56 protein-coding genes and 1 riboswitch (1 of these 57 running past the window's edge) are annotated in these 55,962 nt (G+C 71.6%); of the genes, 38 read left to right on the top strand and 18 right to left on the bottom strand.

Features of this window, described 5'->3' with window-relative positions; translation table 11 throughout:
• The 5 genes in view from AB0J88_RS19765 to AB0J88_RS19745 are tightly spaced (at most 43 nt apart) and all read right to left on the bottom strand, a layout consistent with a single transcriptional unit that may run on beyond the window.
• Positions 1-1,451, bottom strand: partial view of an FtsX-like permease family protein gene (locus tag AB0J88_RS19765; protein ID WP_364342188.1) — the 5' portion only. It extends 1,264 nt beyond the left edge of the window; the window shows 1,451 of its 2,715 coding nt (coding positions 1-1,451); its start codon is at positions 1,449-1,451; the stop codon falls past the left edge of the window.
• Positions 1,448-2,161 (bottom strand): ABC transporter ATP-binding protein, encoded by a 714-nt coding sequence (locus AB0J88_RS19760; protein WP_364342191.1) that lies wholly within the window; start codon positions 2,159-2,161, stop codon positions 1,448-1,450. The genes AB0J88_RS19765 and AB0J88_RS19760 overlap by 4 nt, the downstream gene beginning before the upstream one ends.
• Positions 2,158-2,742 (bottom strand): PadR family transcriptional regulator, encoded by a 585-nt coding sequence (locus AB0J88_RS19755; RefSeq protein WP_364342194.1) that lies wholly within the window; start codon positions 2,740-2,742, stop codon positions 2,158-2,160. The genes AB0J88_RS19760 and AB0J88_RS19755 overlap by 4 nt, the downstream gene beginning before the upstream one ends.
• A 43-nt stretch (positions 2,743-2,785) precedes the next feature.
• Positions 2,786-3,205: a ferritin-like domain-containing protein gene (locus AB0J88_RS19750; protein WP_364342197.1), complete on the bottom strand. Its 420-nt coding sequence runs from the start codon at positions 3,203-3,205 to the stop codon at positions 2,786-2,788.
• Positions 3,202-3,642 carry a hypothetical protein gene (locus tag AB0J88_RS19745; protein ID WP_364342201.1) on the bottom strand — a complete coding sequence of 147 codons (441 nt, stop codon included), beginning with the start codon at positions 3,640-3,642 and terminating at the stop codon, positions 3,202-3,204. The genes AB0J88_RS19750 and AB0J88_RS19745 overlap by 4 nt, the downstream gene beginning before the upstream one ends.
• 212 nt (positions 3,643-3,854) lie before the next feature.
• Between AB0J88_RS19745 and rimP the strand changes: the two genes are divergently transcribed.
• From rimP to dapB, 16 genes are all read left to right on the top strand, one after another.
• Positions 3,855-4,454, top strand: a complete 600-nt coding sequence (rimP, locus tag AB0J88_RS19740) for a ribosome maturation factor RimP (protein WP_364342204.1) — start codon at positions 3,855-3,857, stop codon at positions 4,452-4,454.
• Entirely contained in the window at positions 4,451-5,488 is a 1,038-nt protein-coding gene (gene nusA, locus AB0J88_RS19735) for a transcription termination factor NusA (RefSeq protein ID WP_364342207.1), read from the top strand. Before rimP ends, nusA begins: the two co-directional genes overlap by 4 nt.
• 11 nt (positions 5,489-5,499) lie before the next feature.
• The gene (locus AB0J88_RS19730) at positions 5,500-5,847 is read left to right on the top strand and encodes a YlxR family protein (protein ID WP_364342210.1); all 348 of its coding nucleotides are present in this window, start codon (positions 5,500-5,502) and stop codon (positions 5,845-5,847) included.
• An 82-nt stretch (positions 5,848-5,929) separates the two neighbouring features.
• Positions 5,930-8,935, top strand: a complete 3,006-nt coding sequence (gene infB / locus AB0J88_RS19725) for a translation initiation factor IF-2 (RefSeq protein ID WP_364342213.1) — start codon at positions 5,930-5,932, stop codon at positions 8,933-8,935.
• A gap of 68 nt (positions 8,936-9,003) precedes the next feature.
• Positions 9,004-9,297 carry a DUF503 domain-containing protein gene (locus tag AB0J88_RS19720; protein ID WP_364342216.1) on the top strand — a complete coding sequence of 98 codons (294 nt, stop codon included), beginning with the start codon at positions 9,004-9,006 and terminating at the stop codon, positions 9,295-9,297.
• A gap of 103 nt (positions 9,298-9,400) precedes the next feature.
• Positions 9,401-9,877 (top strand): 30S ribosome-binding factor RbfA, encoded by a 477-nt coding sequence (rbfA, locus tag AB0J88_RS19715; protein ID WP_089254604.1) that lies wholly within the window; start codon positions 9,401-9,403, stop codon positions 9,875-9,877.
• Positions 9,874-10,908: a bifunctional oligoribonuclease/PAP phosphatase NrnA gene (locus AB0J88_RS19710; RefSeq protein WP_364342219.1), complete on the top strand. Its 1,035-nt coding sequence runs from the start codon at positions 9,874-9,876 to the stop codon at positions 10,906-10,908. Before rbfA ends, AB0J88_RS19710 begins: the two co-directional genes overlap by 4 nt.
• Before the next feature lie 32 nt (positions 10,909-10,940).
• Entirely contained in the window at positions 10,941-11,345 is a 405-nt protein-coding gene (locus AB0J88_RS19705) for a hypothetical protein (RefSeq protein WP_364342222.1), read from the top strand.
• Entirely contained in the window at positions 11,342-11,560 is a 219-nt protein-coding gene (locus AB0J88_RS19700) for a DUF6186 family protein (RefSeq protein ID WP_364342225.1), read from the top strand. Before AB0J88_RS19705 ends, AB0J88_RS19700 begins: the two co-directional genes overlap by 4 nt.
• Positions 11,561-12,004: 444 nt before the next feature.
• A complete protein-coding gene (locus AB0J88_RS19695) occupies positions 12,005-13,306 on the top strand; it encodes an MATE family efflux transporter (protein ID WP_364342228.1) in 1,302 nt (433 codons plus the stop codon).
• A gap of 22 nt (positions 13,307-13,328) precedes the next feature.
• Complete coding sequence (gene truB / locus AB0J88_RS19690; protein ID WP_364342231.1) at positions 13,329-14,213, top strand: tRNA pseudouridine(55) synthase TruB; 885 nt, start codon at positions 13,329-13,331, stop codon at positions 14,211-14,213.
• Between the two features lie 27 nt (positions 14,214-14,240).
• The gene (locus tag AB0J88_RS19685) at positions 14,241-15,167 is read left to right on the top strand and encodes a bifunctional riboflavin kinase/FAD synthetase (RefSeq protein WP_364342234.1); all 927 of its coding nucleotides are present in this window, start codon (positions 14,241-14,243) and stop codon (positions 15,165-15,167) included.
• 129 nt (positions 15,168-15,296) lie between these two features.
• A complete protein-coding gene (gene rpsO / locus AB0J88_RS19680) occupies positions 15,297-15,566 on the top strand; it encodes a 30S ribosomal protein S15 (protein WP_089254609.1) in 270 nt (89 codons plus the stop codon).
• 242 nt (positions 15,567-15,808) lie between these two features.
• Positions 15,809-18,178 carry a polyribonucleotide nucleotidyltransferase gene (locus AB0J88_RS19675; RefSeq protein ID WP_364342237.1) on the top strand — a complete coding sequence of 790 codons (2,370 nt, stop codon included), beginning with the start codon at positions 15,809-15,811 and terminating at the stop codon, positions 18,176-18,178.
• A 1-nt stretch (position 18,179) separates the two neighbouring features.
• A complete protein-coding gene (locus AB0J88_RS19670) occupies positions 18,180-19,526 on the top strand; it encodes a pitrilysin family protein (protein WP_364342240.1) in 1,347 nt (448 codons plus the stop codon).
• Between the two features lie 9 nt (positions 19,527-19,535).
• Positions 19,536-20,291, top strand: a complete 756-nt coding sequence (gene dapB / locus AB0J88_RS19665) for a 4-hydroxy-tetrahydrodipicolinate reductase (RefSeq protein WP_364342243.1) — start codon at positions 19,536-19,538, stop codon at positions 20,289-20,291.
• A gap of 136 nt (positions 20,292-20,427) precedes the next feature.
• Here the strand turns inward: dapB and AB0J88_RS19660 are convergent, their stop codons facing one another.
• Positions 20,428-22,458, bottom strand: a complete 2,031-nt coding sequence (locus AB0J88_RS19660) for a glycogen debranching N-terminal domain-containing protein (RefSeq protein ID WP_364342246.1) — start codon at positions 22,456-22,458, stop codon at positions 20,428-20,430.
• Between the two features lie 135 nt (positions 22,459-22,593).
• Between AB0J88_RS19660 and AB0J88_RS19655 the strand changes: the two genes are divergently transcribed.
• The 5 genes from AB0J88_RS19655 to AB0J88_RS19635 all read left to right on the top strand — a co-directional run bounded on the left by AB0J88_RS19655 (position 22,594) and on the right by AB0J88_RS19635 (position 27,782).
• Positions 22,594-23,577 (top strand): substrate-binding domain-containing protein, encoded by a 984-nt coding sequence (locus tag AB0J88_RS19655; RefSeq protein WP_364342249.1) that lies wholly within the window; start codon positions 22,594-22,596, stop codon positions 23,575-23,577.
• 25 nt (positions 23,578-23,602) lie between these two features.
• A complete protein-coding gene (locus AB0J88_RS19650; protein WP_364342252.1) occupies positions 23,603-24,850 on the top strand; it encodes an extracellular solute-binding protein in 1,248 nt (415 codons plus the stop codon).
• 4 nt (positions 24,851-24,854) lie between these two features.
• Complete coding sequence (locus AB0J88_RS19645) at positions 24,855-25,991, top strand: sugar ABC transporter permease (protein WP_364342255.1); 1,137 nt, start codon at positions 24,855-24,857, stop codon at positions 25,989-25,991.
• Positions 25,979-26,839: a carbohydrate ABC transporter permease gene (locus AB0J88_RS19640; protein ID WP_364342258.1), complete on the top strand. Its 861-nt coding sequence runs from the start codon at positions 25,979-25,981 to the stop codon at positions 26,837-26,839. Before AB0J88_RS19645 ends, AB0J88_RS19640 begins: the two co-directional genes overlap by 13 nt.
• 127 nt (positions 26,840-26,966) lie before the next feature.
• A complete protein-coding gene (locus AB0J88_RS19635; RefSeq protein WP_364342261.1) occupies positions 26,967-27,782 on the top strand; it encodes a methyltransferase in 816 nt (271 codons plus the stop codon).
• 50 nt (positions 27,783-27,832) lie between these two features.
• Here the strand turns inward: AB0J88_RS19635 and AB0J88_RS19630 are convergent, their stop codons facing one another.
• Positions 27,833-28,447 carry a glyoxalase gene (locus AB0J88_RS19630; RefSeq protein WP_364342264.1) on the bottom strand — a complete coding sequence of 205 codons (615 nt, stop codon included), beginning with the start codon at positions 28,445-28,447 and terminating at the stop codon, positions 27,833-27,835.
• Between the two features lie 28 nt (positions 28,448-28,475).
• Positions 28,476-28,817 carry a VOC family protein gene (locus AB0J88_RS19625; protein ID WP_364342267.1) on the bottom strand — a complete coding sequence of 114 codons (342 nt, stop codon included), beginning with the start codon at positions 28,815-28,817 and terminating at the stop codon, positions 28,476-28,478.
• 130 nt (positions 28,818-28,947) lie between these two features.
• Between AB0J88_RS19625 and AB0J88_RS19620 the strand changes: the two genes are divergently transcribed.
• Both AB0J88_RS19620 and AB0J88_RS19615 read left to right on the top strand, forming a co-directional pair.
• Positions 28,948-31,680 carry a LuxR C-terminal-related transcriptional regulator gene (locus tag AB0J88_RS19620; protein ID WP_364342270.1) on the top strand — a complete coding sequence of 911 codons (2,733 nt, stop codon included), beginning with the start codon at positions 28,948-28,950 and terminating at the stop codon, positions 31,678-31,680.
• Between the two features lie 193 nt (positions 31,681-31,873).
• Complete coding sequence (locus AB0J88_RS19615; RefSeq protein ID WP_364342273.1) at positions 31,874-32,233, top strand: hypothetical protein; 360 nt, start codon at positions 31,874-31,876, stop codon at positions 32,231-32,233.
• A gap of 105 nt (positions 32,234-32,338) precedes the next feature.
• Here AB0J88_RS19615 and AB0J88_RS19610 read toward each other — a convergent pair whose 3' ends face one another.
• On the bottom strand, positions 32,339-32,911 hold the full coding sequence (locus AB0J88_RS19610; RefSeq protein ID WP_364342276.1) for a GNAT family N-acetyltransferase: 573 nt from the start codon (positions 32,909-32,911) through the stop codon (positions 32,339-32,341).
• On the opposite strand from AB0J88_RS19610, the gene AB0J88_RS19605 reads away from it, so the two are divergent.
• Entirely contained in the window at positions 32,910-34,133 is a 1,224-nt protein-coding gene (locus AB0J88_RS19605; protein WP_364342279.1) for a glycosyltransferase 87 family protein, read from the top strand. The genes AB0J88_RS19610 and AB0J88_RS19605 overlap by 2 nt on opposite strands.
• On the opposite strand, the gene AB0J88_RS19600 is transcribed toward AB0J88_RS19605, so the two are convergent.
• A complete protein-coding gene (locus tag AB0J88_RS19600; protein WP_364342282.1) occupies positions 34,077-34,718 on the bottom strand; it encodes a GNAT family N-acetyltransferase in 642 nt (213 codons plus the stop codon). The two genes, AB0J88_RS19605 and AB0J88_RS19600, sit on opposite strands and share 57 nt — an antisense overlap.
• 74 nt (positions 34,719-34,792) lie before the next feature.
• On the opposite strand from AB0J88_RS19600, the gene AB0J88_RS19595 reads away from it, so the two are divergent.
• Complete coding sequence (locus tag AB0J88_RS19595) at positions 34,793-36,013, top strand: crosslink repair DNA glycosylase YcaQ family protein (protein WP_364342285.1); 1,221 nt, start codon at positions 34,793-34,795, stop codon at positions 36,011-36,013.
• A gap of 5 nt (positions 36,014-36,018) precedes the next feature.
• Entirely contained in the window at positions 36,019-36,717 is a 699-nt protein-coding gene (locus tag AB0J88_RS19590) for a DUF2752 domain-containing protein (protein WP_364342288.1), read from the top strand.
• Between the two features lie 137 nt (positions 36,718-36,854).
• On the opposite strand, the gene AB0J88_RS19585 is transcribed toward AB0J88_RS19590, so the two are convergent.
• From AB0J88_RS19585 to AB0J88_RS19575, 3 genes are read right to left on the bottom strand one after another with little or no spacing between them, the layout of a single operon-like run.
• The gene (locus tag AB0J88_RS19585) at positions 36,855-37,001 is read right to left on the bottom strand and encodes a hypothetical protein (RefSeq protein ID WP_364342291.1); all 147 of its coding nucleotides are present in this window, start codon (positions 36,999-37,001) and stop codon (positions 36,855-36,857) included.
• An 18-nt stretch (positions 37,002-37,019) separates the two neighbouring features.
• Positions 37,020-37,811, bottom strand: a complete 792-nt coding sequence (locus AB0J88_RS19580; RefSeq protein ID WP_364342294.1) for a DUF4097 family beta strand repeat-containing protein — start codon at positions 37,809-37,811, stop codon at positions 37,020-37,022.
• A gap of 34 nt (positions 37,812-37,845) precedes the next feature.
• Positions 37,846-38,382: a hypothetical protein gene (locus tag AB0J88_RS19575; protein WP_364342297.1), complete on the bottom strand. Its 537-nt coding sequence runs from the start codon at positions 38,380-38,382 to the stop codon at positions 37,846-37,848.
• A gap of 132 nt (positions 38,383-38,514) precedes the next feature.
• On the opposite strand from AB0J88_RS19575, the gene thyX reads away from it, so the two are divergent.
• The 5 genes from thyX to AB0J88_RS19550 all read left to right on the top strand — a co-directional run bounded on the left by thyX (position 38,515) and on the right by AB0J88_RS19550 (position 43,615).
• Positions 38,515-39,258, top strand: coding sequence for an FAD-dependent thymidylate synthase (thyX, locus tag AB0J88_RS19570; RefSeq protein WP_364344507.1), 744 nt, complete (start codon positions 38,515-38,517; stop codon positions 39,256-39,258).
• 71 nt (positions 39,259-39,329) lie between these two features.
• Complete coding sequence (dapA, locus tag AB0J88_RS19565; RefSeq protein ID WP_364342300.1) at positions 39,330-40,238, top strand: 4-hydroxy-tetrahydrodipicolinate synthase; 909 nt, start codon at positions 39,330-39,332, stop codon at positions 40,236-40,238.
• The gene (locus tag AB0J88_RS19560; RefSeq protein ID WP_364342303.1) at positions 40,235-41,923 is read left to right on the top strand and encodes a ribonuclease J; all 1,689 of its coding nucleotides are present in this window, start codon (positions 40,235-40,237) and stop codon (positions 41,921-41,923) included. The genes dapA and AB0J88_RS19560 overlap by 4 nt, the downstream gene beginning before the upstream one ends.
• Before the next feature lie 7 nt (positions 41,924-41,930).
• Entirely contained in the window at positions 41,931-42,884 is a 954-nt protein-coding gene (locus tag AB0J88_RS19555) for an aminoglycoside phosphotransferase family protein (RefSeq protein ID WP_364342306.1), read from the top strand.
• A complete protein-coding gene (locus AB0J88_RS19550; RefSeq protein ID WP_364342309.1) occupies positions 42,860-43,615 on the top strand; it encodes a phosphotransferase in 756 nt (251 codons plus the stop codon). The genes AB0J88_RS19555 and AB0J88_RS19550 overlap by 25 nt, the downstream gene beginning before the upstream one ends.
• A 94-nt stretch (positions 43,616-43,709) precedes the next feature.
• Here the strand turns inward: AB0J88_RS19550 and AB0J88_RS19545 are convergent, their stop codons facing one another.
• Positions 43,710-44,495: a hypothetical protein gene (locus tag AB0J88_RS19545; RefSeq protein WP_364342312.1), complete on the bottom strand. Its 786-nt coding sequence runs from the start codon at positions 44,493-44,495 to the stop codon at positions 43,710-43,712.
• An 80-nt stretch (positions 44,496-44,575) separates the two neighbouring features.
• Complete coding sequence (locus AB0J88_RS19540; RefSeq protein WP_364342315.1) at positions 44,576-45,142, bottom strand: GNAT family protein; 567 nt, start codon at positions 45,140-45,142, stop codon at positions 44,576-44,578.
• Between the two features lie 79 nt (positions 45,143-45,221).
• Here AB0J88_RS19540 and AB0J88_RS19535 point away from each other — a divergent pair, with 79 nt between their 5' ends.
• From AB0J88_RS19535 to AB0J88_RS19525, 3 genes are read left to right on the top strand one after another with little or no spacing between them, the layout of a single operon-like run.
• Positions 45,222-46,616 (top strand): glutamate decarboxylase, encoded by a 1,395-nt coding sequence (locus tag AB0J88_RS19535; RefSeq protein ID WP_364342318.1) that lies wholly within the window; start codon positions 45,222-45,224, stop codon positions 46,614-46,616.
• A 12-nt stretch (positions 46,617-46,628) separates the two neighbouring features.
• On the top strand, positions 46,629-47,465 hold the full coding sequence (locus AB0J88_RS19530) for a class II glutamine amidotransferase (protein WP_364342321.1): 837 nt from the start codon (positions 46,629-46,631) through the stop codon (positions 47,463-47,465).
• Between the two features lie 54 nt (positions 47,466-47,519).
• Positions 47,520-47,915: a DUF2784 domain-containing protein gene (locus AB0J88_RS19525; RefSeq protein WP_364342324.1), complete on the top strand. Its 396-nt coding sequence runs from the start codon at positions 47,520-47,522 to the stop codon at positions 47,913-47,915.
• On the opposite strand, the gene AB0J88_RS19520 is transcribed toward AB0J88_RS19525, so the two are convergent.
• Both AB0J88_RS19520 and AB0J88_RS19515 read right to left on the bottom strand, forming a co-directional pair.
• Positions 47,912-49,468: a YbjN domain-containing protein gene (locus AB0J88_RS19520; RefSeq protein WP_364342327.1), complete on the bottom strand. Its 1,557-nt coding sequence runs from the start codon at positions 49,466-49,468 to the stop codon at positions 47,912-47,914. The genes AB0J88_RS19525 and AB0J88_RS19520 overlap by 4 nt on opposite strands.
• Positions 49,465-49,893 carry a YbjN domain-containing protein gene (locus AB0J88_RS19515; protein WP_364342330.1) on the bottom strand — a complete coding sequence of 143 codons (429 nt, stop codon included), beginning with the start codon at positions 49,891-49,893 and terminating at the stop codon, positions 49,465-49,467. The genes AB0J88_RS19520 and AB0J88_RS19515 overlap by 4 nt, the downstream gene beginning before the upstream one ends.
• A gap of 119 nt (positions 49,894-50,012) precedes the next feature.
• Here AB0J88_RS19515 and AB0J88_RS19510 point away from each other — a divergent pair, with 119 nt between their 5' ends.
• Entirely contained in the window at positions 50,013-52,502 is a 2,490-nt protein-coding gene (locus AB0J88_RS19510) for a DNA translocase FtsK 4TM domain-containing protein (protein ID WP_364342333.1), read from the top strand.
• Here AB0J88_RS19510 and AB0J88_RS19505 read toward each other — a convergent pair.
• Positions 52,453-52,728, bottom strand: coding sequence for a hypothetical protein (locus AB0J88_RS19505; protein WP_364342336.1), 276 nt, complete (start codon positions 52,726-52,728; stop codon positions 52,453-52,455). The genes AB0J88_RS19510 and AB0J88_RS19505 overlap by 50 nt on opposite strands.
• 7 nt (positions 52,729-52,735) lie before the next feature.
• Positions 52,736-52,807: riboswitch (guanidine-III (ykkC-III) riboswitch) on the bottom strand.
• 98 nt (positions 52,808-52,905) lie between these two features.
• On the opposite strand from AB0J88_RS19505, the gene AB0J88_RS19500 reads away from it, so the two are divergent.
• The 3 genes from AB0J88_RS19500 to pgsA are packed head-to-tail and all read left to right on the top strand — an operon-like array spanning position 52,906 to position 55,945.
• The gene (locus AB0J88_RS19500; protein WP_364342339.1) at positions 52,906-53,814 is read left to right on the top strand and encodes an ornithine cyclodeaminase family protein; all 909 of its coding nucleotides are present in this window, start codon (positions 52,906-52,908) and stop codon (positions 53,812-53,814) included.
• Between the two features lie 23 nt (positions 53,815-53,837).
• Positions 53,838-55,316, top strand: a complete 1,479-nt coding sequence (gene rimO / locus AB0J88_RS19495; protein WP_364342342.1) for a 30S ribosomal protein S12 methylthiotransferase RimO — start codon at positions 53,838-53,840, stop codon at positions 55,314-55,316.
• Positions 55,313-55,945 (top strand): CDP-diacylglycerol--glycerol-3-phosphate 3-phosphatidyltransferase, encoded by a 633-nt coding sequence (gene pgsA / locus AB0J88_RS19490; protein WP_364342345.1) that lies wholly within the window; start codon positions 55,313-55,315, stop codon positions 55,943-55,945. Before rimO ends, pgsA begins: the two co-directional genes overlap by 4 nt.
• Positions 55,946-55,962 lie beyond the last annotated feature (17 nt).

The raw sequence follows: 55,962 nt of genomic DNA, 5'->3' as shown, positions 1-55,962 counted from the left end.
GCGGCCGCGCGGTTGCGGGCGGTGTCGCGCAGGGCGATCCGCGGCCCGAGCGGCAGCGACCGGCCGAGCGACGCGATCACACCGACCAGGGCCGGGGTGATCAGCACCAGGCCGAGCTCGGCGAGCACGAGGCCGCCGAGGATGCCCGTCGCGCGCCCGGTCAGCGCGCCGGCGACGGCCACGAGGCCACCGAACACCACGAGCAGGACGCCGAGCACCACCCAGCGGCGGCGGGAGCGGAGCGCTCCCCGGCGGCCCGTCAGCGCCGCCACCACGTCTTGACGTGCGGCGGAAACTGCCGGCACGAGCGCGGCCAGGACGCCGGTGACCAGCGCGAGCGCGGCCACCAAGGCGAGCGCGACCGGGTAGAACCGGTAGCCGCCGGCCCGCTCGCCGACGACGAGCTCCTCGACGAGCGGTCGGGCGATCACCGCCGCGACGGCGCCGAGGACGATGCCGAACACGGCACCGGCCAGGCCGAGCACCACGCCGTCGGCCAGCACGATCCGGCGCAGGTGGGCCGGGGTGCCGCCGTTGGCCGAGACGAGGGCGAGCTCGCGGCGGCGCCGCCGGGCGCCGATCGCGAACGCGGGGCCGGCCAGCAGCACCACCTCGAAGAGGCCGAGGCCGCCGATCACCGCGGCGATCCGCAGCCCGCCGGCACCACCGCCGCCGTTGTCCGGCAGCACGCCCTCCGGGTTAGCCGGCGGGTCGAGGTTGACCGACCGCGACTCGACCACGATGCCCTGGGCGTTGAGCTGCCGCACGTCGGACCACAGCACGGGGCCGGGAGTGTCGAGCAGCCAGCCGCCGACCTGGGTCAGGTGAGGCGGGGTGACCATCAGCTCGCCCAGGTTGGCGGGCGACTCGATCACTCCGACGACGGAGTACGTCTTCGTGCGCGCGGCGTCCTGCACGGTGCCACCGATGTGCGCACCGAGCCGGTCCATCGCCTTGCGGCTCAGCGCCACCTCGTTGCCGGTCTGCGGCGCCTTGCCTTCGAGGACCGTGACGATGCCCTTGGCCAGCGGGCTCGCGGCGTCGACGCCGATCACCTCGACGCTGCCGATGCCGGAGGCCGTGCGCATCTCCAGCCAGGCGCTGCTCATCGGGGCGACGGCGCTGCCGGGCGGAAGCTGGGCCAGCACGTCGCGCTCGGTGGGCTGGAACGGCTTGCCCGGTCCGGCGTTCTCCTGCTCGCTGGTCCAGCTGTCGCCGGAGAGGTTCTGCCGGATCGCGGTGCGGTCGTACCACTGGATCCTCGCGTCGGCCGCGCCGATCTGCCGGTCGATCTTCTCCGCCGGGCGGAGGTCGAACATGTCCCAAGTGACCGCCGCGAACGCCAGGCCCAGCACCGGAAGGGTGATCAGGACGAGCACCATCGCGGTGCGGCCCTTGGCCCGTCTGGCCTCGCGCACGGCGATCCGCAGCGAGGTGCGCCACATGCTCATGCCTTGGCCTCGAGGAGCTGTTCCGGATCGCCGACGGGGCTGGTGGTGTCGACGACGACGCCGTCGCGCAGGAAGACCACCCGGTCGGCCCAGGCGGCGTGCCGTGCCTCGTGGGTGACCAGGACGCCGGCCGAGCCCGCGTCGACCCGGGTGCGCAGCAGCCGCAGGACGGCCTCGCCGGTCGCCGAGTCGAGCGCGCCGGTCGGCTCGTCGGCGAGCACCAGGCGCCGTTCGCCGACCAGCGCCCGCGCGATCGCGACGCGCTGCTGCTGGCCGCCGGACATCTCGTCGGGGAAGCGCCGGGCCAGGTCCGCCAGGCCGACCTCGTCGAGCGCCGCCTCGGCCAGCTTGCGGGCCTTGCGGACGGCCATGCCGTCGAGCTCCAGCGGCAGCGCGGCGTTCTCGACCGCGGTCAGGCTGGCCAGCAGGTTGAGGTCCTGGAAGACGTAGCCGACGTGCCGGCGGCGCATCCGGGCCAGCTGCTTGCGGTTGAGGTCGCCGAGCACCTCGCCCTCGACGAGCACCGCGCCCTGGCTGGGCGAGTCGAGCCCGCCGGCCAGGTTGAGCAGGGTCGACTTGCCGGACCCGGACGGACCCATGACGGCCACGAGCTCGCCGGGCGCCACACCGAGGTCGACGCCCCGCAGGGCGTGCACGGCGGTCTCTCCGGTGCCGTGGGTGCGGTGCACACCGCGCAGTTCGAGGATCACCGGTTGGCCTCCGTCCGGTCGTCGGTGTCGGCGCCTGCCGGCGCGGGGCTGGGGGTGAAGGGTGCCGGCCGGTGGCGCACCAGGCTGGCCTCGCAGTGGTCGAGCCACCGCACCTCGGCCTCGGCCTGGAACACCATCGCGTCGAGGATCAACCGCCAGGACAGGTCGCTGGGATCGTCGGACCTGCTCTTGAGGCGGGTCAGCTCCTGCAGGGTCTGGATGGTCGAGGTGCGCTGGGTCTGCACCACCGCGCGCACGTCGACGCCCGGCGTGGTCAGCGCCAGGGCCAGCTTGATGGCGAGCTCGTCGCGCGGCCGGTCGGTGCGGCTGATCGGCGTGACGAACCAGACCGTGATCTCGGCTCGGCCGAGGTCGGTCAGCTCGTACGGCCGCTGCCCCCCGTCGTTCTCCGGCAGCGGTCGCACCAGGCCGTCGCGCTCCAGGCGGGACAGGGTCGTGTAGACCTGCCCGATGTTGAGCGGCCAGGTGGCGCCCGTCGACTCCTCGAAGGCGGCCCGCAGCTGGTAGCCGTACATGGGGCCACGCTCGAGCAGCGCGAGGAGGCCGTGTCTGATGGACATGGCTACTGAGTATGCATACGGAGTATGCGGCTGGCAAATCGGACTAAGCCGGTGCCTTTCCGGGGAACGCCACCGTGATCGGCTCGGTCTTGGCGAAGCGGCGCCAGCGGGTGGCCCGCACGGCGCAGCCGGTGAGCGCGTCGAGGGCCTGGCGGCGCTGGGCGTCGGCCGTGGCCGACAGGGCGGCCCGCCAGACCGCCGCCGTCTTCTCCTCGACGGAGATCGCCACCCGCAACGCGGCCGCGCGGTCGACGACCGGCTCCGGCAGGCGGTAGGCGGCTGCCGCGGGCGGCAGGCCGGTGCCGCTCAGGCTGAGCACCAGCACGTCGCGCAGGGCGCGGTGGGCGGCCTCGGCGGCCCGGGCGGCCGCCTGCTCGGCACCGGTCAGCTGCACCCCGATCGGCCCGTACGCGAAGATCGCCGCATATTCGGCTGACAGTGCGGCGGTGAGCTCCCCGGTCACTTGAGCGCCTCCAGATGGGTCGCGCGGGCGGCGGCGATCGAGCCGACCAGTGGCGCGCGATGGCTCGGGGTGCGCAGGCAGGCCTGCACCGCCGACTCGTACGCCGCCTTCTCGGCCACCCGCAGCGACTCGATCCGCTCCTCGGCGGTCGGGGTGGTGGTGGCGGCCGAGCCGGACGCGGCGGGGCTCGGCGCCGGCGTGGCCATGATCCGGGACAGCTCCCTGGCGTGCGCGTCGTGCGCCTCCGCTATCGCGGTCAGCGTCGCCGCCCGCTCGGGGATCTCGGCCGCGGCCGAGCGGTGCGCCGCGGCCAGCCGGACCGCGTCGTCGGCCAAGGGGAGGAGCGGGTCTGGCTGCGGTGGTTCGTCGGGCTCCCGGTCGAGCAGCCCGCAACCGCCCGCGGCACCCACCGTGAGCGCGGCGCCGAACGCGAGCACTGCGCGGCGTCGTACTCGAAGGGGGGTTTTGTCTTTTTCATCACCACCGTGCACCACGTCAGTCAACACCATGGCCCGCCCGCTCGGGAGGTTCGGTGCGCCGCCCGGCTCGCCCGTGCCGCAGCGCGTTAGGCTCTGCCCAGCCACCGGACGTGGGTCCGGTGGCTCAGCGTCATGGGCATGGGCGCCGACCGACATGAAGGGTGGCCCCGATGGCACAGCGAAGCCGAGCTGCTGGCGGGCGCCCCGCGCCCGGCCCACGGCCGGCCGCACCCCGCGGTGACCTGGCCGCCCGCCGCGCTCGGCTGCGTTCCGTGGTCGAGCCGGTGGTGGAGAAGGCCGGGTACGACCTGGAAGACCTGAACATCTCGCGGGCCGGTCGCCGGTTCGTGGTGCGCGTGGTGGTCGACCGCGACGGCGGCCTCGACCTCGACGCCGTCGCCGACGTGTCCCGGGCGGTCTCCGCGGCCCTGGACGCCGCCGAGGAGGACGGCGACGAGCTCGTGGCCGGCGAATACCAGCTCGAGGTCAGCTCGCCCGGTGTCGACCGGCCGCTGACCCTGCCCCGGCACTGGCGGCGCAACATCGGCCGGCTGGTGAAGGTCGGCCCGATCACCGGTCGCGTGGTCGGGGTCGACGACGCGGGTGTCATGTTGGACGTGGCCGGCGAGCACACCGCCATCGCGCACGGCGACCTCGGCCCGGGTCGGGTCCAGGTGGAGTTCAGTCGGGCCGAAGAGGTCGCCGACGACGATCTCGCGGAGTTCGACGACGAGGACGACGAGGACGGATTGGAGGACGAGGAGAGGTGAACATAGACCTCGCGGCGCTGCGCGCACTGGAGCGCGAGCGGGAGATCCCGTTCGAGACCATCCTCGCGGCGATCGAGACCGCATTGTTGACCGCCTACCGGCACACCGAGGGCGCCGAACCGCACGCCCGGGTGGAGATCGACCGTAAGAACGGGGCCGCGCTCGTCTACGCGCAGGAAGTCGACGAAGACGGCACCGTGACCCGGGAGTGGGACGACACTCCGCACGACTTCGGGCGAATCGCCGCGATGACCGCCAAACAGGTCATTCTTCAGCGGCTGCGCGAGGCCACCGACGAGGTGCACTTCGGCGAGTACGTGGGCCGCGACGGTGACCTGGTCACGGGCGTGATCCAGGCGCACGAGGCGCGCACCGAGAAGGGCATCGTCACCGTCGACCTGGGCAAGCTGGAGGCCGTGCTGCCCCAGTCGGAGCAGGTCCCCGGCGAGGTCTACGGGCACGGCCAGCGGATCCGCTGCGTCGTCGTGCACGTGGCCAAGGGCTTCCGCGGCCCGCAGATCACCCTGTCGCGCTCGCACCCGAACCTGGTGAAGAAGCTGTTCGCGCTGGAGGTGCCGGAGATCGCTGACGGCAGCGTCGACATCGCCGCCATCGCGCGCGAGGCCGGGCACCGTTCCAAGATCGCCGTGCGGGCCGCGGTGGCGGGCGTCAACGCCAAGGGCGCCTGCATCGGCCCCATGGGCCAGCGGGTCCGCGCGGTGATGAGCGAGCTGCACGGTGAGAAGATCGACATCATCGACTGGTCGGACGACCCGGCCCAGTTCGTCGGCAACGCCCTGTCCCCGGCCAAGGCGCTGCGGGTCGAGGTGGTCGACCTGGCGACCCGCACGGCGCGGGTGACCGTGCCCGACTACCAGCTATCCCTGGCGATCGGGCGGGAAGGGCAGAACGCCCGCCTCGCGGCCCGGCTGACCGGGTGGCGGATCGACATCCGGTCCGACAGCGAGCCGGCGGCCGGCGAGCGCGGTGTGGATCACGCACCGGAGCCGGGCGGAGCGCCGACCGGGGCATAGGGGTAGACTGAATGACGGCTCGACGTGCGCGGCCGGAGCGCACCTGCGTGGGTTGCCGGCATCGTGCGCCAGCCAACGAGCTCCTGCGGTTCGTTGCGGTCGGCGACGGTGATCATTACCGACTCCGGCCGGATCCGGACCGCAGACTGCCGGGGAGGGGAGCGCACCTGCACCCCGAGCCGGCTTGCCTCGCGCTAGCGTTCAAACGCCGTGCCTTCGGGCGGGCGCTACGTAAAGTTGGTGTCGCAGACACCGGCGAGCTGGCCGAGCACATCCACGCGTCAACCATCACGCCCGATCATCCGACTGGGCGGGTGTCGCAGCAGCAAGGTAGGACGACCGACATGAGCACACGATGAAGTCCCAGAAATGACCAGGCTTCAAGTGCACGATTGAGGTCGCTGCGGGTGCTGCCCGCACGGCCTCGGAGTGAGGAGTGCAGTGGCAGGCAAGGCCCGCGTACACGAGCTTGCGAAAGAGCTCGGGGTCGACAGCAAGACCGTTCTCGCCAAGCTCAAAGAGATGGGCGAGTTCGTCAAGTCCGCGTCAAGCACGGTGGAGGCGCCCGTCGCCCGCCGTCTTCGTGGCGCATTCGTAGAGGGTTCCCAGGCACCGGCGCCGTCCGCGCCGCCGGCCGGAAACGGGCGCCCCACTCCTAGTGAGCCGAGGATCTCGGCCAAGCCCATGCCGCCCCGCCGTCCGGCGGCGCCGGCAACCCCGTCGGCGCCCTCGACTCCGACGGCGCGTCCGAAGGGTCCGGTTCCGGGTCCGCCGGCGCCGGTGGCCAAGCCGGCGAGCGCGCACGACATCGAGGTGGCGGCCGCCGAGCAGCGTGCCGCGCAGCTCAAGGCCGACCAGGAAGCCACGGTCAAGGCCGCGCAGGAAGCCCGCGCTCAGGAGCGCGAGCAGGTCCGGCGTGAGCCCCCGGCCGACGGCGGCGCACCCTCCGGGCCTCGCCCGGGTCCGCGCAGCGTCCCGCCGCGGCCCGGCTCGCCGGCCGCGCGGCCGGCGACCGGCCCGACCCCGGGTGGCAACGGACCGCGTCCCGGTCCGGCCGGCCGTCCGCCGGCGCGCAGCGGTGGCAACAACCCGTTCGGCATCACCCCCGGTGGTGGCGGCGGTCGCACGGGCAACGCGCCCGCCGGCCCGCGGCCCAACCCGGCCTCGATGCCGCCGCGGCCGAGCCCGGCGTCCATGCCGCCGCGGCCCAGCCCGGCGTCCATGCCGACGCAGCGTCCCGGCCGTCCGGCCGGCGGCGGTGCCGGTCGTCCCGGCGGTCCCGGTGGCGGCGCTGGTCGTCCCGGTGGCGGCGGCGGTGGTTACCGCGGCGGTCCCGGTGGCGGCGGCGGTGGCGGTGGCTTCCGTCCGGGCGGTGGCGGCGGTGCCGGTGGCGGCTATCGCGGCGGCCCCGGTGGCGGTGGCGGCGGCGGTGGTTACCGCGGCGGCCCCGGTGGCGGTGGCGGTCCGGCGGGTGCCGGTGCGCCGGGTCGTCCCGGTGGTGGCGGTCGCGGTCGCGGCGGCGGCGCCGCGGGTGCCTTCGGGCGTCCGGGTGGCAAGCCGACCCGCGGTCGCAAGTCGAAGAAGCAGCGGCGTCAAGAGTTCGACAACCTGTCCGCGCCGACGATGAGCTCGGGTGCCCCACGGGGCAGCGGGCAGGTCGTCCGGCTCTCGCGCGGCGCGTCGCTCTCCGACTTCGCTGACAAGATCGACGCCAACCCGGGCTCGCTCGTCCAGGAGATGTTCAACCTGGGCGAGATGGTGACGGCGACCCAGTCGTGCTCCGACGACACGCTGTTGCTGCTCGGCGAGCACCTCGGCTTCGACGTGCAGATCGTCAGCCCCGAAGACGAGGACCGCGAGCTCCTGGCGCAGTTCAACATCGACCTCGACGCCGAGGTCGCGCAGGACCGCCTGGTCAGCCGGCCGCCGGTCGTGACCGTCATGGGTCACGTCGACCACGGTAAGACCAAGCTGCTCGACGCGATCCGCAAGGCGAACGTGGTCGAGGGCGAGTCCGGTGGCATCACCCAGCACATCGGCGCCTACCAGGTGCACGTCGAGCACGAGGGCATCGAGCGGGCGGTCACGCTCCTCGACACCCCGGGTCACGAGGCGTTCACCGCCATGCGTGCCCGTGGTGCCAAGGTCACCGACATCGTCATCCTCGTGGTGGCGGCTGACGACGGCGTGATGCCGCAGACCATCGAGGCGCTCAACCACGCCAAGGCGGCCGACGTGCCGATCGTGGTGGCGGTCAACAAGATCGACAAGCCGGAAGCCAACCCGGACAAGGTCCGCCAGCAGCTGACCGAGTACGGGCTGGTCGCCGAGGAGTACGGCGGCGAGACGATGTTCGTCAACGTCGCCGCCAAGCCCGGCATCGGCATCGACGAGCTGCTCGAAGCGGTGCTGCTGACCGCCGACGCGTCGCTGGACCTCACCGCCCCGATCGACGGGCCGGCGCAGGGTGTCGCCATCGAGGCGCACCTCGACAAGGGCCGGGGTGCGGTGGCGACCGTCCTCGTGCAGAAGGGCACGCTGCGGGCGGGTGACTCCATCGTCGCCGGTGGGGCACACGGCCGGGTGCGGGCACTGTTCGACGAGAACGGCACGGCCGTCTCCGAAGCGGGTCCGGCGCGTCCGGTCCTGGTGCTCGGTCTGACCGCGGTGCCAGGTGCGGGTGACACGTTCCTGGCCGCCGAGGACGACCGCACGGTTCGGCAGATCGCCGAGCAGCGGCAGGCACGGCGGCGGGCGGCGAGCTTCGCCAACTCGCGCGGCCGGGCCACGCTCGAGACGCTCATGGAGCAGCTCAAGGAGGGCGAGAAGACCTCGCTCAACCTGGTGCTCAAGGGCGACGTCTCGGGTTCGGTCGAGGCTCTCGAGGACGCGCTGTTCAAGCTCGACATCCCGGAGGAGGTCCAGCTTCGGATCATCCACCGCGGCGTCGGTGCGATCACCGAAAGCGACGTCATGCTGGCGAGCGCCTCGTCCGAGGCCGTCACGATCATCGGCTTCAACGTGCGGGCCTCCAACAAGGTCCGTGAGACGGCCGACCGCGAGGGCGTGGAGATCCGGTACTACACGGTCATCTACCAGGCCATCGAGGAGATCGACGCGGCGCTGAAGGGCCTGCTCAAGCCGGAATACGAAGAGGTCGACCTCGGCTCGGCGGAGGTCCGCGAGGTCTTCCGCTCGTCCAAGGTGGGTCTCATCGCCGGTTGTATCGTGCGGTCCGGCCTCATCCGCCGGAACGCCAAGGCGCGGGTGCTCCGCGACGGCGCGGTCGTGGCGGAGAACGTCACGATCAGCTCGCTCAAGCGGTTCAAGGACGACGCGACCGAGGTCCGCGAGGGCTTCGAGTGTGGTCTGACCCTGGGCGGCTACGGCAACCTCCAGGTTGGCGACCTCATCGAGACGTTCGAGATGCGCGAGAAGCCGCGCTGATCACGGCTTGATCAACGGGCGGGTGGCTTCGGCCACCCGCCCGTTGCGTTCCTCTAGGCTGTGCGCCGATGTTCACAGGAACCGCGGTATTCGACGTGCTTCTGCCGGGCGACTCGCGATCGCTGAAGGCCAAGCGCTCCTACGTCCGGCCGATCGTCGCGGCGCTGCGGCGCTTCGAGGTCTCGGTCGCCGAGGTGGGTTCGCTCGACCTGGTCGGGCGGGCCGAGATCGGCGTGGCGGTGGTCGCTTCCGAGCACAGCCACGTGACCGAGGTGCTCGACTCGTGCGAGCGCCTCGTGGCCGGTCGGCCGGAGATCGAGTTGCTCTCGGCGAAGCGCCGGCTCCACGGCGAGGATGACTGACAGTAGTGGGCCGTGGTGCCCGGGTGACGGGCCACTGCGGTCTGATCGCTGACGCGGCACGCGGGTAATCTCTGAGCGTAGGCAAGACGGCGGAGGTGACGAGATGACGGACCCGGCCAAGGTGCGCCGGCACGCCGAGCGCGTGCGGGAACTGGTGGCTTCGGTGGTGCGCACCCAGATCAAGGATCCTCGGCTAGGCATGATCACGATCACCGACTCGCGGATCACGGCCGACCTGCGCGACGCGACCGTCTACTACACGGTGCTCGGTGACGTCGCCGAGCAGGAGGCGACGGCGGCCGCGCTCGAGAGCGCCAAGGGCGTGTTGCGCAGCACCGTCGGCAAGGCGTTGGGGCTGCGGCACTCGCCGACCCTGACCTTCGTGCACGACAACGTGCAGGACCAGGCCAAGCACATCGACGAGCTGCTCGCCAAGGCGCGCACGTCCGACGCCGAGGTGCAGCGACTGGCCGCCGGTGCCACCTACGCGGGCGAGGCGCAGCCGTACAAGCTCGACGAAGACGACGACGAGGACGACGACGAGGTCGCCAACGACGCCCCGATGGAGGATCGCCGGTGACCGACCTCTCGGCCACGGCAGTGGCTGCCGGCGCACCCGCCGGGCCGGGTGAAGCCGACTGGGCCGCCGCCGTCGCGGCCGTGCGCGGGCTGCGCCCCACCGACCAGGTGCTGCTCATCTGCCACGTCAACCCCGACGGCGACGCGCTGGGCAGCATGCTGGCGTTCGGCCTCGGGCTGCGCCGCCTGGGCGTCGCCAACCTCCAGTGCACGTTTCCCGGCCCGCTCGACGTCCCCGAGCCGTTCGTCGCCCTGCCGGGCCTCGACCTGCTCGTGCCGGAGGCAGACGCCGCGCCCGCGCCCGACCTGGTCCTCTGCTTCGACGCGGCGGCCACCTCGCGGCTCGGCGGTCTGGTCGACCGCCTGACCACCGCGAAGACCGCCCTGGTGCTCGACCACCACGCCTCCAACCCCGGCTTCGGCACGATCAACATCGTCGACCCGGACGCCGCGGCGACCTCGGTCGTCGCCGACGAGCTGCTGCGGCGCCTCGACGTGCCGCTCGACGCCGAGATCGCGGAGTGCCTCTACGTCGCGCTGGCCACCGACACCGGCTCCTTCCGGTTCGCGATGACCACGCCGTCGGTGCACGAGATGGCCGCGCGGCTGCTGGCCACCGGGATCAGCCCGGGCGACATCTCCCGCCGGGTCTTCGACACCCGACCGTTCGGCGCGGTCCGCCTCTACGGTGACGTGCTCGGCCGGGCCACCCTGGAGCCCGCCGCCGCCGGTGGCCGCGGTCTGGTGTGGACATACGCGACCCTCGACGACCTCGCCCGCCACCAGCAGAAGCCTTACGTTCTCGAGCCGCTGATCGACTCGGTGCGGTGCGCGGCCGAGGCCGACGTGAGCCTCGTGGTCAAGCAGGTCGGCGTGGCCGAGTGGGCGGTCTCCATGCGCAGCAAGGGCGCGATCGACGTGAGTCGGGTCGCGGTCGCGCTGGGCGGTGGCGGGCACAAGCTGGCCGCCGGCTTCACGGGCCGGGGCACGGTCGACGAGGTCGTCCAGGCCATCCGCAGCCAGCTGGGGTAGCCGCTCCGGTCGGGTCCGGCCACAATCGATGGATGGAGGAGCTGGAGCTCGCCACCACCGACGCACCACCCGGTTGGGACCGTGCCGTGGTCACGCTGCCGGTCCTCGGGTTCCTCTCGCTGATCGGCGGCCAGCTTCCGTCCTACACGACCCGGGCCAACGTCTACACGATCTGTGTCGGCGGCGCGATGCTCTGGCTCGGCTTCACCGGCAAGGTCCGCCGACCGCTGCCCGGCCGCCTCGGCCCCGGCACCACCTGGTGGCTGCTGCCGATCGGGATCTTCGGGGTCTTCGAGGGCAGCACCTTCCTGCTCGGCGACAGCCCTGACTTCCCGACCTTCTCGCGGCTCGCGAATCCCCTGCTCGAAGACGAGCTGCTCCGCTCGGCCGGCTACTTCGTCTGGCTGACGAGCTTCTGGGCGCTGGTGCGGCGATGAGCCTTACCCGGTCGATCGCGATCGCGGGGTTCGTCGTGGCCATTGTGGCCTGTGCGGTGGTCGAGGTGCTGGCCCGTCGACGGGACTCGACCATCCCGACGTTGGGCGAGGTCTGCGCGCACGCGATCGCGTACGAGGTGGGCCGGGTGCCCGTGGGTCGGATCGGGTTCTTCGGTTTCTGGTGGTGGCTGGGCTGGCACCTGTTCGCGCGCTGAACGATCGTTCCGCCTATTGGGAACGCCGCGCGAAATCTGGGACCTGAACGTTAGCTTGGTTGGTGACACGGTGGTAACCCGCCGTGCTGCCTCCAGGGTCACACCAGACCCGGGCTCGACGCAGCGACGCGTTCCGCGCCGGTGATCCCGGCGCCGCCGTCGGGCGACCACCCGCCAGCTCCGCCCTGGAAGGACGCTGTTCATGAGCACGAAGCGCAAGCACGAGAAGCAGAGCGACGAAGAGCGCGAGGCCGCCCGGCGCGCGCTGCAGACGTCGATGGACACCCGCCAGTAGGGGGTTTCCGACCAGTCCAAGGACCTGCTGTCGCGGTTCGCCGTTCGGCCGAACCACGACAACAGGTCCTTGTGCGTTGCGGGCCGGTCTGACGTAAGGCACGTGTTGCGATTGCGTTCCTTACAGGTCGCGTGTCAGGATGCGTCCCGATGGATACCGCGACCACCTCCCGGCGGATCGCCGGCCTGGCCTTTCCGGCCCTGGTCGTGCTGGCCGCCGAGCCGCTCTACGTGCTCGTCGACACCGCCGTCGTGGGCCACCTCGGCAGCGTCCCGCTCGCCGCCGTCGCGGTCGGCGGCACCGTCCTGACGATGGCAGCCTGGCTGGGCACGATCCTGGCCTACGGCACCACCGGCCGGGCCGCCCGGCGGTTCGGAGCCGGCGACCGTGCCGCCGCGGTGCAGGAGGGTCTCCAGGCGTCCTGGCTGGCGTTCAGTGTCGGCGTCGTGATCGCGATCGGCATGCAGGTCGCGGCCGGCCCCCTGGCCCGCGCGCTGGCCGGCAACCCGGAGATCGCCGGCGCGGCCGCGCAGTGGCTGCGGGTCGCGGCGATCGGCGCGCCCGGCCTGCTGCTGGCCGCCGCCGGCAACGGCTGGATGCGCGGCGTCCAGGACACCAAGCGCCCGCTGCGCTTCGTGCTCGGCGCCAACCTGCTCTCCGCCGCCCTCTGCCCGATCCTGGTCTATCCGGTCGGCCTCGGCCTGGTCGGCTCCGCGATCGCCAACGTGGTCGCGCAGACGGTGTCCGGCGTCTGCTTCGCGGTCGCCCTGCTCCGCGAGGACATCTCGTGGCGGCCGCATCTCCGGGTGATCGGCGAGCAGCTGCGGATGGGTCGCGACCTGCTGATCCGTGGCGGGGCGTTCCAGCTCAGCTTCCTGTCGGCGACCACGGTGGCGGCCCGGTTCGGCACCGCGACCGTCGCCGGCCACCAGATCGCGATGCAGCTCTTCTTCTTCACGGCGCTGGTGCTCGACGCCGTGGCGATCGCCGCGCAGTCGCTGATCGGCGCCGCGCTCGGGGCCGGCGACGCGGCGGGTGCGCGGGCGCTGGCCCGCCGGATCGGGTTCATCGGAGTGGTCTGCGGCGCGGTGTTCGCGGTCGTCATCGCGGCCGGCTCCGGCGTCGTGCCGCGGCTGTTCAGCTCCGACGGGGCCGTGCTCGACCAGGCCGGCGTGGCCTGGCCGTGGTTCGTCGCGATGCAGCCGGTGGCGGGGCTGGTGTTCGCCCTCGACGGCGTGCTGATCGGGGCCGGCGACGTGCGCTACCTGCGCGACCTGACCGTGGTGGCGGCGCTGGGGTTCTTCCTGCCGGCCATCTGGACCGCGTACGTGCTGGACTGGGGCCTCTCCGGAATCTGGGCGGGGCTGACCCTGTTCGTGGTGGTCCGCTGCGTGGCCCTGCTGATGCGCCTGCGCACCGGCGGCTGGGCCGTGGTGGGAGCGGTCCGTTGACGGTCTGGCAGGCTTGACCGCCGTGACGGTTGACGGGCTGATCGTGGTGGACAAGCCGGGCGGGATGACCTCGCATGACGTGGTGTCCCGGTTGCGGCGGTTGGCGCGCACACGGCGGGTCGGGCACGGCGGCACGCTGGACCCGATGGCGACCGGGGTGCTGGTGATCGGGGTCAACAAGGCCACCCGGCTGCTGACGTACGTGATCGGCGCCGACAAGTCGTACACGGCGACGGTCCGGCTCGGGCAGTCGACCGTCACCGACGACGCCGAGGGCGAGGTCGTGGCCACCGTCTCCGCCGCGGAGCTGACCGACGACGCGATCCGGGCCGCCCTGGAGGCCCAGCGGGGTGAGCTCGACCAGGTGCCCAGCGCCGTCAGCGCGATCAAGATTGACGGGCAGCGGGCGTACAAGCGGGTCCGTGGCGGTGAAGAGGTCGCGATCCCGCCGCGGCGTGTGACGATCTCGCGGTTGGAGCTCCTGGACATCCGGCGCGTCGGCGACGTGGTCGACGTGGACATCGACGTGACCTGCTCGTCCGGCACCTACATCCGGGCCATCGCCCGGGACGCGGGCGCCACACTCGGGGTGGGCGGCCACCTGACAAGACTCCGGCGCACGGCCGTCGGCGGCTTCACGCTGGCCGAGGCGCGCACGCTGGAGCAGCTCGAGGCGGTCTCGCCGGACGTGGTCGACCTGCCGATGGCCGATGCGGCCCGACGCTTCATGCCGACCCGGGAGGCCTCGGACGAGGAGGCCCGGACGCTGTCGCACGGCGGCCCGTTGGCGGCCGCCGGGATCGCGGGTCCGTACGCGGTGGTCGGCCCGGCCGGCGACCTGCTGGCCGTGGTCAGCGAGCAGGGCTCGAAGGCGAAGCCGGAGATCGTGCTCGCCGCGGCCGGCTGACCAAACCCCCTGATCTAGGCTTCCCGTATGGAGCGGTGGCGGGGATATCAGGCTGCGCCGGGTGGATGGGGGCGGTCGGCCCTGACCATCGGCGTGTTCGACGGGGTGCACCGCGGACACCAGGCGATCATCGGGCATCTGGTGAAGAGGGCCAACGAGTTCGGCGTGAAGTCGGTGGTGGTCACCTTCGACCCGCACCCCGCCGAGGTGGTGCGGCCGGGGTCGCACCCGGCCATCCTGACCGAGCCGAAGCGCAAGGCCGAGCTCATCGAGGCGCTCGGCGTCGACGTGCTCTGCGTCGTGCCGTTCACCCAGGACTTCTCGCGGCTGCCGGCCGAGGAGTTCGTGCACGACGCCCTGGTCGAGAGCCTGCACGCCGCGCTCGTGGTGGTGGGCGAGAACTTCCGGTTCGGGCACAAGGCGGCCGGGGACGTCCCGCTGCTGGAACGGCTCGGGCGGACCTTCGGGTTCGCGGTCGAGGGTGCGCCGCTGGTGTCCTCCGACGACACGGTCTTCAGCTCCACCTACATCCGCAGCTGCATCGACGCCGGCGACGTGACCGCGGCGGCCGCGGCCCTCGGGCGGCCCCACCGGCTCGAAGGGATCGTCGTGCGGGGCGACCAGCGGGGCACCGAGATCGGCTTCCCGACCGCGAACCTGAGCGTGCACCGGTACGCGGCGGTCCCGGCCGACGGGATCTACGCGGGGTGGCTGCTGCGCCGCGGCGAGCGGCTCCCGGCGGCCATCTCGATCGGGACAAACCCGACGTTTTCCGGTCGTGAACGGCGCGTCGAGGCGTATATCCTCGATTTCGACGGTGACCTCTACGGCGAGCGGGTGGCTCTCGACTTCGTCGTCCGGCTCCGTGACATGCTCAAGTTCGACGGTGTCGAGCCGCTCGTCGCGCAGATGGCCGACGACGTCGCGCAGACCCGGCAGGCGCTGGCCAGCTGACGTCACGGCGGCCGATCGATGCCGGGCTGGTAGCCTGGTAGAGACGTCGGTTCACCGACGCCCGGCCTCGCGTGCCTGCACGACGCCGCGGGTGCGAGGTTCGTCACCAACACACGAACGCAGGAGATCATGGCGCTCGATCAGGAGCAGAAGAGCAAGATCCGCGCGGAGTACGCGACCGCCGAGGGCGACACCGGTTCCCCGGAGGTCCAGGTGGCCGTGCTGACCAAGCGCATCGCCGACCTCACGGAGCACCTCAAGGTGCACAAGCACGACCACCACAGCCGGCGCGGCCTGCTGCTGCTGGTCGGCCGCCGGCGGCGGCTGCTCAACTACCTGCAGAAGACGGACATCAGCCGCTACCGTGCGCTCATCGAGCGCCTCGGCCTGCGGCGTTGACGCATCGCGGGGGAGTGACCGACCTGGTCGCTCCCCCGCTCCACAACTCTCATAAGACGGGCCAGCTTGACCGTCGGCGAACAGGAAGTTGTCGACGCACCGGTCCTCGGTAGTGGCCCCCGGGCCGGCCGGCACACAGCTGCCGGCTCCCCCGGGCGCTTCGATCGAAGACCGGCCGTCAGAGCAGCTCCCCCTCGCACCGGGGTCGAGCCGTGCCACGACCGAAGGAGCACTACGCACTCATGACCGAGACCAAACTCGGCGACAAGCAGAGCACCGCGGTGATCGACAACGGGGCCTTCGGCACCCGTGAGATCACCTTCACCACCGGCAAGCTGGCCAAGCAGGCGCCTGGCTCCTGCATCGCGCAGCTTGGCGACACCACCGTCCTGTCGACGACCGCGGCCAGCAAGTCGCCGCGCGAGTCGTTCGACTTCTTCCCGCTGACGGTCGACGTCGAGGAGCGGATGTACGCGGCCGGGCGCATCCCGGGCTCGTTCTTCCGCCGCGAGGGTCGCCCCAGCGAGGACGCGATCCTCACCTGCCGGCTGATCGACCGGCCGCTGCGCCCCTCGTTCGTCAAGGGCCTGCGCAACGAGGTCCAGGTCATCGAGACCGTCCTGGCGCTCGACCCGGCCCACCCGTACGACGTGGTCGCGATCAACGCCGCCTCGCTGTCGACCAAGCTGTCCGGCCTGCCGTTCTCGGGCCCGATCGGCGCGACCCGCATGGCGCACATCGACGGCACCTGGGTCGCCTTCCCGACCCACGAGGAGCTGGCCCGCGCCACCTTCGACATGGTCGTGGCCGGCCGGGTCCTGCCCGACGGTGACGTCGCGATCATGATGGTCGAGGCCGAGGCCACCGAGCACACCGTCAAGCTGGTCGCCGACGGCGCCACCGCCCCGACCGAAGAGGTCGTCGCCGGTGGTCTGGAGGCTTCGAAGCCGGCCATCCGCGAGCTGTGCCGCGCGCAGAGCGAGCTCGCCGAGGTCGCGGCCAAGCCGGTCGCCGAGTTCCCCGTCTTCCTCGACTACCAGGACGACGCGTACGAGGCCGTCTCGGCCGCCGTCCGCGGCGACGTGGCCGAGGCGCTGAAGATCGCTCCGAAGGCGGAGCGCGAAGAGGCCCTCGACCGCATCAAGGACCAGGTGCACGAGCGGCTCGACGCCCAGTTCGAGGGGCGCGAGAAGGAGCTCTCGGCCGCGCTGCGCTCGGTGACCAAGAGCGAGGTGCGCGCCCGCGTGCTGCGCGACCAGGTCCGCATCGACGGCCGTGGCCCGCGCGACATCCGGCCGCTGTCGGCCCAGATCGAGGTGCTGCCCCGGGTGCACGGCTCGGCGCTGTTCGAGCGCGGCGAGACCCAGATCCTCGGCGTCACCACGCTCAACATGCTTCGGATGGAGCAGCAGCTCGACACGCTGTCGCCGGAGAAGCACAAGCGCTACATGCACAACTACAACTTCCCGCCGTACTCGACCGGTGAGACCGGCCGGGTCGGTTCGCCGAAGCGCCGCGAGATCGGCCACGGCGCGCTGGCCGAGCGGGCGCTGATCCCCGTGCTGCCGGCTCGCGAGGAGTTCCCCTACGCGATCCGCCAGGTCTCCGAGGCCCTCAGCTCCAACGGCTCCACCTCGATGGGCTCGGTCTGCGCCTCGACGCTGGCCCTGCTCTCGGCCGGTGTGCCGCTGAAGGCGCCGGTCGCCGGCATCGCGATGGGCCTCATCTCCGACGAGGTCGACGGCAAGACGCAGTACGTGACGCTGACCGACATCCTCGGCGCCGAGGACGCGTACGGCGACATGGACTTCAAGGTCGCCGGCACGCCGGAGTTCGTCACCGCGCTCCAGCTCGACACCAAGCTCGACGGCATCCCGTCCGACGTGCTGGCCGGCGCGCTCCAGCAGGCGCACGAGGCCCGCACGACGATCCTCGGTGTCATGCACGACGCGATCGAGGCCCCGGCCTCGATGTCCGACCACGCGCCGCGGGTGACCACCGTGAAGATCCCGGTCGACAAGATCGGCATGGTGATCGGCCCCAAGGGTCAGACGATCAACGCGATCCAGGACGAGACCGGCGCCGAGATCTCCATCGAGGACGACGGCACGATCTACGTCGGCGCGACCAACGGCCCCTCGGCCGAGGCCGCCGTCGAGCGGATCAACGCGATCGCCAACCCGACGCTGCCGAAGGTCGGCGACAAGTTCCTCGGCACCGTGGTGAAGACGGCCGCGTTCGGCGCGTTCGTCTCGCTGCTGCCGGGCCGCGACGGCCTGCTGCACATCTCCAAGGTGGGCAACGGCAAGCGGGTCGAGCGGGTCGAGGACTTCCTCAACGTCGGCGACAAGGTCGAGGTCCAGATCGCGGACATCGACCAGCGCGGCAAGATCTACCTCGACAAGGTGCGGGCCGAGGGCGAAGAGGCCCCCGCGGCCGAGGAGGGCGCCTCGGAGCGTCCGCCGGCCCGCTCCGGTGACCGTGGCCCGCGCGACCGGGGTGACCGCGACCGCGGCGACCGCGGCCCGAGCGGTGACCGTCCGAGCCGCAGCGACGACGGTGGCGGCGAGGGCGGCGGCGAGCCGCGTCGGCGGCGCAACCGCCACAGCTGAGATGACAACGCGTGAGCGGGCCGGCGCTTCGGCGTCGGCCCGCGCCGTCACCCGCACCCTGATCACCGACCCCCTCGGCGGCACGATCCGCCGCACGGTGCTCCCCTCTGGGCTGCGGATCCTGACCGAGGCCGTGCCGGCGATGCGCAGCGTGTCGTTCGGCGTGTGGGTGTCGATCGGCTCCCGGGACGAGACTCCGGCCCAGTCCGGCTGCTCGCACTTCCTGGAGCACCTGCTCTTCAAGGGCACCAAGAAGCGCACGGCCCTGGACATCTCGGCGCAGATCGAGGCGGTCGGCGGCGAGACCAACGCCTTCACGACGAAGGAATACACCTGCTACTACGCGCGGGTGCTGGACGCTGATCTGCCGATGGCGATCGACGTCATGTGCGACCTGATCTCCGACTCGGTGCTGGCCCCGGCCGACGTCGAGACCGAGCGCGGCGTGATCCTCGAAGAGATCGCGATGCACGAGGACGAGCCGGGCGACGAGGTGCACGACATCTTCGCCTCGGCGGTCTACGGCAAGCACCCGCTGGGCCGGCTGATCTCGGGCACAGAGGAGACCATCTCCCCGATGACCCGGCGCCAGATCGACTCGTTCTACCGCCGCAACTACGTGGCGCCCTCGATCGTCATCGCCGCGGCCGGCAACCTCGACCACAACACCGTTGTGCGGCGGGTCCGGGCGGCGCTGGCCGGCACGGTGCTGGACAGCCCGGCGGCGGCCCCGACCGGCCACCGCCCTGTCAGCCCGGCGGTGAAGCTGCGCAGCGGCCAGGTCGTCGTGTCCAACAAGGACAGCGAGCAGGCCCACGTGGTGCTCGGCGGCGCCGGCATCTCCCGCCTGGACGACCGACGGTTCGCGCTCAGCGTGCTCAACAACGTGCTGGGCGGCGGCATGTCGAGCCGGCTGTTCCAGGAGATCCGCGAGCAGCGCGGCCTGGCCTACTCGGTCTACTCGTACGCCAGCCAGTTCGCCGACAGCGGCCTGTTCGCCGTCTATGCGGGCTGCGCGCCCGGCAAGGTCGAGGAAGTGCTCGACCTGACCCGCACGTCGCTCGCCACGGTGGCCCGCGACGGCGTGACCGCCACCGAGGTCGCCCGGGGCAAGGGGATGGCGAAGGGCTCCTACGTGCTCGGCCTCGAGGACACCGGTTCCCGGATGAGCCGGCTGGCCAAGGGCGAGTTCCTCTACGACGACCCGCTGTCGGTCGACGACCTGCTGGCCAAGGTCGACGCGGTGACGGTCGACGAGGTCAACGCGCTGGCCGCCGAGCTCTGCGGTCAGGAGATGTCCCTGGCCGTCATCGGCCCCTTCGAGGACGGCGACGTCCGCTTCTCATAAGGTTGACGCGTGACTGACGTGCGCGAACCCCTTCGGGTCGGTGTGCTGGGCGCCCGCGGGCGGATGGGTGTCGAGGTGTGCAAGGCCGTCGACGCGGCTGAGGACATGGAGCTGGTCGCCATGATCGACCAGGGCGACGGCCTGTTCGCGGCCTCCGACGCCGGTGCGGAGGTGATCGTCGACTTCACCACGCCCGACGTGGTGATGGACAACCTGCACTGGTGCGTCGAGCAGGGGATCAGCGCGGTCGTCGGCACGACGGGGTTCAGCGAGCAGCGCCTCGACCGGGTGCGCTCGTGGCTGTCCCACAAGCCCGAGGTCGGCGTGCTCGTAGCGCCCAACTTCGGCATCGGCGCGGTGCTGATGATGCAGTTCGCGACCAGAGCCGCCCGGCACTTCGAGTCGGTCGAGATCATCGAGCTGCACCACCCGCGCAAGGTCGACGCGCCCAGCGGCACCGCGACACACACCGCCCGACTGATCGCCGCCGCCCGCGCGGAGGCGGGGCTGGGTCCGGTGCCCGACGCGACGAAGGACGAGGTCGACGGCGCCCGCGGCGCCGACATCGACGGCGTGCGGGTGCATGCCGTCCGGTCCACCGGTCTCATCGCCCACCAGGAGGTGCTGTTCGGCACCGTCGGCGAGACCCTCACCATCCGCCACGACTCACTGGACAGGGCGTCGTTCATGCCCGGTGTGCTGCTTGGCGTTCGCGAGATCCGCAACCGGCCGGGGCTCACCGTCGGACTGGACGCGTTGCTGTAAACCGGAGAGCCGATGACTCGGGTCCGCTGTGGGCGCGACCGTTGCTCCCGCCAGAGAGCGCTCCGCTTCGCTGCGCTGCCAGGTCCGCCGTCGGTCGCCGTCAAGGCCTGCGACCGACAGGCGGACCTTCGTCTGCTCAGGCGTGACGGGTCAGCTTCAGGGTGTCGGGCAGGCCTTCGACCGTGGCTGAGCCGTCCGCTTCGACGACCACGTCGACCGACGCGTCTCCGATGCGCAGGCCCCGGGCTGTCACCGCGCCCAGCGGGGCGCCGGGCAGCGGGGCCAGGGCTACCGTGCCGGCGGGGACGTCGGGGCGTAGGCCGACTGCCGCGTGCAGCAACGTGATGCCGGCTGCCGCTGCCCAGGCTTGCGGGCGGCAGGCCGCTGGGTAGGGGACCGGGCGGCCGAACGCGCCGCGGTCGTCGCCGCCGAAGAGCTCTGGGAGCTGGTAGTCGAAGGACTCCGCGGCGGCCAGCAGGCCTGAGGTCAGCGTTGCTGCCGCGGCCGGGTGGCCGGCTCGGGCCAGGCGGTCGATCACGATCGCCGTGTCGTGGGCCCAGACCGAGCCGCAGTGGTACGACAGCGGGCTGAACGCCGCGTCGTGGGTCGACATCGTGCGCAGGCCGAAGCCGCCCGCCAGCGCCGACGACGCCAGCAGGTCGGCTACCTGGGCCGACTCCTTTGCCGTCAGCAGGCCCGTGCCCAGCAGGTGGCCGATGTTGCTGGTCAGGGAGTCCACCGGCCGCTTGTCGCCGTCCAGAGCCAGTGCGGGGTGCGCGCCCGCCGGCCCGTCGACCCAGAACGTGTCGCGGAAGCGGGTCGCCATCTGCTCCGCGTACTCGCGCCAGCGCTCCCCACCCGGCCGGCCGAACGCGTCCAGCAGGGCGGCTCCGTGCAGGGCGGCCTCGTACGCGTAGCCCTGCACCTCGACCAGCGCGATCGGTGCCGTGGCCAGCGACCCGTCCCGGAACCGGATCGAGTCGCCCGAGTCCTTCCAGCCCTGGTTGGCCAGCCCGCGGCCGCTCTCGTCGACGTACTCCAGGAACCCGTCACCGTCCGCGTCCCCGTGCGCCGCGAGCCAGCCGAGCCCCGCCTCCAACGCGGGCAGCAGCGACTCGACGGCGGCCGGCGGCATGCCCCAGCGCCACGCGTCGTGCAGCAGCGAGATCCACAGCATGGTCGAGTCGACGGAGCCGAAGTACGCCGCGGGCAACTGCGCCTGCGCGTCGGCCCGCCGCAGCTCGTGCAGGATCTTGCCCGGCGCCTGGCCGGTCTCACCGGAGACCACCGTGCCCTGGTGCGCGGCCAGCACGCGCAGCGTGCCCTCGGCGATGTCGGTGCCCAGCGGCAGCAGCATCCGCGCGGCCCACAGGCTGTCGCGGCCGAACAGCGTCAGGTACCACGGCACGCCGGCGCCGAGGAACGTGTCGGTGGCACCGGCGGACAGCCGCAGCCGCAGCGACTCCAGGTCGTCGAGGGAACGGGAGGCCAACCGGGCCAGCCGGCGGTCGTCGGCGGTGACCGTCGGGCGCGACCACTCCACGGCAGACGCGGGCGAGACGACGAGCGCCGCCGGGTCGCTGACCCGTAGCTGCCAGGAGACGCTGACCGACGTACGAGGTGCGACCGTCAACGACCAACGCACCGTGCCGTCGTCGTCGACCACCGCGCCGGGCGCTGTCACCGTGACCGACACATCACCCGCCGACCAGGTCAGGCCGGAACGCACCACCGCCGGATCCACCACCGCACGACCGGACTTGACCGGCGAGATGGGCGCCAGGTCCGCGTCGAGCGCCAGCGACGCCGACGTCGACACCGGCGCCGCGGCCGTCGACGTGACCGTGATGGTCTCGTCGAGCCCGGTCGGCACCAGCCGCCGCTCGCGGGTGACGCGCACGGTCGGGTCGGGGCCGTCGTCGCCGAGCCAGCGGGCAAGTCCCACGAAAGCCGTCGCGCCCGGGCCAAGCGGAGAATTCGCCACAGGCTCGACAGACCGTCCATCGAGCAGCAACTCCGCCCGGCTCAGCACCCGTACGTCGGCATGGAACATCCCCTGCACCCCGACAGCCCGGATCTGGCCTGACGGTTCGCACAGGACGCTGGCCGGCGCCCGCACCGTCGAGATCAGATCGTGGAGCAGCGGCTGAAGGTTGCGGTCTGGCACGAAATCTCCTGTGAACGTTGGCGCCATCTTGACAGAGCCGGGATGGCAGCGGCAGAGTGCGAAACAACCCTGCAACTTGAACGATCCAATAATGCACTTTCGACTTTGAACGTTCAAGACCGTGGAAGGGATCAAATGGCGGAGAAGGTCACCATTGCCACCGTGGCGGCGCACGCCCAGGTGTCCCGGCAAACGGTGTCCAATGTGCTCAACAGCCCGCACCTCGTGCGGGAGGAGACGCGCCGCCGGGTCGAGGAGGCCATCGCCGCCCTCGGCTACCGGATCAACCTGGCGGCGCGCCAGATGCGCACCGGGCGCTCGCAGCTGCTCGCCGTGCGGATCGAACCCACCCGCGACGGCATCAACGGCTCGGTGCTCGACCGCTTCCTCCACGGCCTGACCTTCGCGGCCGCGGCCGCCGGCTACCGGGTGATGCTCTACACGGCCGACGACGACGGCGACGAGATCAAGACCTTCGACAACCTGCTCGCGTCGTACGACCTCGACGGTTTCGTTCTGACCGGCACCGACCACGGGGACGTCCGCACGTTCTGGCTCGCCGAGCGCGGTGTGCAGTTCGTGACCTTCGGCCGTCCGTGGGACGCGCCCGAACGGCACTCGTGGGTCGACGTCGACAACGCCGACGGCACCGCGCAGGCCACCCGGCGCCTGATCGAGACCGGGCACCGGCGGATCGGCTTCATCGGTTGGCCAGCCGGGTCCGGCGTCGGCGACGACCGGCGCGACGGCTGGCAACGCACGATGAAGGCCCACGAGCTCGACCCGGCCGGTCTCGACCGGGGCGCACCCGACGGCATCGCCCAGGGCGCGGAGTGCGCGCGCGAGCTGCTCACCATGCCCGACGCGCCCACCGCCTTCGTGTGCGCGAGTGACTCGCTCGCGCTCGGTGCCCTCCAGGCCGCCGGTGGCCGCACGGCGGTCATCGGCTTCGACGACACCCCGGTCGCCCAGGCGATCGGCCTGACCAGCGTCAGTCAGCCGCTGCCCGACGCGGCCGCGCGCTGCATTGACCTGCTCATCAACCACCTCGACGGCAACCCCGTCGGCACCACCCAGGTGCTGCTCAAACCGTCCCTCGTGATCCGCACCAGCGCATAACCCCCCTCTACCCAGGAGTTACGACATGAGACGCAATCGGTTCCGTGGCGCAGCCGTAGCGGTGTTCGCCGCCGGCACGCTCCTCGCCTCCGCCGCCTGCGGCGACGGCTTCGACGACGGTGGCGAGGCGGCCCAGCAGACGTCGGGCCCTGCCGCCCTGCAGATCCTCATCGGCTCCTCCGGCGACGCGGAGACCACGGCGGTCAAGGACGCCGCGGCGGCCTGGGCGACCAAGAGCGGCAACACCGCGACGGTCACCCCCGCCCAGGACCTGACCCAGCAGCTCGGCCAGGCGCTGGCCGGCGACAACCCGCCGGACGTGTTCTACGTCGACGCCGGCCGGTTCGCCGACTACGCGAGCGTCGGCGCGCTCGAGGCCTACGGCGACAAGGTCGACAACCCGGGCGACTTCTACCAGAGCCTCAAGGACACGTTCACCTTCGACGGCAAGTTCTACTGCGCGCCCAAGGACTTCTCCACGCTGGCCCTGGAGATCAACACTGACCTGTGGACCAAGGCGGGTCTGACCGACGCCGACGTCCCGACCACCTGGGACCAGCTCACCAGCGTCGCCCAGAAGCTCAAGGCCAAGGGCACCATGCCGCTGGCGATCGCGGACACCCGCGACCGGGTCGGCGCGTTCATGGTGCAGTCCGGCGGCTGGATCGTCAGCAAGGACGGCAAGCAGGCCACCGCCGACAGCGCCGAGAACGTCGCCGCGCTGACCTACGTGCAGTCGCTGCTCAAGGACGGTCTGGCTTCCTACCCCAAGGCGCTGGACGCCGGCTGGGGTGGCGAGGCCTTCGGCAAGGCCAAGGCCGCCATGACGATCGAGGGCAACTGGATCAAGGGCGCGATGACCAACGACTTCCCGAACGTGAAGTACACGGTGCACGAGCTTCCGGCCGGCCCCAAGGGCAAGGGCACGCTGTCGTTCACGAACTGCTGGGGCATCGCCGCCAAGAGCAAGTTCAAGGAGCAGGCCATCGACTTCGTCAAGGCGATGACCTCGGTCGACCAGCAGATGACCTTCGCCAAGGCGTTCGGCGTGATGCCGTCCCGGCAGTCGGCGCGTGACCAGTACACGGCCGCCTTCCCGGCGGACAAGGCGTTCATCGACGGCGCCGAGTACGCCCAGGGCCCGGTCAACGCCCCGAAGATGGACAGCGTCCTGGCCGACTTCGACGCCTCGCTCAACACGCTGGCCAAGGCCGACCCGAAGGCGCTGCTCGGCACGCTCCAGAAGAACACCCAGGCGAACCTGGGCGGCTGAGTACATGTCGACCGTTACGACCGCCTCCGCGGACCGGGATGACCGGTCCGCGGGTGGCGGCCGGCCGGCCACGGACGGGCACCGTGGCCGGCCGCGGTTCGGCCGTGGGATCAGGGGCAACGAGCGGATCGCCGGCTGGCTCTTCGTCGCCCCGGTGATCGTCCTGCTCGGCGTCTTCTTCCTCGCGCCGATCATCATGGCGTTCTGGGTCAGCCTGACCGACTGGCGTGGCCAGGGCAGCCCGTTCAAGTCGGGCGTGCCGTTCGTCGGCAGCGACAACTACACGCGGCTGTTCACCGAGGACGGGCTGGCCCGCCGGGACTTCATGACCAGCATCCGCAACAACATGTACTACGTGGCGATCGTCGTGCCGGTGCAGACCGCCCTGGCGCTCGGACTCGCCCTGCTGGTCAACAACCGGATGCTCAAGGGCAAGAGCTTCTTCCGCACCGCGTTCTACTTCCCGTCGGTGACGAGCTCGGTCGCGATCAGCGTGGTCTTCCTGTTCATGTTCGCCAACTCGGGCGCCATCAACGGAATCCTGTCGTTCTTCGGCATCGACGGCCCGGCCTGGTTCTCCGACGCCCGCGGGCTGATCCACCTGATCCTCGGCGGTCTTGGCGTGGACAACCCACCGGATGCGCTGGCCAACGGCGGTCCGCTCGGCCTGACCTGGTGGGACTGGCTCTCCGGCCCGAGTGTGGCGATGTGCGCGATCATGGCGCTGGTCATCTGGACGACGTCCGGCACGTTCATGCTGATGTTCCTCGCCGCCCTGCAGAGCGTGCCGGTCTCGCTCGACGAGGCCAGCGAGCTCGACGGCGCGACCCGCTGGCAGCGCTTCCGCTACGTCACCCTGCCGCTGCTCAAGCCGACGATGTTCCTGGTGCTCACGCTCGGCCTGATCGGCACCTGGCAGGTGTTCGACCAGATCTACGTGATGAGCCAGGGCAACCCGGCGAAGACCACGTTGACCCCGGCGTTCCTGTCATATCGCACGGCGTTCAAGGACTTCGACTACGGGCAGGGCGCGGCCATCTCGTTCGTGCTGTTCCTGATCATCGTCGTGCTCACCCTGGCCCAGCGCTGGGTGATGCGCGACCGCGACGAGCCCCGCCGGAGGACCCGATGGCTACGCTGACTCCCGCGAGGCGCCGCCGCCACGGCGGCATGGTCAACACCGTCGTCGGGTACTCGGTGCTGATCTTCTTCGCGCTGGTCTTCATCTACCCGTTCGTGATCCAGCTGGCGAACTCGCTCAAGACCGAGCCGGACGCGGCGGCGAACCCACTGTCGCCGGTGCCGCACCCACTCACCACGGCGGCCTTCGGGCGGTTGCTCGACGGCGACTTCCCGCTGTGGCTGGGCAACTCGGTGCTGGTCACGGTCGTGGTCACGGTGGGCCGGGTGTTCTTGGACTCACTGGCCGGCTACGCCCTGGCGCGACTCCGCTTCGGCGGCCGGAAAGCGATCTTCGCGACCATCGTGGCCATCATGGCCGTACCCGGCGTCGTGCTCTTCATCCCGAAGTTTCTCGTGCTGAACCAGCTCGGCATCTACGACACGTACACGGCGCTGATCCTGCCGTTGCTCGTCGACGCCGCGGGCGTGTTCATCATGAAGCAGTTCTTCGAGTCGATACCGCTGAGCCTGGAAGAGGCGGCCCGGATCGACGGGGCGGGCGTGTTCCGGACCTTCTGGTCGGTGGTGCTGCCGTCGGCCAGGCCGGCCCTGATCACGCTGACCATCCTGTCGTTCCAGGGCACGTGGAACGAGTTCCCGCACACGCTGGTGGCGGTGCAGGACCCGAGCCTGTTCACGCTGCCGCGCGGGGTGGCCAACCTGGTGTCGGGGTCGCTCGGCTCGGGCACGCAGTATCCGCTCAAGCTCGGTGCGGCTCTGCTGGCCACGATCCCGGTGGCGATCATCTTCACGATCTTCCAGCGCTACTTCGTCCGAGGCGCCACCGAAGGCGCAGAAAAAGGCTGAAACATATTCAAGATCAAGGGTCCGATGACTCGGGTCCGCTTCGGGCGCGACCGTTGCTCCCGCCAGAGACCGCTCCGCTGCCACCTCCGCGTCCGGTCGCCCTCGACGACTTCGCGAGGATGTGGGCATGAGCTCATCGCAGCCCGAGGCTTCTCCGGATCACCGGTATCTGCTCGACAACGCGCGGGTGGAGGCGGGTGAGCGGTTCACCTGGCTGGCCGACCTGTTCGACGGTGTCACCCTCGGGCACGTCGACCGGCTCGGTGTGACGTCGGGTTCGCGTTGCTGGGAGGTCGGCGCCGGCGGCAACAGCGTTCCCGAGGCACTCGCCACCGCCGTCGGGCCGACCGGTTACGTGTTGGCCACCGACATCAATCCCTCGTGGTTGGACCCGCACGGCGGCTACGAGGTGCTCCAGCACGACGTCGTCGCGGACCCGCCGCCGCAGCCCGGGACGTTCGACCTGGTGCATGCGCGGCTCGTGCTCGTTCACGTGCCGGACCGTGCCCAGGCGTTGGCGAACCTGGTGGCTGCGCTGCGGCCCGGGGGTTGGCTGCTGGTGGAGGACGCCGACACCGAGCTGCAGCCGCTGGCCTGCCTGGACGAGACCGGCCCGGCCCAGCAGCGCGCCAACCGGCTGCGGCGCGCCGTCCGGGAGCTGATGACCCGCCGCGGCGCCGATCTGCGCTTCGGTCGCACGCTGCCCCGGGCGTTGCGCGCGGCGGGTCTGGTGGAGGTCGCCGCGTCCGGCTGTTTCCCGGTCGGTGGGCTGGCCTGCGACCGGCTGGAGGCCGCGACCGTGCGGATGGTCCGCGCCGATCTGCTCGCCGCGGGGCTGGCCAGCGACTCCGAGATCGACGCGCACCTGGCCGCCGTCGAGGCCGGCGAGCTCGACCTCACCCTCGCACCGCTGATCTCGACCTGGGGACGCCGCCGGGGCTAGGCAGGTCACATCGCCCCGGAGGCGGGCGCCCCTGACGCCCGCACGCGCGATCACGCCACCGAGGTGGTGCTCTCCCAGCCGAATCCGTCGGGGTCGGTGAAGGGGGCGGCTTCGCAGGCGAAGGCGATCCGGTGCGAACCCGAGCCCTCCTCGGCGACGCCGGCGGTCTTGGCGAGGGAACGGCGCTTGTTGAGCGTCACCTTGACCTGGCCCGAGTCGAACTCGACGTACTTGCTGCCGAAGCTCTTGGCTACCTTCAGGCCGCGCTCGACGTAGAACTGCTTGCTCGCGGACACGTCCGTGCATCCGAGCTGGAGGACGACGTCGTCGATCTGCTTCGAGGCGGGGGCGGTGTCCTTCTTCGACGACGACGCGACGGTCACGATCGTGCCGTCCGGGGCCTGCACCACGCCGCCGTAGCCCCACAGGGACTTCGCGGCCGGCTTCAGCACGGTGGCTCCCGCCTCGACGGCGGCGTCGATCAGAGCGTCGGCGTTGGCCGGCTGCGACACGATGAGGGACAGCGTGTAGCCGCGGAAGCCGGTGGTCGGTGCGTCCGACGCCCGCGTGCGCACCTGCTTTCCCAGTCCGAGGGTCTCGGTGTAGAACCGGTCGGCGGTCGCGGGGTCGGCGACTTCGAGGGTGACGTACTCGATGGTGGTCATGGTCTGCTCCTTGGTCTGGTGTTCGTGGTCAGCGCTGAAGGAAACCCAGCACGTTGCCGTTGGAGTCCTCGACGACGGCGGCCAGCTGACCGCCGCCGACGTCCTTGACACCCTGACGGGTCCGCCAGCCGGCGTCGACCGCCTGGCGCAGCGCCCCGGCGACGTCTCCGACGTGGCAGTAGCCGACAGGACCGGTCATGCCGTGGTTGTGGCCGTTCGGGTCGAGGCCGATCTCCTGGTCCCCGACCTGGAAGCCGACGTAGTACGGCTCGTCGGCGTAGGGCTCGACGCCCAGGACGGTCCCGTACTGCGCCTTGGCGGTGGCCAGGTCCCGGACGGGGATGATGATGGTCTTGATGCCCTGGCTCATGACTGCCCCCTCGTCGGCGTTGACTTACAGGCCATAGCGTCTCCCGGCCCGGGTCGCGCCCACATCGGTGCTGACCACGTAACGCACCACGTACCACCGCACGTAGCGGCGGTGCGGGAGAATGCCACGCGTGTCGCAGCAGGCAGCTACCGCGGGGATCTCGGCTCGGGAGGCCGAGATCCTGACGCTGGTCGGGGAGCACCGCAGCAACGCCGAGATCGCCGCGCAGCTCGTCATCTCGGTGCGTACGGTCGAGGCTCACGTGTCGTCCCTGCTGCGCAAGCTCGAGGCCCCGGATCGCCGGGCGCTCGCCGACCTCGCGCGGGCCGAGCGCACCAGCCAGGCGCGGGCCGCGCTGCCGGCACCCCTGAGCGCGTTCATCGGCCGGACCGAGGAGCGCGGCGCCTTGCGGGACGCGGTCCGCGCGCGCCGGGCGGTGTCCGCTGTCGGTCCCGGCGGGGTGGGCAAGACCCGGCTCGCCCTGGCCGTCGCCGCGGACCTGGCCGGCGACTTCACCGACGGCGTGTGGTTCGTCGACCTCGTGCCGGTGACCGATCCGGCCATGGTCGGGTTCGCGGTGGCGGCCGCGATCGGCGTGGGCGAGCAGCAGGGCCGCGGCATCGACGACTCGGTGCTGGCCGCCCTGGCCGATCGGCGCGCCCTGCTGGTGCTGGACAACTGCGAGCACCTGTCCGACGGGGTCGCGCCGTTCGTCGAGCGCCTGCTGTCGCGCTGCCCGTCGGTGAGCGTGCTGATCACGAGCCGGGCACGGCTCATGGTGCCGTTCGAGTGGGTCTACCTGGTGCCGCCGCTGTCGCTGGAGGGCCGCTCGGACGCGGTCGCGCTGTTCGTCGACCGGGCCGCCGCCGTGGGCTGGACCGTCGAGCCGGACCAACTCGACGACGTCACCGACGTGTGTCGGAAGCTCGACGGGGTGGCGTTGGCGATCGAGCTCGCCGCGGCCCGCCTCCCGGCCCTCGGGCTCGACGGGCTGGTGGCCGGGCTCGACGACCATCTGCGGCTCCTGGTGGGCGGATACCGCGCCGACGACCGACACCGCTCGGTGCGGGCCATGCTCGACTGGAGCCAGGCGCTGCTGGCCGCTCCCGACCTGACTCTGCTGCGTCGGGTCTCGGTGTTCGTCTCGCCGTTCACCGCCTCGGCGGCCGCGGCCGTGGCCGGGTTCGACCCTGGCGAGATTGTCGACGGGCTGGCCCGCCTCGCCGATCAGAGCCTGCTGAGCGTCGCCGCATCGGCCGGCGGCACCCGCTATCGGGCACTCGAGACCATCCGCCAGTACGGGACCGAGCAGCTCGCCAAGGCCGGCGAGGTCGACGCCACCCGGGTGCGGCACCTGCGCTGGTGCCTGGCCACCGCGGTCGAGCTGGCCGACGACCCGCCCGGCACCGGCGACTGGCGGGCCAGGTTCGACGCGGCTGCCGACGACCTCCGGGCCGCCCTGAGCCGGGCCGTCGAGCGGCCGGACCAGCGTTCCGACGCGTACCGGCTGGCCCTCTCGCTCGCGGAGCTCGCCTTCACCAGGAACCTGGTCGGCGAGTCCCAGCAGCGCTACGAGCAGGCGGCGGCCCTCGGCGACGATGCCGCCGCGCTCCGGTCAGCCGCCAACGTGGCCGCGTGCCGGATGCGTGGCGACGACGCCTACCGCCTGTGGCGGGCCGCCGCCCGACGTTCCGGAGCCGGCGCGGCCCGCGACCTCGCTACGGCCACCACCACGTACTTCCGGAAGTCCGGAACCTTCGCGGAGCTGCCCCCGCGCGACGAGGCGACCGCGCTGCTGGCCGAGGCGCACGAGCTGGCGAGCGACGATCCGGCGGCCCAGGCGGCGTTGGCTCTCGCCGACTGCGCGGCGATGGGCTATGCGTTCTTCGCCGAACGCGCCGACAACGCCGCGGCGACGATGACCTCGCTGGCCGAGCGGGCGGTGGACCTGGCCCGCCGGCTCGACGACCCGTTGGCGGAGTGCGCCGCCCTGTTCGCGCTGACCGGCGCCCAGCGCCGGGCCGGCGACACCTTCGCCGCCGCCGCGACCGCCGGCCGCCGCGTCGAGCTGCTCGACGGACTTCCCCTGACGCCGGGCGTCGCCGACGAGCTGATCGACGCGCTCCTGATCGCGACCGCGACGAGCCTCGGTGTCGGCGACCTGGTGTCGGCGCGACGCTGGGGCCGCCAGTTGCGCGACCTGCCGTTGCTGGCCGAGGTCGGGCACGTCGCCACGGCCCGGATCGTCATGGCCGACGCCATCGCCGGCCACGCCACCGACGTGATCGCCGCCAGTGGCCGGTTCCTCGACGGCTGGACCCAGGCGGGTCGGCCACCGGCTCGCCAGTTCGGCCCGGTTGCCGCGTCGGTCGCGATGATCCACGGGTTGCGCGGTGACCAGGACGCCCGGTCCGACTGGCTCGCGGTCCTCGACCAGCTCGGCGTCACCCCGGAGGACCGGGCCGGCTACAGCCCGACCTTCGATGCGATCACCCTGCTCCACCACGGCCAGCACAAGCTGGCCCTGGAACGGCTCGAGACCGCCGAACCCAACGCCTGGCGCACGGGAATCCTGCTCCACTGGCACGTCGCCCTACGCACCGAAGCCGCGGCGCTGACCGGCGCCCCCGACGCCGCGAGCCAGCTGGCGGCGGCACGCCCGGTCGTGGTGGGAAACCCGGTAGCCGAGGCGATCCTCGACCGGGCCGCCGCCCTGCTCGCCGACGACCACGACCGGCTCTTGGCCACAGCAACCGCGTTCGACACGGCGGGTTGCCCCTACCAACAAGCCCGCACATTCATCCTGGCCGGCGGCGATCACGCTCCGACCGGCCGGTCCGCCCTCGCCGACCTGGGCCTCTGAACGGCGGCGGCCACGGCGCTGCCGGCCAGTCCGCCCTCGCCGACCTGGGTCTCCGACCGGACGGGCGAGCCAGCGCGTCCCCGCCGCGCCCGGCTTCGCGGAGGGTGACCCGGCCGATACCGTATCTCCTGGCTTCGATATGGGGAGGCGCGGCGTGCGCGGGTCACGGCGCCCGGTTCGGTCGGGACACCTGGTGAGGCGGCGGTGGCTGCTCGGGCTGGCCGCGGCCTCCGTCGCGCTGGTGGCCGGGTGCGGACTCTGGTCGTGGGTCGTCGGCCCGCCGTTCAGCAAGGGGGAGCCCGATCCCGAGCTGGAGGTCCGCAACGAGCGGACGGCCGCCGTGACGATCGAGGTGTCGACCGATGGCGACAAGCGGCAGTTCGTGGTGCCGGCCGGGGGCGAGCTGGGCATCCGGGTCAACGACGAGTGCGGCACCGGCGAGGTGACGGCGCTGGACGCCGATCGGGTGGTGGCTCGCCTCGACGACCCGTTCTGCACGGCCAAGACCTGGACCATCCACGCGGACGGCACCACCGAGCTGGTCGGTGGTTAGCTCGGGTTGAGGGTGACCCGCCGCGGAGGTGGCAGCGCAGCGCAGCGGAGCGGTCTCTGGCGGGAGCGACGGTCGCGCCCCAGGCGGACCCGAGTCAAGATGATCTTATTCGGTGTCGGGGGTGGCCGAAAGATCGACATGAAGCCTGAGCTGGTACACCAGCATGTCTTCGACGTCGAGGGCGCGCCCGGCTCCGTCGGGTGCCCAGCCGGACGACGTGAGGAACTTGCGCGTGGCGGCGTCGCCGTCATAGGCCCAGGCCACCGCGTACGCGAACGCGTCCTCGCGCCACAGGTCGACGCTCGCGGCGAGCAGGCGGCTGCCGTGACCGCGGCGGCCGAAGCGCGGCTCGACCAGCAGGTCCGTGATGGCCGCCACATCGTCCGGCAGCGGCGGCTCCTCAGGCGCCAGAGCCTGCTCGTCGGCGGGGCCGGAGGCCACAAAACCCACCAGATACGATTGTTCGGCCTGCTCGACGGCCACCAGCACCCGGTGCCGCGGCGACGGCGGCTGCTCGACCGCGGCGCTCCAGCGCTCGGCGATCCACGCCTCGTCGAGGTCGTCGAGCACGTGTCGGGGAAGCATCCGGCGATATGCGACCCGCCAGGTCGCGACCTGGATGCGGGCGATCTCGGCGACGTCCTCGGGACGCGCCGGGCGGACGTACCCGAGTGCCATGAGTGGTGAGCCTACGGACTGGGAGCAGCGGGTGATCGAGCGGGCCGCGCGCCGCGAGGCCGTGATCGTCGCCGGCCTGGCGGTCGCCGTCGGCGCGTTCGTGGCCGTCTTCGCCGTGCGGCACGGGTTCTTCGACCTCAAGGTCTACTACGGCGCGGTCAACTACTGGATCCACGACCACGGCATGCTGTACGACTTCCTCAAGCCGAACAGCAAGTACGGCTTCACCTATCCGCCCTTCGCCGCGATCGCGATGGTGCCGATGGCGGTCGTGCCCTGGGTGCTGGCGATCCTGGTCAGCATCGGCCTGACCCTCGGCGCGACCTACGTGCTGCTGCGGTGGCTCGTGCTGCCGCTCGCCCGCCGCGAGGGGTGGACGCCGTGGTTCGCTGTCGCGGTCGCGTTCCTGCTGCTGGTGGCATTCGAGCCTTATCGCGAGACGCTCAGCTTCGGGCAGGTCAACCTGCTGCTGCTGTTCCTGGTCGGGCTGGACCTGCTGGTCGGCGTCGCCGGCGGGCGGCGCTGGGCCGGGATCGGCATCGGCCTGGCCACGGCGATCAAGCTGACGCCGGGCGTGTTCATCCTCTATCTGCTGGTCACGCGGCGTTGGCGCGCCGCGCTGGTGGCCAGCGGCACCGCCGCCGTGGCCACCCTCGCCGCCGCCGCGGTCGACCCGGCCGCCTCGCGGGAGTTCTGGACCAGCGCGCTGTGGGACACCGACCGGGTCGGCTCGCTGGCGTTCGTCTCCAACCAGTCGTTGCAGGGGCTGGTCGCCCGGCTCGACCCGGAGCATCCGTCGTCGCTGGCCTGGGCGGTGCTGGTGGTAGCGGCGCTGGGGCTTTGGGCGTGGCGGGTGCGGTCGGCGTCGTTGACCGAGGGGCTGGCGCTGACCGGCGTGCTGGGCTGTCTGATCAGCCCGGTGACCTGGGTGCACCACCTGGTCTGGCTGCTGCCGGCGTTGATCCTGCTGGTCTCCGCGGGGTTGAGTGCCTCGGGGCGGCGTCGGCGCGTGCTGTTGGGCGTCGCGGTCGTCTGCTATGCCGTGCTGTGCAGCAGGCTCGTCTGGGCCTGGGAGCACGGGTTCGGGGGAGTGGGCGGCTTTTTGGGCAGCAACGCGTACGTGTGGATCAGTGTGGCGCTGTTGGTCTTCCTGCCCTTGCGGTCCTCAGCCGAGGACACGGCTGTAGCGGAGCTCCGGGAGCGGGACGCGGTCGCCGTCTGACGGCACGACGACCTCGTAGGTGGCGCGCTCGCCGTCCGGGGTGAAGCCGGCCTTCTCGTAGAAGCGGCGCGATCGGTGATTGTCCTCGAGCACCCAGAGTCGAACCTGCTTGTAGCCGCGTTGGCCCAGCTCGGTCAGCGCCGCCCTCATGAGCTCGCGGCCCACACCCGTGCCGATCCGGTCAGGCTCCAGGTAGATGGCCAGCACTTCGCCCACCGTCGGGTCAAGGTCGGTGCGGTCCTGGTGATTGCGGTACGGACCGATGGTGACGAAGCCGATGACGGTGCCGGGGTCGGTGGGGGTGCCGCGAGCGCTGCTGGTGTCGCGGTTGGTGGCCCGAGGGTCTGGGGCGGTGTTGTCGGCGGTGGCGGCGCCGGGGTCGGTGGTGTTGTTGGCGGTGGCGACCAGCGTCTGGAAGCCGGTGGCGCCGCGGTGTTGTCGTCGTTGGGCGGCCCGCTGCGCCGGGTCCAGGGCGTCAAGCACCTCTTTCGGAATGATTCCGGCATATGCGATTTGCCAGGCCCGCACGTGTACGGCGGCGACGTCGTCGATGTCGTCGGGCGTCTCCGGGCGGATGGTGAACATGTCGGGATGTCTATCGCACCGGCTCGGCTTCGGGCCTGTGATTTTTGTCAGAGGCTTCCGATAGCGTCCCGGACGTGGCAGTTGAATCGTTGTCGCTGGCTCAGGCCCGCCGCATCGCGCTGGCAGCGCAGGGTTTCACCGACCCCGCGCCGACCGGCGTGCCGACCGCCCGCCACCTGCGCCGGGTGGTGGGCCGCACCGGGTTGCTCCAGATGGACTCGGTCAATGTGCTGCAACGCGCGCACTACCTACCGCTCTACAGCCGGCTGGGGCCTTATCCGACCGCGTTACTCGACAAGGCGGCCTACAAGCGGCCGCGCACGCTCTTCGAATACTGGGGTCACGAGGCGTCGCTGATCCCGGTCGAGCTACAGCCGGCGTTCCGCTGGCGCATGGCCCGCGAGCACCAGTGGGGTGGCCTGCGCCGGTTCGCCGAGGAGCAGCCCGACCTGGTCAAGTGGGTGCTCGACGAGGTGCGCGAGTCCGGCCCGCTGACCGCCGCCGAGATCGAGCGCGACGAGCCGCGCGACCGGTCCAACTGGGGGTGGAACTGGTCGTCGGTGAAGACCGCCCTCGAATACCTGTTCTGGTCGGGCGAGGTGATGGCCGCGTCGCGCAACTCGTCGTTCGCGCGGGTCTACGACCTGCCCGAGCGGGTGCTGCCCGCCTCCGTCCTGGCCGAGCCGACGCCCACGGAGGCCGAGGCGCACCGCACGCTGGTGTCGGTCGCGGCCCGGTCGCTGGGGGTGGCGGCGGAGTTCGAGCTACGCGACTACTTCCGACTGCCCGTGGCCGGCGCGCGGGCGGCGATCGCGTCGCTGGTCTCGGAGGGCGCGCTGCTGCCGGTCAAGGTGGAGACCTGGAAGCAGCCGGCCTATCTGGACCCGTCGGCCAAACTACCGCGCTGGGTGCGCGGTGACCGGTTGATCAGCCCGTTCGACCCGCTGGTCTGGGAGCGGGCACGCACCGAGCGGCTGTTCCACTTCACCTACCGCATCGAGATCTACGTGCCGGCGCCGCAGCGGGTCTACGGCTACTACGTGCTGCCGTTCCTCCAGGGCGACCGCTTCACGGCGCGGGTCGACCTGAAGGCCGACCGCAAGGCCGGGGTCCTGCGCGTGCCGGCGGCGTGGGCCGAGCCGGGCATCGACCGCGCGGCAACGGCGCACGCGCTCGCGGCGGAGCTTTCGCGGTTGGCCGGGTGGCTGGGCCTGTCGTCGGTGGCGACCCCGGAAGGAGGCGACCTGGGCGGCCCGCTAGGAGCCGCACTGGCGAGCAACGCCGGTGTACCGTGACGACCATGACGCCCGCACCCGGCCCAGCCGCATCGGAGGCGTCGCCGGGACGGGAAACCGCGACCCCGGGGGCCGCTGACCGCGACCAGATACCGAGCGCCGCGGCGAGTCCCGGCGCGAACGGCACGGCTCCTGAGAGCGGCAACGGTGTGTTGCTCGCGGTTCCCGGCGAGGGTCCCGAATATCCGGCTGGCTACGGCGGCACCGACGGCGCTGTGCCGCCGACGTTTCTGCCGCCGTCCTACGCGCCGCCGAGGCGGGGTCGGGTGGGACGGGCCTACCTGCGGATGCTCGAGCGGGTGCCGCGGTGGCTGGCGCCGCTGGCGGTGCTCGGGTGCATCGGTGGAGCGGTCGGCTACACGCTGATCAGCAACCCGACCGACAGCGCCCCGGACGCGCCGCCGACCTGCGTGCTCAAGCTGACCACCGGCCTCGACTGTCCGGGCTGCGGCGGCACGCGGGCGGCCTGGTACCTCCTCCACGGCGACGTAGCCGCCGCCGCCCGACACCACCTGGTGTTCGTGTTCGCGGTGCCGTTCATCATCTATCTCTACATCGCCTGGGCGGCCCAACGAGCCTTCGGCCGCAAACTGCCGCAACTGAGGATCCCGCCGGTGGCCATCGCCATCTTCATGGGCGCGTGGCTAGCGTTCTCGATCCTGCGCAACCTCCCGTGGGCGCCCTTCGACTGGTTCTACGTCTAGAAGCCGCTCAACCCCGGCCCACCACATCCCCGAACCGGCCTTGGTCCATTGCCGGCGGGATGCCGGCGGCGCTCGTCTGACCTGGCACGCACCGAGGACCCGCCGGCTGGGCCGGGGGTCCTTGGTGGACGGCGTGGTCAGCGCCGGGTCGCTCCGCCGTCGTCTCGGTCGCCGCGCATCGCTCGGGCCACGCGGAGGGCCAGGTGGCGGCGGTCGGCGGTGCGGCGCATGGCGCGGTGTCGTTCGCCGGCCAGGGCTAGCAGGATGTTCGGGTTCTCGTACATGTCAGGTTCCTTTCGCTGTCAGGCGCGGTGGATGTCGATGTCGCCGCTCATGGTGCGGAGCTGCAGGGTGATCTGGCCGCCGGTGGGCTCGCCGGCCGCCGGCTGGCTCATGTCGAGGCCGTTGCGGGTGTCGCCGGAGAGGGTCTTGACGTCGAACCAGACCCCGGTGCCGGCCAGTACGCCGATGCTGACGTCGCCGGACGCGGTGCTGATGCGGGCCGTGCCCTGCTGGGCCTTGCGGATGGTGACGTCGCCCGACGCGGTCTGGACGGTCAGGTCACCGCCGGCCTCGTCGACCTGGACGTCGCCGCTCGCGTACTTGCCCGTGAACGCGCCGCCCACCGTCTGCACCCGCAGGTCGCCCGAGGCGCCCCTCGTCTGGAGATGGCCGTCGACGCGGCCGAGGCGGACGTCGCCGCTGGCCGTGCCGACCGTCGCGTCGCCGCTGACGTGCTCGGCTCGGATGTCGCCCGACGCGGACTCGATCTCGAACCCGCCGACGCGGCCCTGGCAGGTGACGTCCGCCGACGCGGACCTGCCGGTGACCGTGCTGTCCAGCGGCACCAGCACCCGGATCGCCACCGAGCCGCTGCGCAGCCGGAAGCCGCTCTGATCAGGTGTCGTGATGGTCAGCCGGCCGTTCTGGAACTCGATCGTCGTCTCGTCGGCGATCCGGCGGGACTCGCCGCTGCGGCCGGCCGGCTCGACCGTGGCCACGGCGGTCGTGCGCTCCTCGGCGACCACGTCGACCGAGCCAGATGCGATCTTGAATTCGACGGTGATCGGTCCGTCGACGGGGAACTCGGGCATCGTGCTGCTCCTTCGATGCGAAGAGGGGATGGACTCAGGCGCGGCCGTAGCCGGTGATGTGCCGGCGGCCGCGGCCGGGCGGGGTGTTCCAGCCGCCGGGCGGGGTGGGCTGCGTGGGCGCGCCGGTGACCGCCGCGCCGATCGCCCGCACCAACCAGGCGTTGACGGAGATGCCCTCGGCGGCGGCGGAACGCTCGACGGCGTCCTTGAGACCCTCCGCCAGGCGCAGGGTGATCCGGGTGACGTCACCGCTGGCATCAGGTGACGTCGCAGTGGCGCCCGGCGGCGTCGGGGGAACAGGCGGTGCTGGCGGGGACGGCGGCTGGGGCAGGTGCTCGGTGACGACGAGCTCCGGCTCTCGGCCCCGCAGCCGCAGCTCGACGCTGGCCGCGCTGAGCTTCGTGGTGACCTCGTCGGCGGCCTGGGCCAGCGCGTCGAGGAGGGCCAGCCGGGCGGCGGCGTCGATCGAGCCGCTCAGCAGCTCGGCCGCGCGTGCCACTTCGGGGCCGCCCGGCGCCGCTGCCGCGTTGAGGTCGCGGCGGAGGCTTTCGACGTACGGTGCGATGTCCATGACGTCACTATGCCACCGAAGTGACGTCATCGCAAGACACAATGACGGCGCCGTGGTGTCGTGAACCCGAGGCAACGAGGCAGGGTTAGAGTCTGGCGAGTCGCGCGAGGCAGAGGGGGCGCCGTGCCTGAGATCGTTCCGCCGCAGGTCAGGATCATTGCCTGGACCCACTTCGAGGCCCCGGACGACGTGCCGTGGAGCACTGACGCCGACGGCGGCCAGGCGCTCGCCGAGTTCGCGGGTCGGGCCTGCTACCAGTCGTGGAAGAAGCCGAACCCGGCCACCGCGACCAACGCCGGTTACCTCGCCCACATCCTCGACGTGGCCCACCTCTCGGTGCTCGAGCACGGCACGGTGACGTTCTACCTCAGCGGCGTCTCCCGCTCGTTCACCCACGAGCTGATCCGTCACCGGCACTTCAGCTACAGCCAGCTCTCCCAGCGCTACGTCCCCGGCCGGGACGCCGCGATGGTCGAGCCCGAGGTCATCGCGTCCGACCCCGACCTGCACAAGACCTTCGTCGAGGCGGCCGAGGCCAGCGTCCGGGCGTACAACGAGCTGCTCGAAGGTCTGGAGCACAAGTTCGCCGACGAGCCCAACGGCACTCTGCGTCGCAAGCAGGCCCGCCAGGCGGCCCGGGCGGTGCTGCCCAACGCGGCGGAGACCCGGATCGTGGTGACGGGCAACTACCGTGCGTGGCGACACTTCATCAACCTGCGCGCCACCGAGGCCGCCGACGTGGAGATCCGCGAGGTCGCCATCGAGTGCCTGCGGCAGTTGCAGGGGGTCGCGCCGAACGTGTTCGCCGACTACGTGATCACCACGCTGCCCGACGGGTCAGAGGTCGCGTCGAGCCCGTACGCGGACCGCTCCTAGCACCCCGGCCGCGGGAGCAAACCCGACCGGACGAGACCGGCGCCGACCAGGCTTCCGCTAGGTTTGTCAGCATGACGCACGAGCACACTGTCGCGCGCCCGTTCGGTGAGCTGATCACGGCCATGGTGTCGCCGTTCACCGCCGACGGCGCACTCGACCTCGACGGCGTCCAGCGCCTGGCGGCCCACCTCGTCGACGAGCAGGGCAACGACGCGCTGGTGATCAACGGCACGGCCGGCGAGTCGCCGACCACGACCGACGCCGAGAAGGAGGCCCTCGTCCGGGCCGTGGTCGAGGCGGTCGGCGACCGGGCCAAGGTGCTCGCCGGTGTCGGCACCAACGACACCCGGCACACGATCGAGCTCGCGCTGAGCGCCGAGAAGGCGGGCGCGCACGGCCTGCTGGTCGTGACGCCCTACTACAACAAGCCTCCGCAGGCCGGCCTGCTGCGCCACTTCACCGCGGTGGCCGACGCCAGCGGGCTGCCGATCCTGCTCTACGACATCCCGCACCGCAGCGGCGTGCCGATCGAGACCGAGACGCTGGTCCGGCTCGCGGAGCACCAGCGCATCGTGGGTGTCAAGGACGCCAAGGGCGACCTGGTCGCCACCTCGTGGGTGCTGGCGCGCACGGACCTCGCCTACTACTCGGGCGACGACGCCGGCACGCTGCCGGCGCTCGCCGTGGGCGCGGTCGGCATCGTCGGCACCTCGACCCACTTCACGGGCCCACAGACCAAGGCGATGATCCGGGCGTACGCGCGCGGCGACGTCGCCGAGGCCCTGGCCCAGCACCGCCAGATGCTGCCCCTGTTCACCGGCATCTTCCGTACCCAGGGAACGATCCTGGTCAAGGCCGGCCTGGCCCTCCAAGGCCTGCCCGCCGGCCCGGTCCGTTCGCCCCTGGTCGACGCGACCCCGGAGCAGGTCGAGCAACTGCGCGCCGACGCCGCCGCGTGCGGACTGGAGCTTGCTGCATGACTCTCGCGCACCTCGAGCTCGAACCCCCGCCGCCGTTGCCGGCGGGTGGCCTGCGGGTCATCCCGCTGGGCGGCCTCGGCGCCATCGGTCGCAACATGACCGTCTTCGAGTACGACGGCAAGTTGTTGATCGTCGATTGTGGAGTGCTGTTTCCCGACGTGGAGCAGCCCGGCGTCGACCTGATCCTGCCCGACTTCGCGCCGATCCTCGACCGGCTCGACGACGTGCAGGCGATCGTGCTCACGCACGGCCACGAGGACCACATCGGCGCGGTGCCCTACCTGCTGGCCCACAAGTCCGACATCCCTCTGGTCGGCTCGCAGTTCACCTTGTCGCTGGTCGAGGCGAAGCTGCAGGAGCGGCGGATCGAGCCCTACACGCTGACCGTCACCGAGGGGCAGCACGAGCGGCTCGGCCCGTTCGACGTGGAGTTCTTCGCGGTCAACCACTCGATCCCGGACGCGATGGCGGTGGCCATCCGCACGCCGGCCGGGCTCGTGCTGCACACCGGCGACTTCAAGATGGACCAGTTGCCGCTCGACGGCCGGATCACCGACCTCGCCGGCTTCGCGCGGCTCGGTGCCGAGGGCGTCGACCTGCTGCTCTCCGACTCGACCAACGCCGAGATCCCGGGCTTCGTGACCCCGGAGCGCGAGATCGGTCCGGTGCTCGACGCGATCTTCGCGAAGGCCCGCGGCCGCGTCATCGTCGCGTCGTTCGCCTCCCACGTGCACCGGGTGCAGCAGGTGCTCGACGCGGCGGCGCTGCACGGCCGGCAGGTGGCGTTCATCGGCCGCTCGATGGTGCGCAACATGGGCATCGCCCGCGACCTCGGCCTCCTGCGGATCGAGCCGGGGCTCGTCGTCGGCATGGACGAGGCCATGCAGGCGCCGCCGGAGCGGATCGTGCTGATGTCGACCGGCTCGCAGGGCGAGCCGATGAGCGCGCTCGGCCGCATGGCCAACGGCGACCACCGGCACATCACGATCGCCCAGGGCGACACCGTCGTGCTGGCCAGCTCGCTCGTGCCGGGCAACGAGACCTCGGTCTACCGCGTGATCAACCGGCTGTCCCGCGCCGGCGCCAACGTCATCCACAAGGACATCGCCAAGGTGCACGTCTCCGGCCACGCCCCGGCGGGCGAGCTGCTCTACCTGCTTAACGTCGTGCGGCCGAGCAACCTGTTGCCGGTGCACGGCGAGTGGCGGCACCTGCGCGCGCACGCCCGCATCGGCGTCGAGTCCGGCATCGCACCGGAGAACGTGGTGCTGTGCGAGGACGGCGACGTGGTCGACCTGGTCGACGGCCAGGCCCGGTTGGTCGGGCACGTGCCCAGCCGCTACATCTACGTCGACGGGCTGGCCGTCGGCGACATCGGCGAGTCGCTGCTCACCGAGCGCCGCATGCTGGGCGACGGCGGCTTCATCGCCGCCACCGTGGTGATCGACTCGGTGACCGGCAAGGTGGTCGGTGGCCCCGCTGTCTCGGCGAAGGGCTTCTCCGAGAACCCGGAGGCGTTCGACCAGGTCATCCCGCTGATCACCGAGGCTCTCCTGCGCGCCGCGGCGGACAACATCACCGACCCGCACCAGCTTCAGCAGCTGGTACGCCGGACGGTGGGCCGCTGGGTCAACGACACGTACCGGCGCCGCCCGATGATCGTGCCGACCGTGGTCGAGGTCTGAGCGGTCCGTGCACGCGGGCGAGTTCCCCATCGGTGGCGAACTGGTCGCGAAGCTGGTCGCCGCCCAGTTCCCGGAGTGGTCCGGCCGCCCACTGACCCGAGTCACCTCGTCGGGCACGGTCAACGTGCTGTTCCGGCTCGGCGAGGACCTGGTGGTCCGGCTGCCGCGGGTGGACTGGTCGCTCGGCGACATCGAAACCGAGGCGACGTGGCTGCCATGGCTCGCGCCCCGGCTGCCGGTCACGATTCCGGAACCGGTAGCGGCCGGTCGGCCGGGGGAGGGCTATCCCTGGCCGTGGTCGGTCTATCGGTGGCTGCCGGGCACGGTGCCGGTCCAGGACAACCTGTCCGACCCGCTCGGCCTGGCCGCGGACCTGGCTGTTTTCGTCAAGGCCATGCGCGCAGTCGACCAACCGGCCGCGAGCCGGGCGGCGTCCGGGGTTGGTGGCGTGGTCGGGTCGGCGCTACCGGCGGAACCGCCGGCCGCCTATCGGGGTGGTGGGCACTCGTTGCTCGACGAGACCGCTCGCACCGCACTCGATGGGCTCGGTGGTCAGCTCGATCCGGACACGTTGGCGGCCGCGCGCGAGGCGTGGGCCGCTGATCTCGCGGTGCCGGACTACGACGGGCCGCCGGTCTGGTCGCATGCCGACCTGATGCCCGGCAACCTGCTGGTCGACCCGCGCGGTCGGCTGACCGGTGTGATCGACTTCGGTACCTTCGGTGTCGGCGATCCGTCCTGCGACCTGATCGTCGCCTGGAACCTGCTCACGGCAGACGCCCGCGCGGTCTTCCGGGACGCGCTCGACGTCGACGAGCCCACCTGGCGGCGGGGTCGTGGCCGCTCGTTGGCGATGGCGTTGGGGGCCTTGGTCTACTACTACGAGACCAATCCGCCGTTCGCGGACAACGCCCGCTACGTCATTCGAGAGGTGCTGTGCGATCTGGCGAGGAGCCGCTGACCGGCAACGTCACCGCGGGCATCGTGCGGGTCGGCGATACCGTCCGCCGCCCGGTAGGGCCGCAGACCGACGCCGTCGACGCGTTGCTTCACCACCTCCACAACGTCGGTTTCACCGGCTCGCCGCGACCGCTCGGCCGGGACGAGCAGGGTCGCCAGGTGCTGGAGTTCGTGCCCGGCGAGTCGACGATGGACGTCGACCCGAGCGACCTGCCCGAGCTCGGCCGGCTGCTGCGGGACCTGCACACGGCTACGGCAGAGTTCACGCCTCCGCCGGACGCGAGGTGGCACACCGAGATCCCGCCGGTCGGCGTGCCCGGCTCACCCGTAGGCGAGGTGATCTGCCACCACGACGCCGCACCGTGGAACCTGGTTCGCGCCGAGCGCGGCTGGGTTTTGATCGACTGGGACAACGCGGGGCCGGGCTCGCGGACCTGGGAGCTCGCCTACTCGGCCCTGACCTGCTGCGGGATGCGCCCCGAGCGCCCGGTTTCGGAGTCGGCAGCGCGACTGCGATCCTTCGTGGACGGATACGGCCTCGACCCGGTCCTGCGGCCCGCCCTCGCTGACCTGCTCGGGGTCAACGCAGGCGCCATGTACGACCTGCTGGCCGCCGGCGCCCGCGACGGACGCCAACCTTGGGCCCGGATCTACACGGAGGACGGCCCGTTCTGGCGCGGCGTCGCCGACTACCTGAACAGCAACACCACGTCATGGCGCGCGGAGCTGTAGGGAAGAGACTCACCCGGCAACCGGGCAGCTCAGCCCTCGGCGGCCAGCCGGCAGCGACATCGCGGCATGGCGGTCCGGGCTGTTGCGAGCGCACTCAGCCCTGGGCGAGCAGCAGGCCGACTTCCTTGGCGCGGTCGCCCAGCACGGCCCGCAGCAGGTCGGCCTGTTCCTCCGGGCTGGCGACCGCGCCCAGCCGCTCGATGACCTGGTCGTCGACCGTGTCGATCGCCGCGCGGCTTTCCGCCAGCCCCGCGTCGATCCGGTCGAACTGGCCGCGTAGCTGCGCCGCCACCGCCTCGTCGACGCTCGCCAGCGCGCTCAACACCGCCGACATCTTCTGTTCCAGGGCCACCCGGGCGGCCTTCGCCACGTTCTGCTCGACGCGGGTCGACCCATTGCTTATCTTGAAGCTGATCTTGTCCAGGTCCTGGTAGAGACCTAGCGCCCGGTAGTTGGCGCTGGTCAGGGCGTCGCGGTCGCGGGGCTCGAACATGTCGTCCTCCTCGGTGAACCAGGGTTTGGTGCTGCGCTCGTGCGACTGGCGGGTGTTGAAGTGCACGTGCTCGGTGTGCGGCGACGTCCCGGTGTACGGCCGCCACGTGCCCAACCCCCACGACCGGCTGGTGATCCGTCGGTTGTAGATCACGTACTGGATCGACTCGTGGGCCAGCGCCGCCCTGATGACCTTCTGCACGTCGACCCCGTTGACGTCCATGTCCCAGGCGTCGACCGAACCGTCCTTGTCCGGGTTGTGGTCCGAGTCGGTCGCCTGGTGGGCCGCGTCGCCGATGGTGCCGTCCGAGGTCTTGTCGCGCCGCGGCCAGCGGGCGTTGACCTCGTTGCGGAAGCGGGTCAGCGCGGGGTTCAAGAACCAGGCCATATGCCCGAAGTTACCGGTGTGTACGCACGCGCCCTATCCCCCGACGGCGGGACAGCGGACAGACGCACACCGGGACAGCGTCAGCCCGCGAACTCCGACGCGAGCAAGCCGAAGATCGCCTCGTCGAGGAACTCACCGTCGACCCAGGCGTTCCCGCGCAGCGTGCCCTCCCGCTGAAAACCGACCCGCGAAGCGGCGCTGATCATCGCGCTGTTGGAAGTTAGCGTCTCCAAGCCCAGCCGATTCAGCCCCCGCGTCCGGAAGCCGTAGCGGCACAGCACCCGCACGGTGTCCGTGCCCAGCCCGCTGCCCCTCATCGACGGCCGCAACGAGATGCCCACATGGCCCACCCGGTTGTGCGGGTCGATGCCCCACAGCAACCCCTCGCCGGCCACGGCGTCGTCGGCCAGCCGCACCACCGTGAAGACGGCGGCGTTGTCGCTGGGCGGGCCGGGGGCGAACGGCGACGCGGAAGAGCCCGGCGGGATCGGCCGCCACGGCCGGCCGTCGGCACGCGACCGCATGGCGACGTCGTCGTAGAGGTCGGCGTGCAACACGGGCACGTCTTCCTCGCGCCGAGCCCGCAGAAGCACCTTCTCGCCGCGCAGCATGCCGTGTTCGTACCGCAGGCCGACACCGCCGATCAAGCCGCGCTCGGCAAATCCGACATCCTGCGCCAGCTTCGCGCCATAGCCTGAACGGGTCAGATCACCCCAGGGAGGCCGGATGCCGCTGCACGCCGGGAAGCCGCCGGAGCCCCGGCCGAGCCACCGGGCCGGCAACATCGTCGCCACGGCTGCCAACCCGGACTTCGGCCGGGAGCTGACCCTGCCGGTCACCGCGCTCGGCCCCGATCCGGTGCCGGCCGCCGTCGCGTACCAGCTGATCCACGACGAGCTCCTGCTCGACGGCAACGCCGCCCTGAACCTGGCGACGTTCGTGACCACGTGGATGGAGCCGCAGGCCGACGTGCTGATGGCCGAGTGCGCGGACAAGAACATGATCGACAAGGACGAGTACCCGCTGACCGCCGAGATCGAGCGGCGCTGCGTGGCGATCCTGGCCGATCTCTGGCACGCGCCCGACCCGGCTTCCACCGTGGGCTGCTCGACCACCGGGTCGAGCGAGGCGTGCATGCTCGCCGGCCTCGCGCTCAAGCGGCGCTGGGCCAAGGGCTCGATGGGCGGGCGACCCAACCTGGTGATGGGCGGCAACGTCCAGGTGTGCTGGGAGAAGTTCTGCAACTACTGGGAGGTCGAGCCGCGGATGGTCCCGATGGCGGGGGACCGGTTCCACCTGTCGGCGCCGGAGGCCGTGGCCCGCTGCGACGAGAACACCATCGGCGTGGTCGCGGTGCTGGGCTCCACGTTCGACGGATCGTACGAACCGGTCGCCGAGATCGCGAAAGCGCTCGACGACCTCCAGCAGACCCGCGGCTGGGACATCCCGATCCACGTCGACGGCGCCTCGGGCGGCATGATCGCCCCGTTTCTCGACCCCGACCTGCTCTGGGACTTCCGCCTGCCCAGGGTCGCCTCGATCAACACCAGTGGCCACAAGTACGGCCTCGTCTACCCCGGCGTCGGCTGGGTGCTCTGGCGGGAGAAGCACCTGCTCCCCGAAGAGCTGGTCTTCGACGTGAACTACCTCGGCGGCAGCATGCCGACCTTCGCGCTCAACTTCTCCCGGCCCGGCGCCGAGGTGGTCGCGCAGTACTACATGTTCCTCCGGCTCGGCCGCGAGGGCTTTCGCGCGGTGCAGCAGGCGTCCCGCGACGTGGCCACGTACCTGTCCGGGAAGATCGCCGACACGGGCGAGTTCCAGCTGGTCAGCCGGGGTGACGAGCTGCCGGTGTTCGCGTTCACCACGGCGCCCGAGGTCAGCGCGTACAACGTGTTCGACGTGTCCCGGGCTCTGCGCGAGCGCGGCTGGCTCGTGCCCGCGTACACGTTTCCGAAGAACCGCACCGACCTCGCCGTCCTCCGCGTCGTGGTGCGCAACGGCTTCTCGCACGACATGGCCGACCTGCTGCTCGCCGACCTCGACAGGGCGCTGGCCGACCTCAAGGCCCAGCCCGGCCCGCGCCGCACCGCGGCCGACGCCTCGTCGTTCCACCACTGAAGGAGAAGAATCGTGTGTCGCTGGATGGCCTTCTCCGGTTCGCCGCTGCTGATCGACGCACTGCTCTATCGGCCCAAGCACTCGCTGATCGACCAGAGCCAGCACGCGGAGCTCGGCGCGGAGACCACGAACGGGGACGGGTTCGGCATCGGTTGGTATCCGACCGACCCGGTGGCCAAGCAGACTCCCGCGATCTTCCACGGCGTCGGGCCGGCCTGGAGCGACCGCAACCTGCGTGACCTGGCCGAGCACATCCGCTCGCCGCTGTTCTTCGCGCACGTGCGGGCGTCGTCCGGCTCGCCGGTGCAGGAGACCAACTGCCATCCGTTCCGGCGCGAGCGGTGGCTCTGGATGCACAACGGCTCGATCCGGGACTTCGAACGGCTCAAGCGCGACCTGCTGCTGGAGGTGGACCCGCTGCTCTACCCGTTGATCGAGGGCAGCACGGACTCCGAGGCGATGTTCTACCTGGCCCTGACGTACGGGTTGCAGGAGGATCCGGTCGCGGCGGTGGAGCGGATGGTCGGCTTCGTCGAGTCGACCGCCGCCCGGCACGGCATCGCCGACCCGGTGCAGATGACCGTTGCCACCACCGAGGGAGAGCGGATCTGGGCGTTCCGCTACTCGTCCGCGCACCAGTCCCGCACGCTGTTCTACTCGCGGACCGTGGACGCGCTGCGGGCCGTGCATCCCGAGGTCGAGGCGCTGCGGCGGCTCTCGGACCAGGACCGGCTGGTGGTTTCGGAACCGCTGGGCGCGATGCCGGACGCGTTCCAGGAGGTACCGGAGTCGAGCTACAGCATCATCCACGAGGGACAGGACGAGATGTCGGCTTTCAACCCGCGCTGAGCTGGGTTCGCGTACTCACGAAATGGCCGCCGGATCCGTCATACGCTCGCGATCGTGGGGTGGAAAGAGCTCGCGACCGTTTTCCTGGCCCTGCACTTCGCCTTCATGGCGTACGTGCTGCTCGGCGGCTTCCTCGCGTGGAAGTGGCCGAAAGCGCTCTGGTTCCACCTGCCCGCGATCGGTTGGGGCATCGCGCTGATCGGCTTCGGGCTCAACTGCCCGCTCACGTACGCCCAGAACTGGGCGCTAGGGCACGCCGGTGAGCCGCCGCTGACCAGGGGGTTCGTCGACACCTACATCGAGGGAACCCTCTATCCCGAGCGGTACGTGCACGCCGCCCAGGCGATCTTGGCCTTGATCGTGCTGGTCTCGTACGTCGGCATCTTCGCGCTGTGGCGCCGCCGAAGGTCCCGCGCCGAGGCGGTCTCGATGCGCAGGGAACGGGTTTAGGGCAGATCCGCCACGGCCGCCGCGAAGGTGGTGCCGGTGGCGATCGCCGCGTTGACCAGGCTGGCCAGCTGGCCGGTCGTCGCTCCGTGCTCCAGGTCGGTGGTCACCTCGCCGGCCAGCAGCAGGAGGCCCTCGCCACCGTCGTGCACGTACGCCTTCGGCATCAGCTTGTCGTGGTTCCAGGCGTTGCAGAACTCGTAGGCCTCGACCAGCCGGTTGACCGGCAGGCGGCGCTCGGCCACCACCCGCACCTGGAGGATCTCCCGACGCTCGCCCAACCGCTCGAACTGGATGTACGCGCCGGGCCAGCGGCCGCCCACCAGCCCGTCGTCGTCGACCGTGTAGTAGTCACCGCGGGCGTCCAACACCTCGATGATGGCCTCGAGGGTCAGCGGGCCGAGGGGCGTGTCGTCGAGCTCGTCGAGCCGGACCGGGCCGCCGACGACCACGGGCAGCTCGGCCAGCCAGTCGCCGACCAGCCGGGACTGGTGGTCGGTGCCGTTGCGGGCGTCGAACCGGGTCGCCAGCGTCGCCGCCACGGCCGCGAGCACCGTGCCGAGCTCGCGCACCGTCAGGTCGGCGGCCGGCCGCTCGCCGTGGGCGGGCCGGTGCACGCGCCGGTCGCCCAGCCCTTCCGCGGTGGCCCGCCGGCAGACCAGCGTGCCGGCCGCCGCGAAGCGCATCGCCGACAGCTCGTCGTACGGGTCGTCCAGGTCGCCCACATGGGTTTCGAGCAGGTCGACGCCGCGGCCGGCCAGCCCGGCCAGCGCGCAGAACCGCAGGTGGTCGGCGAGCAGCGGGAACGACGACCGGTCCAGCCGATGCCCCCGGTACGCCCGCAGGTGTGCCGTCACCGCCTCGTCGACCCGGCCCAGGTGCAGGTACGGGATCATCACCGCGGCCAGTGCCCGCTCCGGCTGCTCGGGGCAGGCTGCCCCGGCCCGCAGCACCGGCTCGGCCGCGTCCACCGCCGCCTGCCAGTCACCCCAGGCCGCGTGCAGGAACGCCTGGTCGGCGGGGTAGCAGGACGGGCAGAAGCCCGCGTCGCCCGGCTGGCCGTCGGAGAACCATTCGCTGTCGCCCGCCTCGGGCAGCTCGGCCGTGCAGCGCGCCAGCCACTGTTCGGCGGCCGGCAGGTCGCCGAGGTGGTCGGCGATCTCCGCCCGCATCCGGTGGATCGCGAACAGCGGGCGCTGGTCCTCCCGGAACCGGCGCTCCAGGTCGTCGAGCAGTGCCTCGGCCTCGGCGCGCCCGACGCCCGGCGACGCGCGGAACGTGCCGACCGCCCAGAGGTGGTAGTAGCGCAGCAGGGCCAGTTCGGTGTCGGTGAAGAGCAGCGGCTCGCGGTCGGCGGCGGCGCGGCACCACGCGAACAGCCCCAGCACCCGGGCCGGCTCGGCGGCGTCCAGGCACGCGTCGATCAGGTCGAGCCGCGCCTCGAAGCCCAGGCGGACGTCACCGGCCCGGTCGGCGGAGGCCACGACGGCGTCGAGCTCGGCCACCTTGCCGGGGCCGGGCGGCAGGTCGCGGGCGCTTTCGAGGGCGTCGCTCACCAGGTCAGCCCTTCGAGCGAGTCGGCGAGCTGGCAGCCGCTGCTGATGCCGCAGGCCAGCAACTGGTCGAGCTGGTAGCTGGTGACGCCGTGCTCGAGGTCGGCCACCACCTCGCCGAGGACGCGTACGGTGCCGTCGTCGTTGACGTGCACGAACGCCTTCGGCCACAGCTTGTCCTGGTTCCAGCGGTTGCAGAAGTCGTAGAGCGGCAGCACGTCGTCGATCCCGAAGATCCGGCTGGCCAGCGTGCGGATCTGGAGGATCTCGCCGGACCGGCCGAGGCGGAAGAAGTAGATCAGGTTGTCGTCCCAGCGGCCGACGAGATCGCCGTCGGCATCCTGGGTGAACGCGTAACCGTGCCCGTCGAGGATGCCCGCGATCAGCTCGTTGGTCAGCGGAAGCAACGTTCCGCCCGGCGACTCCACGCGAGCGATAGTAGGCGGGTCGGGCGACCGGCAACCAGTGCCGCCCGGACGCGAAAGCCGAGGGATTGTCGCGGCGTGGCGCGCGCCGCGCGTGACCGGTGGGCCCTTACCGTGAGACCATGCCGGGCCGCGCGACGCAGACCAACCGGCGTCGCACCGCGACGTCGAGCCGGGCCAGCACGACCACCCGCGGCCGCACCACCAACACCAAGCCGACCACCAGAGCGCGCCCGACCTATCAGCGGCGCCGGCCCAACGGGGTCGGTGTGCTGGTCGGCCGGGCCGGCGGGGCGCTCTGGATGGGGCTCGCGCACAGCGTCGGCTGGATGGTCCGGGGTCTCGGCCGGCAGGCCGCCACGGCCCGCGAGCTCGACCCCGAGCACCGCCGCGACGGCGCCGGCCTGTTGCTGCTCGGCCTGGCCATCCTGACCAGCGTCGCCGTGTGGTTCTCCTCGGCCGGCCCCGTCGGCCAGCGGATCGAAGACGGCATGCGGCTGTTCATCGGCGCGATCGCCGTCGCGCTGCCGGTGCTGCTGCTGTTCTGGGCGGTCCGGCTGATGCGGCCGCTGGTCGAGCCCGAGCACCGCGGTCGCGGCCTGGTCGGCTGGGGCTCGGTGCTGGTCGCCGCCGCGGGCATCCTGCACATCAGCCAGTCGCCGATCGACACCGCGCAGCGCGACCACGCCGGCGGCCTGATCGGCGCCGCTGTCGGCTCCGCGCTCGAGCGCGCGTTCACCCAGTGGGTGGCCGTGCCCCTGTTGGTGCTGCTGCTGTTCTTCGGCGTGCTGGTGGTCACCGCGACCCCGATCAGCAAGGTGCCGGAGCGGCTCGGCCTGCTGGTCGCGGTGCTGCTCGGCAAGCCCCTGCCGGCGGAGGAGCTGTCCCCGGAGCCGTTCGACGACGACGAAGAGGAGCAGCCGCCCGCCCGGCGTCGTCCCGCCCGCCGCCGGCAGAGCACCAAGGTGCTCGGCCTCGGCGAGGACGAGCCGTTCGACGGTGACGACGAGGTCGTGCACGACACCGTGGCGCTGCCACGCACCAAGACGGCCAAGACACCGGCAGCGCGCAAACAGCCGCCGCAGCCGCCGGAGCACTCGCCGCTGCCGACCCGGGCCGAGCAGCTCGCGATCGACGCGGTCGAGGGCGCCTACCTGCTGCCCCCGGCCAACCTGCTGCGCGGCGGCAGCGCGCCGAAGACGCGCAGCAAGGCCAACGACGAGGTCATCGCGGCGCTGACCGGGGTGTTCGAGCAGTTCGACGTCGACGCGGCGGTGACCGGCTACACCCGCGGCCCGACGGTCACCCGCTACGAGGTGGAGCTCGGGCACGGCGTCAAGGTCGAGCGGATCACGCAGCTGTCGCGCAACATCGCGTACGCGGTGAAGTCGCCCGACGTGCGGATCCTCAGCCCGATCCCGGGCAAGAGCGCGGTCGGCGTGGAGATCCCCAACTCCGACCGGGAAGACGTGGCGCTCGGCGACGTGCTGCGCTCGCACGCGGCGACCTCCGACAACCACCCGATGCTCGTCGCGCTCGGCAAGGACATCGAGGGCGGCTACGTGGTGGCCAACCTCGCCAAGATGCCGCACATCCTGATCGCCGGCGCGACCGGCGCGGGCAAGTCGTCCTGCCTCAACTCGCTGCTGGTCTCGATCCTGAGCCGGGCCACCCCAGACGAGGTGCGGCTCGTGCTGATCGACCCGAAGCGCGTCGAGATGACGTCGTACGAGGGCATCCCGCACCTGGTCACGCCGATCATCACGAATCCCAAGAAGGCGGCGGACTCGCTGGACTGGGTCGTGCGCGAGATGGACATGCGCTATGACGACCTGGCTGCCGCCGGTGTACGCCACATCGACGACTACAACCGCAAGGTGCGGGCCGGGCAGATCAAGCCGCCGCCGGGCAGCGAGCGCGAGATCCGCCCCTACCCCTACCTGCTCGTGGTCGTCGACGAGCTCGCCGACCTGATGATGGTCGCGCCGCGCGACGTCGAGGACTCGGTCGTCCGCATCACCCAGCTCGCCCGGGCCGCCGGCATCCACCTGGTGCTGGCCACCCAGCGCCCGTCCGTCGACGTGGTGACCGGCCTGATCAAGGCCAACGTGCCGTCGCGGCTGGCGTTCGCCACCTCGTCGCTGGCCGACTCGCGGGTCATCCTCGACCAGCCCGGCGCGGAGAAGCTCATCGGCCGCGGCGACGGCCTGTTCCTGCCGATGGGCGCCTCGAAGCCCGTGCGGATCCAGGGCGCCTGGGTCAACGAGTCCGAGATCAACGACGTCGTCAACTTCTGCAAGAAGCAGCGCGAGCCGGAGTTCCGGCCCGACGTGCTGACCAAGGTCGAAGACCCGAAGAAGAAGATCGACGAGGACATCGGCGACGATCTCGACCTGCTGATCCAGGCGATCGAGCTGGTCGTCACCTCGCAGTTCGGCTCGACCTCGATGCTGCAGCGCAAGCTCCGGGTCGGCTTCGCCAAGGCAGGGCGGCTGATGGACCTGATGGAGACGCGCGGCATCGTCGGGCCGTCCGAGGGTTCGAAGGCGCGCGACGTGCTCGTCAAGCCTGATGAGCTGGAGGAGGCTCTGGCCGGTCTCCGCGTCGAATGAACCGGGCGACCAGCGACGCCGCCGACACGACGGCCCAGGTGCCCTCCAGCAGGAGGAACCCCCAGCTCTGCTGGGACAGCGCGATCACCGCCAGGATGGCGGAGCCGACGACGTTGAGCACCAGGTAGGGGACGGAGTGGGCGTCCAGCTTGCCGAGCTGTGACGCGGCGAAGCCCGCGAGGATGAGCAGCGAGCCGATGACTTCGACAATGTCGACAATATGCATGGTGTGGTGCGCTGCCGTCTTTGCTCGACCGGGTACGGAGCGCCACTCGTCCGGGGTTGACGCGGGGTGGCGTCACCGGTTCTAGACCTTAGCGGGGTTTATGCCCCCCGGTTGGTGGGATTGGTCACCGCGTGGTTGTTTGACCTCAACCAAGGTTCAACTCCGAGGATTGATGGCGTGCCATTGCTGTTGACCGATGCCGACGTCGCCGCCCGGCTCGACGCGGCCACCGCCGTCGCCGCGATGCGCGACGCGCTGGTCGCCGCGCACGAGGGCCGGCTGATCGCACCGCCCCGGGCCAGCGCCGTGCTCGAAGGCGGCCGCCTGGTGATGACCGCCGGCCACCTCGCCGACGAGTGGTACGGGTTCCGCTCCTACGACACCTTCGGGCACGCCGACGGAGAGCAGCTCGTGGTGCTGCACGACGCCCGCGACGGGCGGATCCGGGCGATCGCGGTAGGCGAGGAGATCGGGTCGCGGCGCACCGGTGCGCTCGGCGGCGCGGCCGTCGAGCTGCTGGCCCGGCCCGACGCCACCACGATCGGGGTGATCGGCTCCGGACGGCAGGCGTGGACGCAGCTCTGGGCCGCCGCCGCGGTGCGGCCGGTGCGGGCGGTGCGGGTGTTCAGCCGTTCTGGCGCCCGGCGGTCGGCGTTCGCGGCGCGGGTGCGGGCCGAGCTCGGCATCGCGGCCACGGCGGTCGACAGCGCGGCGGAGGCGGCGCGCGGCCAGGACGTGGTGATCGTGGCCACCACCAGCGAGCGGCCGGTGCTGGCGGCGGCCGACCTGGCACCGGGGACGCACGTCAACCTGGTCGGGTTCAAGCAGCACGGGCGGGCGGAGTTCGGCCCGGACGTGCCGGCCCGGGCCGCGCTGATCGCCACCGACTCACCGGCTCAGGCCGAGGCTTACGAGCCGCCGCTGTTGTGCCCGACGCGGGACCTGCGCTCGCTGGGTGCCGTGGCCGCCGGGCTGGAACCCGGGCGGAGCTCGGCGGAGGAGATCACCGTGTTCCTGTCCGTGGGACTGGCGGGCACCGAGGTGTTTCTGCTCGACCGGGTCGCAGCGCTGCTTAACGTCGGCTGATTCGCGCCCGGTACCCTCGTTAGGTGTCCGCTTCCTCCTCGACCGATGCCGCCCGTCGCCGGGTCGCGCTGCTGACCCTGGGCTGCGCCCGCAACGAGGTCGACTCCGAGGAGCTGGCCGCCCGCTTGCACGGCGGTGGCTGGGACGTCACCACCGACGGCGAGGGTGCCGACGTGGTTCTCGTCAACACCTGCGGCTTCGTCGAGAAGGCCAAGCACGACTCGATCCAGACGCTGCTCGCCGCCGCCGACACGGGCGCCAAGGTGGTCGCGGCCGGCTGCATGGCCGAGCGCTACGGCAAGGAGCTGGCCGACAGCCTGCCCGAGGCCGAGGCGATCCTGAGCTTCGACGACTACCCCGACATCGCCGCCCGGCTCGACGCGGTGCTGGCCGGCGAGACGATCAGCCCGCACATCCCGCGCGACCGGCGTGAGCTGCTGCCCCTGACCCCCGTCGAGCGCAGGGCCGCGGCCGTGGTGCAGCCCGGGCACGCGGTCGTCGACGAGCACACCCCGGCCCACCTGCGCACCGTGCTGCGGCGCCGGCTCGACACCGGTCCGGTCGCGTCGCTCAAGCTGGCCAGCGGCTGCGACCGGCGGTGCACCTTCTGCGCGATCCCCGCGTTCCGGGGTGCGTTCGTCTCGCGTACCCCCGACGAGCTGTTGGCCGAGGCCGAGTGGCTGGCCGGCACCGGGGTCCGCGAGCTGGTCCTGGTCAGCGAGAACTCGACGTCCTACGGCAAGGACCTGGGCGACCAGCGGGCGCTGGAGAAGCTGCTGCCGCAGCTCGCCGCGGTGTCCGGCATCGTCCGGGTGCGGGTGAGCTACCTCCAGCCCGCCGAGACCCGGCCCGGGCTGGTCGAGGCGATCGCCACCACGCCCGGCGTCGCGCCCTACTTCGACCTGTCGTTCCAGCACTCCAGCGAGCCGGTGCTGCGCCGGATGCGGCGGTTCGGCTCGACGGAGCGGTTCCTGGAGCTGCTCGCGTCGGCCCGCTCGCTGGCGCCCTCGCTGGGAGCGCGATCCAACTTCATCGTCGGCTTCCCAGGCGAGACCCGAGGCGACTTCGACGAGCTGGTGCGGTTCCTGACCGAGGCCCGCCTCGACGCGATCGGCATCTTCGACTACAGCGACGAGGACGGCACCGAGGCGGCCGGCTTCACCGACAAGGTCAAGAGCGCCACGATCAAGCGGCGGCTCGACAAGCTGAGCGCGCTGGCCGACGAGCTCTGCTCGCAGCGGGCCGAGGACCGCATCGGTGGCACGGTCGACGTGCTGGTCGACACCGTCGACGACGGTGTGGTCGAGGGACGCGGCGAGCACCAGGCACCCGAGGTCGACGGCTCGACCACCTTGGTCGCCCCCGACGACGGCTCGGTCGACCTGGCCGCGCTGCGGCCCGGCGACCTGGTCCGCGCCCGCGTGGTGTCGTCCGAGGGCGTCGACCTGGTCGCGGTCCCCGTCGAGATGCTGAGCGCGGCCTCCCCGGCGGTCCGCCGGTGACCGGGGCCTCCGACCCCGCACCGACGACCGTCGCACCCATCCTCAATGCCGCCAACGGCCTCACCCTGCTGCGCCTTCTGCTGGTGCCCGTCTTCGTGGCGCTGGTGGTCACCTCACAGCTCGAGCACGCCGGCTGGCGGATCGCGGCCTGCCTGACCTTCGCCTTCGCCTCCGCGACGGACCTGGTCGACGGCTGGATCGCCCGGCGGTACGCGCTGGTCACCCCGTTCGGCAAGGTCGCCGACCCGATCGCGGACAAGGCCCTGACCGGCGCGGCGCTGGTGCTGCTCTCGTTCTACGACGCGCTGCCGTGGTGGGTGACGGCACTCATCCTGGTACGCGAGTGGGGCATCACCCTGATGCGCTTCTGGGTGATCCGCTACGGCGTGATCGCGGCTAGCCGGGGCGGGAAGCTGAAGACGGCCCTCCAGATCCTGGCCATCGCCTGGTACCTGTGGCCCGTCCCGTCCGTCGTCCAGCCCGTCGGCCCCTGGATCATGGGCGCGGCCGTCGTGGTCACGGTCGTCACGGGCCTCGACTACGTCCTCCAGGCGATCCGCCTGCGCCGCTCGGCCCGCCGAGCGACACCGGTCTCCCCGGCGGCCAACTCCGCGGACTCGTCGGCCTGAGGGCGGGCAAGAATGGG

The organism is Asanoa sp. NPDC049475, assembly GCF_040676915.1.
GTDB lineage: Bacteria > Actinomycetota > Actinomycetes > Mycobacteriales > Micromonosporaceae > Asanoa.
The sequence above is the reverse complement of the archived record's forward strand: the minus strand, read 5'-3'. Positions and strand labels throughout refer to the sequence as shown.

What these genes read in the sequence shown, in the direction of transcription:
- AB0J88_RS19630 (WP_364342264.1), bottom strand. Translation starts at nt 28,447, where the DNA reads ATGACCACCATCGAGTACGTCACCCTCGAAGTCGCCGACCCCGCGACC.
- AB0J88_RS19705 (WP_364342222.1), top strand. Translation starts at nt 10,941, where the DNA reads ATGGAGGAGCTGGAGCTCGCCACCACCGACGCACCACCCGGTTGGGAC.
- AB0J88_RS19655 (WP_364342249.1), top strand. Translation starts at nt 22,594, where the DNA reads ATGGCGGAGAAGGTCACCATTGCCACCGTGGCGGCGCACGCCCAGGTG.
- AB0J88_RS19625 (WP_364342267.1), bottom strand. Translation starts at nt 28,817, where the DNA reads ATGAGCCAGGGCATCAAGACCATCATCATCCCCGTCCGGGACCTGGCC.
- AB0J88_RS19580 (WP_364342294.1), bottom strand. Translation starts at nt 37,811, where the DNA reads ATGCCCGAGTTCCCCGTCGACGGACCGATCACCGTCGAATTCAAGATC.
- AB0J88_RS19645 (WP_364342255.1), top strand. Translation starts at nt 24,855, where the DNA reads ATGTCGACCGTTACGACCGCCTCCGCGGACCGGGATGACCGGTCCGCG.
- AB0J88_RS19670 (WP_364342240.1), top strand. Translation starts at nt 18,180, where the DNA reads ATGACAACGCGTGAGCGGGCCGGCGCTTCGGCGTCGGCCCGCGCCGTC.
- AB0J88_RS19510 (WP_364342333.1), top strand. Translation starts at nt 50,013, where the DNA reads ATGCCGGGCCGCGCGACGCAGACCAACCGGCGTCGCACCGCGACGTCG.
- AB0J88_RS19545 (WP_364342312.1), bottom strand. Translation starts at nt 44,495, where the DNA reads ATGGCCTGGTTCTTGAACCCCGCGCTGACCCGCTTCCGCAACGAGGTC.
- AB0J88_RS19700 (WP_364342225.1), top strand. Translation starts at nt 11,342, where the DNA reads ATGAGCCTTACCCGGTCGATCGCGATCGCGGGGTTCGTCGTGGCCATT.
- AB0J88_RS19675 (WP_364342237.1), top strand. Translation starts at nt 15,809, where the DNA reads ATGACCGAGACCAAACTCGGCGACAAGCAGAGCACCGCGGTGATCGAC.
- rimP (WP_364342204.1), top strand. Translation starts at nt 3,855, where the DNA reads ATGGCACAGCGAAGCCGAGCTGCTGGCGGGCGCCCCGCGCCCGGCCCA.
- AB0J88_RS19575 (WP_364342297.1), bottom strand. Translation starts at nt 38,382, where the DNA reads ATGGACATCGCACCGTACGTCGAAAGCCTCCGCCGCGACCTCAACGCG.
- AB0J88_RS19605 (WP_364342279.1), top strand. Translation starts at nt 32,910, where the DNA reads ATGAGTGGTGAGCCTACGGACTGGGAGCAGCGGGTGATCGAGCGGGCC.
- AB0J88_RS19720 (WP_364342216.1), top strand. Translation starts at nt 9,004, where the DNA reads ATGTTCACAGGAACCGCGGTATTCGACGTGCTTCTGCCGGGCGACTCG.
- rpsO (WP_089254609.1), top strand. Translation starts at nt 15,297, where the DNA reads ATGGCGCTCGATCAGGAGCAGAAGAGCAAGATCCGCGCGGAGTACGCG.
- AB0J88_RS19505 (WP_364342336.1), bottom strand. Translation starts at nt 52,728, where the DNA reads ATGCATATTGTCGACATTGTCGAAGTCATCGGCTCGCTGCTCATCCTC.
- AB0J88_RS19600 (WP_364342282.1), bottom strand. Translation starts at nt 34,718, where the DNA reads ATGTTCACCATCCGCCCGGAGACGCCCGACGACATCGACGACGTCGCC.
- AB0J88_RS19755 (WP_364342194.1), bottom strand. Translation starts at nt 2,742, where the DNA reads ATGTCCATCAGACACGGCCTCCTCGCGCTGCTCGAGCGTGGCCCCATG.
- AB0J88_RS19535 (WP_364342318.1), top strand. Translation starts at nt 45,222, where the DNA reads ATGCCGCTGCACGCCGGGAAGCCGCCGGAGCCCCGGCCGAGCCACCGG.
- AB0J88_RS19695 (WP_364342228.1), top strand. Translation starts at nt 12,005, where the DNA reads ATGGATACCGCGACCACCTCCCGGCGGATCGCCGGCCTGGCCTTTCCG.
- AB0J88_RS19635 (WP_364342261.1), top strand. Translation starts at nt 26,967, where the DNA reads ATGAGCTCATCGCAGCCCGAGGCTTCTCCGGATCACCGGTATCTGCTC.
- AB0J88_RS19685 (WP_364342234.1), top strand. Translation starts at nt 14,241, where the DNA reads ATGGAGCGGTGGCGGGGATATCAGGCTGCGCCGGGTGGATGGGGGCGG.
- AB0J88_RS19730 (WP_364342210.1), top strand. Translation starts at nt 5,500, where the DNA reads ATGACGGCTCGACGTGCGCGGCCGGAGCGCACCTGCGTGGGTTGCCGG.
- dapA (WP_364342300.1), top strand. Translation starts at nt 39,330, where the DNA reads ATGACGCACGAGCACACTGTCGCGCGCCCGTTCGGTGAGCTGATCACG.
- AB0J88_RS19640 (WP_364342258.1), top strand. Translation starts at nt 25,979, where the DNA reads ATGGCTACGCTGACTCCCGCGAGGCGCCGCCGCCACGGCGGCATGGTC.
- AB0J88_RS19650 (WP_364342252.1), top strand. Translation starts at nt 23,603, where the DNA reads ATGAGACGCAATCGGTTCCGTGGCGCAGCCGTAGCGGTGTTCGCCGCC.
- rbfA (WP_089254604.1), top strand. Translation starts at nt 9,401, where the DNA reads ATGACGGACCCGGCCAAGGTGCGCCGGCACGCCGAGCGCGTGCGGGAA.
- AB0J88_RS19610 (WP_364342276.1), bottom strand. Translation starts at nt 32,911, where the DNA reads ATGGCACTCGGGTACGTCCGCCCGGCGCGTCCCGAGGACGTCGCCGAG.
- AB0J88_RS19585 (WP_364342291.1), bottom strand. Translation starts at nt 37,001, where the DNA reads ATGTACGAGAACCCGAACATCCTGCTAGCCCTGGCCGGCGAACGACAC.
- AB0J88_RS19590 (WP_364342288.1), top strand. Translation starts at nt 36,019, where the DNA reads ATGACGCCCGCACCCGGCCCAGCCGCATCGGAGGCGTCGCCGGGACGG.
- AB0J88_RS19560 (WP_364342303.1), top strand. Translation starts at nt 40,235, where the DNA reads ATGACTCTCGCGCACCTCGAGCTCGAACCCCCGCCGCCGTTGCCGGCG.